Origin of the sequence: Acidovorax sp. JHL-9 (assembly GCF_000426205.1) — a bacterium.
Taxonomy (GTDB): Bacteria; Pseudomonadota; Gammaproteobacteria; order Burkholderiales; family Burkholderiaceae_C; genus Acidovorax; species Acidovorax soli.
The window spans coordinates 111,386-168,494 of record NZ_AUEX01000004.1 but is presented as its reverse complement, the minus strand read 5'-3'; the positions used below and the strand labels follow the sequence as shown (position 1 = coordinate 168,494).

The window sequence follows — 57,109 nt, the reverse complement described above, 5'->3', positions numbered from 1 at the left end:
GGCGTAGTGCCGCAAACCGAGCTGAAATGGTGGTACAGCGCGGCCGATGCGCTGGCGCTGTGCAGCAGCCGCGAGGGCTGGGCCAATGTGCTGCTGGAGGCCATGGCCTGCGGCACGCCGGTAATCGCCACCAACATCTGGGGCACGCCCGAGGTGGTGGGCAAGCCGGCGGCCGGCGTACTCATGGCCCGTCGCGATGCCCCGGCGCTGGCCGCAGCCTGGATGCAGCTGCATACCCAGCCGCCCACGCGGGTAGAAACCCGCGCCCACGCCCAGACTTTCTCGTGGGACGCTACCACGCAGGGCCAATTGCAGCTTTTCCGGCAGGTGGTCGATGCAGCGGTCTGAAACGCCATCCATCAACGCCCAGGAGCGCCTGCTGGCGTGGGCGCTGGTGCTGGTGTGCGTCGCGCTGCTGTTCGCGCAGGCACCTCACGGCGGCGACTTTTATTGGAGCGATTCTCCGCGCCACGCGCTCAACGGCGTGTTCGTCATGGACCTTGTCAAAGCCATGCCCTTCGACGATCCGGCTGGCTACGCCTATCGCTATTACGCCCAGTACCCGGCGCTCACCATTCTTTTCTACCCCCCGCTGTTCTATGCCATCAGCGCCCCGTTCTACGCGGTGCTCGGGGTGTCGCACGAAACGGCGCTGCTGGTGGTGGCACTGCACTATCTGGCGCTTGGCCTGGGCTGTTGGCGCCTGGCACGGTTCTGGCTGCCTGCGGCCCCATCGCTGGCGTTCGCTGCGCTCGTGCTCTGGCTGCCCGAGGTGGCCTTCTGGGGCCGGCAGGTGATGCTGGAGGTGCCCGCCTTCGCCTTTCTGGTGTGGAGCGCCGTGGCCGTGGTGGCCTACCTGCGTGGCGCGCCGCCCAGGTGGCTGTACCTTGGGGCTGCGCTGCTGGTGCTGGGCATGTACACCAAGATCAGTGTGGCCTACATGGGCGTGGTCTACGCTGCGCTCATCGCGCAGCGCGACGGTTGGGCCATGCTGCGCTACCGTCATCACTGGTGGGTGGCCGCCCTGGTATTGGTGGGCTTGCTGCCACTGGCTGTGCTCACCCTCAAGTTTGGCCAGGCAAATCTGCAGTCAGTCACCGGTGTGGCCGATGCGGTGGCCTCGCGCACCAGTTGGCAAGGCTGGGTGTGGTACCTGCAGCAGATCCCATTGCAGGCGGGGTGGCCGCTGACGGCGCTGGGCCTGGCCGGCGCCGTCATGGCCGCGTGGCGGCGCATGCCCGGCCTGGGGCTCTGGTGGTTGGGCTTCGGCGTGGGGTACCTGTTCTTCTCGTCCATCGACCTGAAGGAGGCCCGCCACAGTGTTTTCCTGCTGCCCTCTGTGGCCTTTTTTGCCGTGCTCCTGCTGCACACGCTGGTGCCACCCCGTGTGGGCCATGGGGCGGTGGCTGCACTGGCCGTGCTGGTATTGGCCACCGCCGGCCTGACTGTGTGGACGCGCCCCGTTTTCTATGTGCAGGGCTACGCCCAGGCAGCCGCCGAGGTGGCCCGGCTTGCTCCGCGCGACAGCACGGTCATGTTCTCAGGCTATCGCGACGGCTCGTTTGTATTCAACATGCGCGCACTGGAGGGCCGGCGCGACCTGCACGTCATGCGGGCCGACAAGCTGCTGCTGGGCGTGGCCGTGCGGCGGGAACTGGGCGTGGAGCAAAAGGGCCTGACCGAAGCCGAGATTGCCGAGGCCATCAACGCCAACGGCGTGCACTACGTGGTGATGCAGCCCGGCTTCTGGGCCGACCTGGAAGCCATGCAGCGCTTTGAGCGCGTGATGTCCAGCGACCAGTTTGAAGAGGTGGCGCGCATACCCACCCCGGCCAACCACAAGGCGCACGAGACAGAGTTGGTGATCTACCGGAACAAGGGGGCGGTGATGCCCCGCCGGCAGGGCACCGACATCGAACTGAAGATCATCAACCGGCGCATATCGGCCGACTGAGCGCAATATTGGGAGGCTGTTCGTGGAAGCATTTATTCTGGTGATAGACATGGGCGTCATGCTGTATCTGTGCTGGCGCCTGTTCAAGGGCGAGGACAAGGCCGACACCGACCTGGGTTTTTTGCGATTCGACCAGCACGACGGGCAGTGCTGAGCTACCCAATGCCTTCCATGGTGACGACACATGCGTGATCTGGCTTTTGCCCTGATGTTGCTGGCCGCGCTGCCGCTGGCGCTGGCGCGTCCGTTCAATGCCTACCTGCTTTGGGGGTGGACGGGCTTGCTCGCGCCCACCACTTACTTTTACGGCTGGATGGTGGGCAACCGGGTCAATTTTGTGTGCGCCTTGCTGACGCTGGTGTTGCTGGCGCTTGGGCGGGTGCCCTGGCGCGACTACCAGTTCAACAAGGTGACGTGGCTCTACTTGTGGCTGGCGGCCCATGCCACTCTGGCCTTTTTACTGGCCTACGCTGGCAATCCCTATAACGACCAGTACTTTGAGTTCCTCATCAAGGGCTTGCTGTTCTGCCTGGTCATGCCATTCTTCGTGCGTGAACGCGTGCATTTCCACGCCATCCTCATCGTCATTGCCTTGGGCCTGGGGGTTCACGGCGTGCTCAATGGCCTGAAAACGGTGGCGTCGGGCGGTGGGCACAACATGCTGGGTCCCGCAGGGACCATGCTGGCAGACCGCAACCATCTGTCCACCGCGCTCGCGCTGGTGTTGCCGGTTCTTTTTTACCTGCAGAGCTACACCGTCAATCGTCTCATCCGTCTGGGCTATCTGGGCGCATTCTGCGTGGTGGTGCTCGCCATTCTGGGTGGCGGGTCGCGCGCCGGCTTCATTGCGGTCTCGGTCGTCGGGTTGTGGCTCATCCTCACTTCCCGGCGCAAGGGCATGGCGCTGGTGCTGGTGGTTGGCGCTGTGCTGGCTTTCCTGGCATTTGCACCCGAAGACATCACCAGCCGCCTGTCCTCCATCAAAGAGGCTGACGAAGACAGCTCGTTCATGGGCCGCGTGATCGCCTGGAAGATCAGTTCTGCCATTGCCTTGGAGAACCCGATTTTTGGTGGCGGGTTTCATGCCGTCCAGGTGCAGGCGATCTGGGACCAATTCAAAATGTCCCCGGGCTTGCTCGGTTTTCTGAACCTGCCCGTCCCGGAGTTTTCCGCCAAGGCGGCCCACAGCATCTACTTTGAGGTAATGGGCGACATCGGCCTGGTGGGGTTGGGGCTCTTCCTGTTCATTTTGTTGCGCGCGTTCTGGAGCCGGCAGGCCATCAAACGGATGACGATCCAGCTTGGCGCACCGTACCAATGGGCGCGAGACATGGCCGATATGCTCATGCTGGCGGTGCTGGCCTACATGGTGGGCGGAGCCTCTGTCAGCCTGGGCTACCTGGAGGTCATCTACATGGTCGTGATGCTCATGGAACTGCTGCGTGTGCACGTGGCACGTGCACTGGCGGCGGTTGCGCGCGAGTCAACAGCTATTGGCCCAAGGGGGAAAGCGTGATCTCCCGACTTGTCCTGCAATCCTTGTCCAAAGACAAGCTATCGGTGTTCCTGTTTCACAAGGTGCCGCAACAATGCGACCCGCTGGTGCCGGCCGATGTGAGCATGGCGCGGTTTGAGCAGTTGCTGGACCAGACCTTCTCTAAACTGAATGTCCTGCCGCTGGAAGAAGCCATTGCCCGCCTTGTGGCGGGCACCTTGCCGCGCCGTGCCGCCTGCATCACTTTTGACGATGGCTACCCCGACTGGCTGGCGGGCGTTGCCCCGGCCCTGCGGCGGCGCAACCTGCACGCCACCTTCTTCATCACCTCGGGCCAGTTTGCTGGCGTACCGCTGTGGCACGAGCGCATCCTGGCGGCGGTGCGCCGCCTGCCCGGGCCCATGCTGGACATGGGCATTCCCTTCCTGCCGGCGCAGCCGGTGGCCAGCACGACCGACCGCCAGCGCCAGGTGCAGCGTCTGGAGCAAGAACTGAAGTACCTTACGCTCTATCGCCGCGAACAGATCCTGCAGCAACTGGAGGCCATGGCTGGCGTACAGGCCACCGCGGTGCCTGTGTTGACCGAGGTGCAACTGCGCGACCTGCACAGCCAGGGCTTTGGCATTGGCGCACACACCGCGTTGCATCCCATCCTTGACTATTGCAACCCTGCGGAGGTTGAGCGCGAAATTGGTGGCACCCGCGAGCGCCTTCAGGCCATCGTGCGCGGGCCGGTGAATGGTTTCGCCTATCCCAATGGCCGGCCCTTTGCAGACTTCTCGCGCCTGCATGTGGACGCGGTGAAACGCGCCGGCTACCGCTATGCCGTCACCACCCACTGGGGCGTGGCCGACGCCAGCACCTCGCCCTACCAGATTCCCCGTTTCACTCCTTGGGCCGAACGCGATTGGCATGTGACCTTTCAACTGGTGCGCAACCTGATGACAGAGCCGATGCAGGTGCCGGAGGTGGCCACATGAGCATTGCCAGCACCATCAAAGACACGGCTCGCACCGTGCTGTACCGCTCGGGCCTGCTGGGCGCATGGCACCGGCACCGCAACCAGCACGCGCTCACGGCGCTGATGTTTCACCGGGTGTTGCCGGCCGGCTCGCACGCCTTGGCGCAATCCGAGCGTGAATTCGCCTTCAGCCTGGAAGGCTTCGGGCGTACGCTCGACTTCGTGACCCGCCACTACAACGTGGTCAGCCTGGCCCAGGTGAAGGCGGCCATCGACGGCAAGGGGCAACTGCCCGCCTGCCCCATGCTCATCACCTTCGACGATGGCTGGCGCGACACCGTCGAATACGCCATGCCCGAGCTGAAGAAGCGCGGGCTGCCGGCCCTCTTGTTCCTGGCCACCGAAGTGCTTGATTTGAAGCAGCCTCGCTGGTGGCAAGACGCCGCCGTGGCCGTGCTGGCCAACCCGCAAACAGCACGCAAGCTGCTGCAAGCGCTGGGCATGCCGGCGGATGCATCCACCCAACCCGGCTACAGCCAGCAGGTGGCCGCCAAGCTGGCGGGCATGCCCGAGGCGCAGCGCCGCCAGTTGATCCAGCAGGCAGACCCCCGCGTGCTGCAAGAAATTGCCGATCGGCAAATGGTGAGCGCTGACGATCTGCGCCAATGGACCGACAACGGCTTTGACCTGGGAGGCCATGGCCATTCGCATTCACCCATCGCCTACGCCCGCGACCCACGGGTCGAGGTGTTTGATTGCAGAAGCCACCTGCGCGCCCTGGGCTTGGAAGACCTCTCGCTGTCTTATCCGCACGGCGTGAAGAACGACTCCTCTCGTGAGTTGTTGACAGAGGCTGGGTTTGAGGTGGTGTTCGACAGCAACCCCTGCCTAGCGAACGTGACCAACCTGCCTCAATTGCGCTTCGACGTGCCCCGCATCCACCTGCCGGAAAACGGCTGGACGACACGCAATGGGCGGATCGACTTTGCTCGCCTGGCCATGTTCTTGTTCTTCCGACCGGTACAGGGGCTTGTTCGCGCATGAGCCGCCACCAACTTCGCATTCAGCGTAAGCCCTTCGAGGCACTCACATCTGCCGAGCGCTCTGGCTGGGCTCAGTTGCTCAGCCAAAGCGCCACCTCGCGCTGGGCCTTCCTGTCGCCCACGTATGCCGAGGCAGTGCATGAAACGCTCGGGTCAGTGGACGTCCTGCTGTGTTGGCAGACCGATGAGCTGGTGGGCGTGATGCCCTTGCAACGAGTTGCTGGCTGGCTTGGGCGACTGGGCATGCGCGAACCTGTGGGCGGCCACATGACCGATTACTTCGGCTTGCTGGCGCGTCCAGACGTTACGCTTGATTGGGGCCAGCTTCTGCGGCAAGCCCGTGTGCCCTGTCTGTATTTCACCCACCTGGACGAGAGCCAGGCGATACATGGCCTAACTGGCGACAGCCCCAGAAAAGGGCTTCGCACGCGCATCCACCCCGATGGTGGCGCAGCTCATTGGGAATGGTTGCGTACCCAAGACAAAAAGCTGGTGAGCGACACCGAGCGACGCGAGCGCAAGCTGGTGGCCGAGCACGGCCCTATCCGGTTTGAGATGCAATCCAGCACGCCTGAACAAGACCTCGACTGCCTGGTGGCCTTGAAGAACTCTCAGTACAGGCGCACTGGCCATGACGGTGGTGCACTGCTTGACCCGGCGAATGCGCGCCTGCTGGCGCACCTCCTAAAAGCCGAATCCCCCAATTGCCAGCCCCTGCTCAGCGTGTTGCATTGCGGGGACCAATGGGCGGCCGGGCATTTCGGGCTGCAGTGCGGGCCGCTCTTGCACTACTGGTTTCCTGTGTACGACAACCGCTATTCGGCCTATTCACCCGGGCGAATCCTGTACCGCTATGTTCTGCAGGGGGCACGGGAAGAAGGCATTGCCTGTATTGACAGGGGAGAGGGCGACAGTACCGCTAAGCGGGACTTCGCGAATGAAGAGCATCACTTCTTCAAGGGCCTTGTGGCAACGGGGCTGCGTGGTCGAGCGCTGGATGCAAGCCAGCGTTTGCACTGGCGTTTGGCTAGCTGATCAGGCGCTTGGTTCTTTGGTGTACCCCGACCAAAACGACAAGGCGATGTAGGCGAGGCAACGGAGTGGGCGGTGTCCCTTTTTCAAGGCCTGCCAGAAAGCAGCCCTGGCAACCGTTCGGTCGCCATGCCAATAGTGCGAATAGGCGTGATCAAAATGAACACTGCCCAGGCGTTCATCAAATGCCTTGTGTGAAAGCCCAAGGCCACCCTGGGTGACCAAGCCCCAGCGCATCGACGCTGCCTTCAGTAAGTTGGCCAGATGGTTGTCTGGGGAGAGTCGATGCATGGCGCTGGCCGAGTGGATGCGGTAGAGCGCCACTGCTCCATCAAGCGAATGCATTTCGGCAACTCGCGAAGCCCGCAACCAGAAATCGTAATCCTCGCCTTGCCGCATGGATTCGTTGAACCCGCCAATGGCCTCATACACCGGGCGCCGCGCCACGGCAGTGTTCATGCCCACCAGCAGGCCATCGAGCAGCCGGGTGTACAGCCAGCCCGAGCGTTCTTCTTCGGCCTTGCTCAACTGGGATACGTCCTGGATCAGCGAGCTAGCCGGAGCAAACCCACCACCAGGCAAGGCGGGCCAGCGAATGAATTTGCCGAACACCACGCCCACGTCAGGGTGCGCATCAAAGTAGCGCACCTGTGCCTCCAGCTTGCCGGGGAACCACACGTCATCGGCATCCAGAAAAGCAATGAACTCTCCTCGTGACTGCGCCATGCCCACATTGCGTGCCCGCGAGACGCCGGTGCCGGTGAGGTGGGTCACCCGCACCCGTTCGTCTTGCTGGGCATAGCGGTCGTAGTCGTCGTCTGTGGAGCCGTCGTCAATGAGCAGCAACTCCAGGTCGGTGAACGACTGCTGCAGCACGCTGTCCAGTGCTTCCTGGATGTAGTCCTTGCCATTGCGCACAGGGATGACGACGGAGACTCGAGGCTGTTTCATTGTGGTGGCGTGGTGGGGCACCATCTTGTCAGGCGATGCACAAGTTTGTGTGACCGATCAACAGCCCGGCACAGCTGCTGGGCGGTGTGGGCTGTAGCGCGTGATTAGCAGGCCATGAACTCACGTGTTGCCTCGCGTGTGTTGCAGCACCGCGTGTTGCAGCCGCTTCAATTCCTCTGCCATGGGAAGAGACAAGAGGAAGCACCCGGCCAGGAAAGAGACAGAGGCCCCCAGGCCCACGATGGCGATGGCGGCCCAGGCTGGCGTGTGCACGGGCAGGGTCTCGCGAATGCCGAAGCACACCGCTCCCACCAGCGCGGTCTGCATGAGCAGCGGCAGCGTGCTCTTGGCCCAATCGGTCCACGGCAGGCTCAGGTGGCGCTGGTGAGTCCACAGCTGGTAGGGAAGGCTGAGCAGCTGCCCAAGTGCCATGGCCAGCGCAAAGGTGTTGAGGGTGCCATCCATCAGCCACAGCGCACACGTGACCTTGGCCACCACCAGCAAGGCGGTGGGGCCGATGGCGGCATAGGGCTTGCCTACCCCCGTGAGGGCGGGTGCGCTCAGTGTGAACAGGCTGCTTACCGCATAGGCCAGGCACAACCAGGGGATGGCAGGCACGGCGTCCAACCAGGCGTTGCCGTACAGGAAGCTCACGATGTCGTGTGCCAGCACCGCGATGGCTACCAAGGCCGGCAACATCAGGGCATTGATGAGAGAGGTGGCCCGCAGGTACTCCCCAGCCACCGGTCCATTGGCGTGATGAACCTTGGCCAGGTAGGGCAGGGCGAAGTAGTTCACGGTGGGCAGCAGGGCCGTGCTCACCATGTTCACGGTGGAGTTGGCCCGGCTGAACCAGCCCACATCGGCCGGTGTCATCTTGCGGCCCAGCAAGATATCGGGCAAGGCATTGTCAGCAGCCTTGAGCAGAGCAGTGAGCAGGTTGCCCAGGCCGAAGTGCACGATGGATTTGCTCTGCCCAAAGGCAGGCAGCCAGGGCAATGGCCGACCCAAGGCCCAACGCGCCATGGCGCCAGTGACGATGATGTTGATCAGGTTGGCCCAGGCCATGGTCATGGGGCCGAAGCCCGCCAGCGCCAGGCCGACTGATGAGGCAAAGAACACCACAGTGGTCACCGCGGTGATGCGCGCCGATTTTTCTACCGCCATCTCGCGCGACAAGATGGCCATGGGTATCGCACCAAAAGGAATGAACACAAAGCCCAGCGCCAGAACTTGCACCACGGGCACCACCCGTGCCTCGCGGAAGAACTCGGCCCAATAGGGGGCGCTCAAAAGCATGACGCCGGTAACGCTCCATGAGGTCACCAGCAGCACCCCCAGTGCATTGCGCAGGCCTTCGGGGGTGAGTTCCTTCTCGCGCTTGATGAAGGCGGTAACGCCAAAGTCGCGAAACACGTGCGCCACGGCCATGAGCACTGCGCTCATGGAGAAGATGCCAATGTCTTGCGGGCTGAGCAGGCGGGCCAGCACAATGGTCAGCACAAAGTTGGCCACCAGGGCCAGGTTGCTGACGAAAAATTGCAGGGCGACTTTTTGACGAACCGAGGACACGTTGGCAACTTCCAAAGACTCAGAGGACTGACTTGGTGGCGCTTCGCTCGCAAATCCTACAGATTTAGTCTTCACATGCATCTTTTCATGACTCGACCTGTTTTGTCCGGAAAATTCTCGCACTGTGCTTGCTTACTGGGTAAAGTTGCCTCCGTGTTCACGGTAGCCCAGTACTGACAGCCTCAAGAGACTCCCGCGAGGTGGACTTCGTCAAGGTTGTCCCCCAGTCACTTAGTGCGTCATACGCAATGGCCACTGTTACCCATTTGCGAGTGAAATGCGCAGATTCAACGTCAGGCAAGAAGATGGATAAACGGTCTATTGAATACCGACGAGGAATGGGCAACTGGGAGGCCTGGGGCGACGATGTCGAGTCAATTTTTCGTGCCGCCGAAAAATGGACGAAGGCATTGTCAGGGGTGCAACTCCCATGGCTCTGCTGGAATGTCGATTCGGATTGGTGTCTTTTGCAGCAACGGCTGGTCAAGAATGCCGGATGGACGCCGGTGGTCGGCTTCGACCCCAGGGTTGGGGTACCAGAGAACGTGGTGCCTGGAGCGGTGGTGGTGGACTTCAATGCTGGCCTGAACTTGCCTGTGCTGTACCCGCACTTTCCCCTGGAGTTCGCCTTTTTGTTCGTGGATCGCATCGCCTTTTGGCACTCAGACCTGCTGCTGCCTGAGCCCAAGATGCGCGAAATGGCCCAGTTGTTTGCCAGACTGCCCGATGGCACCACTGCTGCTGTCAGCACTGCAGGTTGGCGAGACCTCTTTTCTCTTAGCCATCGGCGTTTCTGGGAGTTGATCGGCTGCACCACGCGCTCGGCCAGTCGCGACCAGTACGAAAAGGGGTGTGGCTGGTGGTTGAATTTCCAGTCTCATCGAAATCGCTCGGTCAACTCCGGCGACCCGCAATTGCCGAACTACTACTGGGACCACGGAACCGGTATCTATTACTGGAAGCGGCGCCATGGCGGCAAGGTCTTGGCGTTGAAGGAGAAGGACTTCAGTGCCGGGCATTTCTCCCAGATCAAGTTTGAGGGGTACAAAAGGGTTTCACCAAACAATGAGTTTCGAGATTTGTCTAAAGATCTGAATGGCAACTTTGCCCTCACGAGTTGTGCTCAGAAGATTGGGGTGTCCCATCTGTTAAGTGAATAATGAATGTAACTTGGCTTGGAGGTGGGCGCTATGAGGAATTTAGAAAATTTTGGTTTGCTAGCGATATTGGTGGTGGCTGCAGTACTTAGAGTTCTTGCGGTACTTCTGTTTCCTCATCAGCCAGCCAGTGATGAGCTTGCCTATCTTGCAATGGCTGAGAATTATCTTGGCGGAAGAGGGTTGGTGGATTCTCTGGGTAATTTGGCCTTTTATAATGCAGGCTACCCTCTGTTTGTTCTTGTCCCAGTCGCGCATATATTTGATGAATTGGTCGTTGGGGCTCGCTATGCAAATGTGGTGCTAAGTCTTGGGTGTGTGGTTCTTTGTTATTTAATTGCGCGAGCGATTGGCTTGGGCGCTTGGGGGCGATTTTCGGCGGCAGTCATATATGCTGTGTATTTGCCGGCTGGAGTTTATTCTGTTTATATTGCCAAAGAGGGGTTGCTTGCATTTTTAATGCTATTGCTTGCATATTGCATCATCAATCTGTCTCGTCGGATTGGCATTTATTATTCTTTGTTGGCGGCCATTGTTATTGCTGGCATTGCTCTGGTGGGGAATGCTGGCTTGAGTGTCCTGGCTTCGTTGGTCGTGGGTGTTTGCTTGAGCAATTCGACGCCTATGCAGCGAGTGGCGGCGCTATTCATTATCGGTGCAGTGTCCATGGCCATGTTGGCTCCTTGGGTTCAAAGAAATCAGGAGATGGTTGGTTCTCCTGTTCTTAACACCAACGGTGGGTTTAATTTTTATCTGGGTAACAATCCGAATGCCACGGGATATTTCATGTCAGTGGCGGATACCCCAGTTGGCTCGGAGTGGGAAAAAATGAGGGCTGAACTTGGTGAGGTTGGAGCAAGTTCGGCTTTAAGGGTGATGGCGTTTGAGTGGATTGTGAAGAATCCGTTTGAATTTTTTGAACTTGCGCTCAAAAAGGCCGTGTATTTCTGGTGGCCCCCGCTTCATGATGGAGAAGGAAGTGGTGGGGGCATGGAGAAGATTGTCAGGACTCTCTGGCTCATTCAGTTCTTGGTTTTGATTGTCCTCGCAATTGGATCAATCTTTGTCGCTTGGCCGAGTGATAAAGATAAGCTGTTATTTTGGCTTATGTTAACGGCCTATACCGGAGTTCATATGGTGTTTTATGTGATCTACCGATACCGGGAGCCAATAATTCCATTGGTTGCTGTGTGTGCTGCGGTCTCGTTGGATTCCTTGGCTAGGCGTTACGTCCAAAATGGAGCAAGGGCATAAAAACCCCCTGTCGTATGACAGGGGTTTTTTATCTGGGTACGATTGCCCAAGTTGGATTGTTTTGGTAATCAGTATCTATGCTTGGAGTTTTTGACTTCCACAAGTCGTAGGCTTGGCGGGCATTTGCTATGCTGATCGAGGTCGTTGCTGCAAGCATCGCTCTTGCGTTAGATGCGTAGCCGCCTGCCCAGCTTGGATAGCCATCGTATTCAATTGGTGTAGCACAGTTGAAGCCGGGGAAGTTCAGTTGGGCGAGAGCGCTCCATCCAGAGACGAAATTGTTGTTCGCGTCCTTCAGGTTGATGTTATATGCCGCAGCTTTTGAGAGGCAGAAGCCCTGAGATTCGGCAAGAAATCTTCCTACTCCAAAATCGCTCATCCACTTTACAAGTTCGAGTGCTCTTGGTTCGCCGTTCTCTGCATGTAATGAAAGACTTATGGCCAGAAAATCGTTTTGCCAGGGAACCGTGATATTAAGGCCGTATGGACTGATTGGCGTATTCGTGGGCGGCACTTGCGTGCGATCAGGGTTGATCACCCAGTTTTGATAGAACCACTCAAGGTTATTGCTAAGACGCTGCTTGAAGTAGCCCTTCTGGAAATGTGAGTCTGGCAGGATTCGTGCTGCGTCCCCCAGTGCGCGCATGGTCCATGCGTGCGATCTGACCTGATCTTCCCAGAGGAGACCTTGACCGTAACTCCGATATCCGGGGCTCATTGCCGTCAAGTTCCAGGCTGCCCAAAAACTCAATTCGTCCAAATAAAAGGCATCGCCGGTGACGAGATAGGGAACATAGGCGAAAGACCCTTGGTGTGCAGTGTCAGCTTCCCATGTTGTGGACCCATTAACCACAGTTGGCAGAGCCGGCTGTGACGTTCCACGCAGAGTTGATACGTTGGGGTAACGGTCCAAATCTAGCGGGTGAGACGTGGCTTCATCGCGATAGTGAATTGGTACCCCCCCAGCAACATCGGCGTGGGCAAGCATCACCTCCTTCATTCGCTCATCTTGCGAAATCAAGTAGAAGGCCGTCCACTGAGGCACCGGCCCGATTTCCGGACGACCGCCCGTGGTCGGAAAATAGGCCGTCATCAGTAAGTTGGCCATCGGGCCAAGGCTGGCTTGATTGGCTTTCGCTTGGGTGTACTGCGAATAGAAGGAAGAAAGAACGGTCTCTGGAATGGTGAGATTAAGGTCGTAATTCCACACCGCCTTACTCGCCATGAAGTAAGGCATGTTGTGCCGCACCCGCGCCAGCGGTTCGGCAGACGCGCCGGTCCACAGCACCTTGTGCCACCGCGCGTGGTGGTAGTGGGTGAACTTGGGTTGGGTGTAGATCGTGCTGCCGTTGCGCTTGACGGCAAACGAATACGTGATATTGCCGGGGCTTTCCGTCCAGGTGCGGGTGTTCTCCATCACCACGTCGGTGCGGATGCGCTGGCCGCCGTCCAGCAGGCGGGTGTGCAGGCGGGCGGTCAGATGGGGGTGCTGGGTGCCGGTGGCCTTGTCTTTGAAGGGCAGGGCCACGGTGTACTCGCTGGCCACGGCGCCGGCCAGGCGGCGGTCGGTGTTGTTGGCGATTTGCGTGGCGAGCTGGGCTTGGGGTTGGGCCACCAGCGTGGCAGTCACATTGCCGTTGGCGTCATATACCTGGGCTTCGAGCTCCAGGTTCCAGTCGGGGGATGCCGGCACGCTGGGGGGGCTGCTGGTCTTGGCGCCCGAAAAGATGTTGATGATGCGCGCTTCGCCCGGCTGAACATTGCTCAACTGGGCGCTGAGCACGGCGAATCGGGCGGAGCCGTCGCGGTGCGACGAGATCTCGTCGGCCTGCAGGGGGATGGTCGCTCCGCCCACTTGGGCGACCAGTCCTTGCGCCGTGTGCAGCCAGTCGCCCGCTTTGAAGGGTTGACCAAAGGTGATTGGCAGGCTGGCCTGCGCCTGGGAGCTGGTGGAGGCCACTTCCACACAGGTGATGGCGCCTGCGGCACAGCTGAATGGGGCTTTGGCGATCAGTGTCGGAGCTGGCGGTAGGGCGGGAGCTGTCTCTGGATTCGTCACGGTGCCTGGGGTCGCAGCGGACTCGGACGCTTGCGCAGTCTCGACGCCGAGTGTGGCGCTATCGCTGCCGCCGCCGCAGGCTGACAAAGTGGTTAAGAGAAGCAGGCTGATAAACCCCTTGCGACCATCATTTCTGCTGGTATGTTGGAGGGTGGGTGGAGTGCTCATGTATCTCGGGCTATTCGATTGGGGTGACTTGGTGTGTGGGCTGGCGGCTCACACCGCTGCAGGGCAGGGCCAAGACATCCTGGTCCGCCGTGAGTGCATTGGGGGGTAAAAGTTGCCGCGCAACAAGCGTTTGTTGGCATGGATGGCGGCGAAAGACTGCGCCGAACTGCGGCAGACCCCGAATTGTCAGAGAGGGTGTTTCCCCAGAAGAAACTGGTTGTCACAGCCGGCGGCCTGGTCTGACAGCATTCAGGTTTCTTGGGCAAGCGGGTTCTGAGTGCCGGCCAATTCTCCGCATTCATGTGCAAGAGGGCGAAAACGTATAGCACAAAACCTAAGGTGCGTGCGATGGAAAATGCCCGGCTGTTGCACAAGCAAGCTCTGGGCGTCCACCGCAGCCTCTGCTGCCAAGCAGGGCTCCATGAGGGCATGCAGCAGGTATGCATCGCGCCATGTTCTGGAAACATTTGCAAACATGTTTCCTTCGAAATCGGCCGAACCAGGCGCGCTTTGGCCGCATGGCGACCCAGCGCCAGCGGTCCAAGGCGCCAACGATTGGTTGCGAATGGCTGATGGGGTTTGCTATGAATTAAAGAGCTATTGCCGCTTTTTCTTCGGGTGTTCGTGGCATTTTTCTGCTCCCGCAACGGGGTTGTGGCAGCCAAAAAGGACGTGGTACTGGCAGGGTTATCTGCTACAACGGGCCTCACTTCATGGAGGAGGGGGAGAGTGGTCCAGACATCGAACTTGCCTCTGGTCGTTGACCTGGACGGCACCCTGACGCCCACGGACACCTTGCTGGAGTCCTTGGTCCGGCTGCTCAAGCGTTCTCCGTGGAGCGTTTTGCGCTTGCCTTTGTGGCTGATGCGCGGCCGGGCAGGGTTCAAGGAAGCCATTGCGTCCCGCGTTACCCTCGACGCTGAAAACATTCCCTATTGCACACCGCTGCTGGAGTACCTGCGCGCAGAGAAATCCAGGGGGCGGGCAATCGTCCTGGCCACGGCGGCGCACCACACCACCGCACAGGGGGTGGCAAGGCACCTGGGGATTTTCGACAAGGTGCTTTCCACCGACGCTGCTAACAACCTGAAGGGCCCGGCGAAACTCCAGGCGATTCAGGCCCAAGTGGGTGAAGCATTCGTCTATGCCGGCGATTGCCGCGCCGATCTGCCGATCTGGAAGCAGGCCCAGGCGGCGATTCTGGTGGGGGTGGGGCACCGCACAGCGGCCCAGGTGCGGCGCGAAGTACCCATCGAGCGCGAGTACCCGAAGCCCGCCGGCGGCATGGCCGTGTGGCTGCGGGCCCTGCGGGTCCACCAGTGGATCAAGAACCTGTTGCTTTTCGTGCCGCTGCTCACCACCTTCGAATTCACCCACATCGACAAGCTGGCCAGCATGGTGCTGGCCTTTATGGCGTTTTCCCTCGCCGCATCCGCCACCTATATCGTCAACGACCTGTGGGATCTCGAAAGCGACCGCGCGCACCCCCGCAAACGCCTGCGTCCCTTTGCCAGCGGCGCGCTGCCGATTGTGCAGGGGCTGCTGGTAGCGGGCATCGCGCTGGTGTCGGCCCTTGGCCTGGCCAGCACCGTGTCGCAAGGATTTCTCGGGATGCTGGTGACGTATTTGGTCTTGACCAGCTTTTACAGCGGGGTGGTCAAGGAATACGTGTTGATGGACGTGCTCATGCTGTCGCTTCTGTACACCATTCGCATCCTGGCAGGCTCGGTGGCGATCGGTGCGATCACCAGTTCCTGGCTGCTGGCTTTTTCGGCATTCATATTTCTGAGCCTGGCCCTGGTCAAGCGCTGTGCGGAACTGGTGTCGCTGAAAGACGCCGGCGCGGGCGCGACCCGTGGGCGTGATTACCGGGTGAGCGATCTGGTGGTGCTGTGGCCGCTGGGTGTGGGCGCGGCGCTGTGTGCCGTGGTGGTGTTCGGCCTGTTCATCAGCGCGCCCGAGACCCAGGCGCGCTACGCCACCCCGCAAATGCTGTGGTTCGTGGCCATCGGGCTGGTGTACTGGATGGCACGCCTGTGGATCAAGACATCACGCGGTGAGATGCACGATGACCCGGTTGTCTATGCCCTCAAGAACCGTGGCAGCCGCCTGACGGTGCTGGCCATGATTGCTGCAGCCATGGCGGCGTATTTTTTCACTTGGGAGCTTTATCCATGAACACCTTTGCGATTGCCCTGCTGAGCGTCGCGCTGTCGGTGGCTGCGCAGTTCTTGCTGAAGGCGGGCATGTCGGACCCGGGGGTGCGGGATGCGATGGCGCCGCCGTATTCGCTGGTCCATCTGGCTTCGGTGATGACCAATAGATATGTGCTGGGGGGATTTGTGCTCTATGGCCTGGGGGCCGTCATCTGGTTGGGCGTGCTGTCGAAATGGGACGTCAGCAAGGCCTATCCGCTCGTCGGGCTGGGGTTCGCCTTCACGGTGGTGGTGGGGTTCATGCTGGGCGAGCAGGTTTCCCCGCTGCGCGCGGGCGGTGTCGCACTGATTTGTGCGGGGGTTTTTCTGGTGGCACAGTCGTGAAAATCCACCGGCCGCTGGATGTTGCCGCGTCGCTATGATGCCTTTTGGCATGCCAGCGCGGCACAGTTTTTTTAATGAGGCGTCATGAAAGTTACAGTCATCGGGACAGGGTATGTGGGGCTGGTCAGCGGGGCCTGTCTTGCCGAGGTGGGCAACGATGTGCTGTGCCTGGATCTCGACCGGGAGAAGATCCAGGTGCTGGAGGCGGGGGGGATTCCCATTTATGAACCCGGTTTGCAGGACATGGTGCAGCGCAATGTGGCGGCTGGCCGCTTGCACTTCACCACGGATGTGGCGCGTGCCGTGCAGCATGGCACCCTGCAGTTCATTGCGGTGGGTACGCCACCCGACGAAGATGGCTCGGCCGACATGCAATACGTGCTGGCTGCGGCGCGCAATATCGGCCGCCTCATGACCGACTACAAGGTGGTCGTGAACAAGAGCACGGTGCCTGTGGGCACGGCCGACAAGGTGCATGCCGCCATTGCCGACGAACTGCGCCAGCGGGGCGCGCAGACGCCTTATGCGGTGGTCTCCAACCCTGAGTTTCTCAAGGAAGGCGCGGCGGTCGAGGATTTCATGCGCCCGGACCGCATCATTGTCGGCGCCTCCGACGAGCAGGCCATTTTGCTCATGCGTGCGCTGTACGCGCCGTTTCAGCGCAATCGGGATCGCCTGGTCGTGACGGATGCCCGCAGTGCCGAGCTGACCAAATACGCCGCCAACGCCATGCTGGCCACGCGCATCAGCTTCATGAACGAGCTGGCCAATCTGGCCGAAAAGCTGGGTGCCGACATTGAAATGGTGCGCCAGGGCATGGGCTCAGACCCGCGCATCGGCTATCACTTCCTGTACCCGGGCTGCGGCTACGGCGGTTCGTGTTTTCCCAAGGACGTGAAAGCCCTGATCCAGACCGCGGCGGCCGATGCAGGCCTGCACCTGAAGGTGCTCACGGCGGTGGAAGACGCCAATGCCGCGCAAAAACATGTGCTGGGCCACAAGATCAAGCAGCGCCTGGGCGAAGACCTCTCGGGCCGGCATTTTGCGGTGTGGGGCCTGGCGTTCAAGCCCAACACCGACGACATGCGCGAAGCGCCCAGCCTGGAGCTGCTGGCCGACCTGCTGGCGGCTGGCGCCACCGTCACCGCCTACGACCCGGTGGCCATGCCCGAGGCACAGCGCGTGCTGGGGGACGAGCCGCGCATCCGCTATGCGCAGACGCCCAACGAGGCCCTGGAGGGGGCGGACGCGCTGGTCATCGTGACGGAATGGAAAGAGTTCCGCAGCCCTGACTTTGAACTGCTCAAGGCGCGGCTCAAGCAGCCGCTCATCGTGGATGGCCGCAACCTGTACGACCCCGCCTGGGTGCGCAGCCAGGGGGTCGACTACCTGGCCATCGGCCGCTGAACGAACAGGGCAGGGCGACGGCATGCCCGGCGACGTGTTCGAGACCGAGGCCTGGTTTGCCAATTTGTGGGCCCATGGTTTCGCGCGGGCACCCCACCGGCACTGGACCTGTTCGCTGCCTGTGCCCCCCGGGGCGGGGGGGGCACACCTGCACCTGATGCAGCAGGCGCCCGGCGAGCCGCTGGCTGCGCTGGGCAACTACTACAGCGGCCTCTATGGCCCCGTGGGCTCGGCGCAAGCGGTTGGCGAGCTTTCTGCACCGCAGTGGCTGGCGTTTGCAAAGGCATTGCAACAGCTGCCGGGCAGCGCCGTGCTGCGCCTGCAGCCGCTGGATGCCGACAGCGCGTGGCTGGCGGCGCTGCAGGGCGGGCTGCAAGCCGCCGGATACTGGACCGACCGGTTCTTTTGTTTCGGTAACCACTACCAAATCGTCCCGCAGGGCGGGTTTGCTGTGTATTGGCAGCAGCGGCCATCTGCGCTGCGCCACAGTGTGGAGCGGGGCCGGCGCCGGCTCGACCGTGCGGGAGCCTGGCGCATCGACATCCATACCGGGGCATCGACCGACTTGGACCGGGCATTGGCCGCGTACCAGGCGGTCTATGCCCAAAGCTGGAAGCAGCCGGAGCCTTGTCCCGGCTTCATGCCAGGGCTGGTGCGCACTGCGGCGCACGAAGGCTGGTTGCGGCTGGGCGTGTTGTGGCTGGGCGAGCAGCCCCTGGCCGCGCAGGTCTGGCTGGTGCATGGCGGCAAGGCCAATATCTACAAGCTGGCTTATGTGAAGGGACAAGACCGCTTGTCGCCCGGCTCGGTCCTCACGGCGGCACTGATGGCGCATGCCATGGACGTGGATGGTGTGCGGGAGGTCGACTATCTCAGCGGTGACGACGCCTACAAGCGCGACTGGATGGCCCAGCGCCGCGAGCGCGTGGGGCTGGTGGCGTTCGATCCGCGCAGTTTGCAAGGTTTATGGGCAGGTGGCCAGCATGTTGCGGGGGCGTGGATCAGGCGGATGGCCCAGCTGCTGCCTGTGGTGACCAAACAAGAGGACTTGCGGGCACCTCGCGAACCGTAAAAGGGAAGGATTCCGTTCCCGCCAAGAGGCTCAAAGCCGCCATCGGTTTTTCCACCGATGAAGTGCTCAGGTGGATGGGCGTACCAGCGCGTCCAGCCAGTCCCGTACCAGGGCTTGCACGGATTGCTGTGACTGGGGCGTAGAGCAGGTGTGATCGGCCAGGGGCAGTGTGTGCCGGGTGAGTGCGGCTTTTCGGGACCAGCCGGCCCAGCTGCCGCGGGTGTTCGCGTGTTCCACGAATTCCAGTGCCGTGAGGTCACGCTCGCTCAGCAGCAGCAGGATGGGCCCCGCAAACGCCTCCCAACCTTGCGCCATGCGCTCTGGATAGGTGAGCGTTTGGGGCGGTTTTTGGCGCATGGTGCGCAGGTTGCTCCCCAGGCCACGCAGCGCCTGCCAGCCCACGCCGCCCGCGAACAGTTTGCGCCAGAAGGCGGGTTCCAGGAGGCGCTGGCGGTAGTAGTGCTTGACCCGTGCGCGGGCCAGTCCGGCGTCGGAGCGTACCCAGGGGTTGAGCAGCACCAGGCCCGTCACCCGCGGGTCATGCCTGGCCTGCAGGTAGAGCAGGCTGGCCGAGGCGCCGTCGCACAGGCCCCAGAGCACGACCTTGCCCACCTTCACGGGCTGGGCGCAGAAGGCGTCGATGGCTGCGGCAATGTGGGGGGCGGAGTCTTCAAAGGGCACGGGCTCGCCCGGGCTGTCCCCCATGCCGGGAAAGTCAAAGCGCAACACCGGGTAGCCTGCGGCAGCCAGGAATCGGGCAAGTTGCACGAACTGCCGGTGGCTGCCCGCCCGGTATTGCGCGCCGCCCACGACGATCACCACGCCCGTGGTGGACGGGGGTGTGCCAGGTGCAGGCAGGCTGACGATGCCCAGCATGTCTTGCGCGTGGGGGCCGGGGATGGGCAGGGCTTGCTCTTGGAAGCTCATGGCGTCTTCGCCTGTGTGCCCGTCTCGTGCAGCGTGTCGAGCGTTGCCTGCAACAGGGCAGGGGCTTCATCGTGGGCCACGGTTTGCCAGAAAAGCGGGCCCGTGAGCGCCAGTGCAGACACCGCCCAGCCTGCGTCGCGCCAAAGGGCGAGATGCTGGACGGAGGCCGGCGTCAGCATGGGCTCTGCCTGGGCGGACAACTCCAGCCAGACCAGCCGGCCTGGGGGCTTCGGGGGTGGCTGCAGCCGCGCCGCAGCCAGACCCTGCGCCAGTGTGGGGGTCAGGGTGTAGCCGGCAATGTCCACGGACTGGCCCTGGTCGAGCAGGTGCGCTGGCGGCGGTCCGCTGGCGTTGCCATGGCCCAGCCACTGGCTGGCGGTGTGCAGGCGCAGAAATTGTTGCAGCTGCTGCTGCCCGCTGATGGCCGGCTGCCACAGCAGCAAATGGCAAGGATCGGCCAGCTCGCTCGCCAGCGCCGTGGCCAGCAGGGCGCCGGCGCGCAGGCCCCACAGCCACAGCGGGCCGCCGGCGTGTTCCTGCAGCCAGCGGTGGGCCAGCCGCGCGTCCTGCAGCCAGGCCTGCCAGGTGGCATCGGCCAAGTCGCCTTCGCTGTCGCCACAGCCCAGCAGGTCGATCTGCAGCACGCCGTAGCCGGCTTGCGCCAGTGCTCGCGCCTGCTGAGCGGCCACGCGCCGCGTGGCATTGAGCTCCTCGGCAAACGGGTGCAGGTACAGCATGCAGCCCCGCTGGACATCGCCTTGCGGAGGGTGAAACAGGCAAAAGCGCTGCCCGGAAGCGGTCGGCAGGAAAAATGCCTGTGGCAGGGGGGCCGGCCCGAGGAGGCTCATGGGTCCTGCCGGTCCAGCCCCTGCTCCACCAGGTCGCTCAGGCTGCCCACGGTGGCGAACACCGCGCCACGCAGGTCATCGTCGCTGAAGGTGATGCCGAAGTGGTTTTCCAGACCGGTGAGCAGTGCCAGCACGGCCATCGAGTCGAGCTCGGGCAGGGCGCCCAGCAGCGGGGTGTCGCGCGTGAAACCCGCGGTGCGGCCTTGCAGGCTGAGTGCGCTGTCGAGCACGTGAAGGACTTGTTCGGTCAGGTTCATGGCGGGTACGGGTGTGTGGCGGGGTTGCGGATGGATTCTAGGCATGCCGGGTCGCTGCGAAGCATGGCAATGACTTACCATCTCCCACATGCCCCAAGCGCCGGATTTTCACAGCGGAGTGCCCCCTGTTTTGCTGCACGAGCTGCCGGCCCGCGCCGCTGCCTGCTGGCCAAACCACCGTGCGTTGACGGTGGAGGGTTGGCACCTGTCGTATGCCGATTTGCAGCCACAGATCGAGTGCATTGCAGCGGGCCTGCTGGCCCTGGGGCTGGAGCGCGGCGCCCGCGTGGCGGTGTATCTCGAAAAGCGGGTGGAAGCCGTGGTGGCCAGTTTTGCCGCGCCTGCCGCGGGCGGTGTGCTGGTGCCCGTGAACCCCTTGTTGAAGGCGGGGCAGGTGGCGCACATTCTGCAGGACGCGCAAGCGCAGGTGCTGGTGACATCCGCTGCGCGCCTGGCGGTTTTGGCCCCGGTGCTGGCCAACTGTCCCGGACTGCGGCACGTGGTGCTGTGTGATGGGCAACCGCCGGCCGCTCCAGATGGTTGGGCGGCGCATGTTGGCGTGCATGCCTGGTCCGATGTGCTGGCGAGCCAGCCGCTTGCGTTGCCCACCTTGCTGGAAATGGATGCAGCGGTGATTTTCTACACCTCCGGCAGCACCGGCCAGCCCAAGGGGGTGGTGCTGTCCCACCGCAATCTGGTGGCCGGTGCCACCAGCGTGGCCAGCTACCTGCACAACCACGCCGATGACGCTTTGCTGGCCGTGCTGCCACTGTCATTCGACGCCGGATTCAGCCAGCTCACCACAGGCTTTCTGGTGGGCGCACGCGTGGTGCTGCTCAACTACCTGTTGCCGCGCGATGTCTTGCAGGCCATGGTGCGGGAGCGGGTCACGGGCCTGACGGCGGTGCCGCCGCTGTACATGCAGCTGGCGGCGCTGGACTGGCCGGCCGGTGCCGCGCAACATCTGCGCTATTGGGCCAATACCGGCGGGCGCATGCCCCGGGCCACGTTGCAGCGCTTGCGCGAGCTGGCGCCTGCAGCCTCGCCCTTTCTGATGTATGGGCTGACCGAGGCGTTTCGTTCCACCTTTCTGCCGCCCGACGAGGTGGACCGGCGACCCGACTCCATCGGGCGGGCGATACCGAATGCCGATGTGCGCGTGCTGCGCGAAGACGGCAGCGAGTGTGCCGTCGACGAGCCCGGCGAGCTGGTGCATCGCGGTCCGCTGGTGGCCCTGGGGTACTGGCGGCAGCCCGAGGCGACCGTGCAGCGCTTCAGGCCCTGGCCTGCGGACCTGCTGCCCGCCGGTGGCGACTGGCGTGCGCCAGAGCGGGCGGTGTACTCGGGCGACACGGTGCGCCGCGATGCCGATGGGTTCCTGTATTTCGTCGGCCGGCGCGACGAGATGATCAAGACATCGGGCTACCGCGTCAGTCCCACCGAGGTGGAAGAGGTGCTGTATTCCAGCGGCCTGGTGGCCGAAGCGCTGGTGCATGCGGTGCCCGACGAGGCGCTGGGCAGCGCCATCTGCGCGGCGCTGCTGGCTTCGCCCAGGGCCAGCGGCAACGCCGACGCAGACAGTGCGGCCCTTCTGGCGCATTGCCGCGCGCATCTGCCCGCGTACATGCTGCCCAAAGTGCTGGACTGGGTCGGCCAGCCGCTGCCGCGCAGCCCCAATGGCAAGCTGGACCGCCAACGCTGGAGACAGGAATATGGATCGATTCGACACCTCCCGCGATGAACTGCAGGTCGGCGGCATGCCGCTGTCCTTGCTGGCCGAGCGGGTCGGCCAGACGCCTTTTTACGCCTACGACCGTGCGCTGATCGCCGCGCGCATCGCAGCCGTGCGCCAGGTGCTGCCGCAAGGCGTGCACCTGCACTACGCCATCAAGGCCAACCCCATGCCGGCCCTGGTGGGCTTTGTGCGCCCGCTGGTCGATGGCATGGACGTGGCGTCGGCTGGCGAACTCAAGCTGGCGCTGGATGCCGGCGCGGATGTCCGGTCCATCGGCTTTGCGGGGCCGGGCAAACGCGATGCGGAGCTGCGCCAGGCCGTGGCCGCAGGGGTGTTGCTGCATGTGGAGTCGGCGCGCGAACTGCGGGTGCTGGCCGATGCCGCGCAGGCGCTGGGGCGGCCGGCGCGCGTGGCACTGCGCATCAATCCGGATTTCGAATTGCGCGGTGCCGGCATGCACATGGGGGGTGGGCCCAAGCCTTTCGGGATCGACGCCGAGCAGGTGCCAGACCTGTTGTGCGGCATGGTGCGGCACGGCCTGGCCTTCGAGGGCTTTCATCTCTATCCGGGCTCGCAGAACCTGCGTGGCAACGCCATTGCGGAGAGCCTGCGCCGCTCGCTCGATCTGGTGCTGCGCCTGGCGCAGGATGCGCCGGCACCCGTGCGCCACGTCAACCTGGGGGGCGGCTGGGGCATACCGTATTTTCCGGGCGAGCATGCGCTGGACCTCGCTCCCGTGGCCGATGCCCTGGCGCAGGTGCAGGCCGACCTGGCGCGTGCGCTGCCTGCGGCGCGGTTGGTGCTGGAACTGGGGCGTTATCTGGTGGGCGAAGCGGGCATTTATGTGGCGCGGGTGATCGACCGCAAGGTGTCGCGTGGACAGGTGTTCCTGGTGACCGACGGTGGCATGCACCAGCATCTGGCTGCCTCGGGAAATTTTGGCCAGGTGATCCGGCGCAATTACCCGGTGGTGATCGGCAACCGGCTGCAGGCGCCCGCGCGCGAAATCGCCTGTGTCGTGGGGCCGCTGTGCACACCGCTGGATGTACTGGCCGACCGGATGGAGTTGGCCGTGGCGCAGCCCGGCGACCTGGTTGTGGTGTTCCAGTCCGGGGCCTATGGCGCGACGGCCAGCCCGCAGGCCTTTTTGGGGCATCCGCCATGTCCCGAAGTGCTGGTGTAGAAGCAGGCAACTCAACGTCCGCCGCTGTCCGTGCGGGCATGCCGGGCTTGTGCGGCTTATGGTTCGCGACGGCAGCCCTGGGGGTCGCCGGGCAGCACCCCGTGGCGCCCGCTCTGGCCGTGGCGGTGCTGTGCATCGTCGTGGCCTGGGCCGCCTGGCGGCCTGGCGACCTTTGGTTCATGTTGCCAGCGTTTTTGCCGGTGGCCAGTTTCGCGCCCTGGACGGGCTGGTGGCTGGTGGACGAATCCGACCTGCTGATACTTGCTGCCATGGGCGGCGCCTGCCTGCGCTGGAGCCTGGATGCATGGCGCAGACCCGCCGCCGTGATCCACCGCACGCCGCGCAGCATGCGTTGGGTGTACTGGGTGCTGCCACCGGTGCTGCTCCTGGGCGTGTGGCGCGGCTTGGACGATGCGCGTGGCGCCGCGCCGTGGACCGCGTTGCTGGCGGACCTGTGGGCCCAGGGGGTTTACGGGGACTACGACTTGCCGGGCAATACGCTGCGTGTGGCCAAGAGCCTGGTGTGGGGGCTGCTGCTGATGCCCGTGCTGTACCGCGCGGGCGAGGGCGCCCCGTTGCGGCTGGCGCGGGGCATGGTCGCCGGGCTGGCACTGGTCTGCGCCGCGGTGGTGTGGGAGCGCGGCGTTTACGTGGGTGGCCTGGATTTCAGCGACCACTATCGCATTACGGCCTGGTTCTGGGAGATGCATGTCGGCGGCGGCGCCATCGACGTCTATCTGGCGTTGGCATTGCCGTTCGCCTGGTGGGCGGCATGGATTGCACCGCATGGCTGGCGCTGGTGGGCTGCGGCGGCGCTGGTGCTGGTGTCGATCTATGCGGTTCTCATGACGTACTCACGCGGCGTTTATCTGTCTGTGGCGTTGGCATTGATTGCGCTGGCCGTGTTGGCTCACAAATATCACCTTGTCGCGCCGGATGGTTCTGTCTGGCATCGGCGGGCAATGGTGTGCCTGCTGGTGGCCTTGGTGGTGGAAGCGCTGGGTGTTTTGCTGGGCGGCTCATTCATGCCGGGTCGGCTGGCCCGATCCGATCAGGACCTCTACCAGCGGTTTGCCCACTGGCAGCGCGGTGTGGACTTATTGAAGACGCCCGGCCAGTGGGTCCTTGGGCTGGGGCTGGGACGGTTGCCGGCGCATTACAGCACGCAGACCCTGGAGGGCGCCTTGCCAGGCCAGGTGCGCTGGGTGCGTGGTACGAGTGGGCGCACCCAGGTGTGGCTTTCGGGGCCTGCCCGACCGGGTGTCAAGGGCGAACTGGCGCTGGCCCAGCGCGTGGCTTTGGCGCCGGGCGGCGCCTACAGCGTTCGCCTGCACGGGTACGCCGGGGCGTCCGCGTTGCTGAAGGTGCAGCTGTGTGAGCGGCATCTGCTGTACTCCTTCCGGTGTCAGGAGCAAATGCCCCGTGTGCTTGCGTCAGGCGATGACGCGGGCGGCTGGCTGGAAGCGCGTTTGCAAGGCCCCGCTTTTGTGCCGGAGGGTGCCCTTTCTGCCTGGAGAGAAGGTGTGCTCTCGATCACGGTGGTGCAGGCAAAGACGCCTGTGCGCCTGGACGCGGTGGAGCTGATCGATCCACAGGGCCGGCAGATCCTCAAAAATGCAGCTTTTGCACAAGGGCCGCGGCATTGGAGCAGCATCGCCCATGCGAACTTCCTGCCCTGGCATATCGACAACATGCAGCTGGAACTGTTGATCGAGCGTGGATTGCTGGGATGGGTGGTGCTGGCCGCATGGGCGGTTGGGGCGCTGGTGCTGGCCGCTCAAGGTGCTGCCCGGCAAAACGCTTTGGCCCTTGTGGTGGGAGTTTCAATTGCTACCACCCTACTGATTGGAGCGGTAATTAGCACCATTGAAATTCCACGTGTATCCATTATGCTGTGGCTGTTGCTTATCGTATCTCCCCTCGTCCGCAACCCATCACTGAACCACCGTGTATTGAATCCGACGGGAGGTGGTGGTTGACTTGGATTCATTGGGTTGTCAAGCAACTTTTGACATGTCGATAACTGGAATGCAGCGCAAACGTTTTGTTGCATGAATTGCCGAGCGAGGGCGATTTACTGGCATGTATTTTGGCATCCGGCGATCGGACTTGGCGGGGCGTGGCAATGATCAAGATTTTCAGCCATTATTTTCACCGACGCACCATGTTGCAGGTCATGCTGTATTCGGTGCTGATCGTTGGCACGTTGATTGTCTCGTTGACGATGCAGGCAGGAATGGGCATGTTCAATGTTGTGGCGATCGCCTCGGGAGTCGTACGAGGGGGGTTGATGGCCGTCGGTATTCTCACGGTGAATTTCGCCCTTGGCCTGTATGAGCGCCCCAGCAAACTGACCGTGGGTCAGGTCCGGGCGCGGGCTGTACTTTCCTTTCTGTTCTCGATGGCGATTGCCAGCGGGATCTTGTTTCTCTTGCCGCTGCAGTCCCCTTACCAGAATGAACAGGCACTGGTGGCACTGCTGTTGATCGTCAGCGGGCTGCTGATCATTCGATTATTCGGTGGCGAAATATTGCCTGTGTCGTACACGCGCCAGCGTGTCCTGGTGTTTGGTACGGGACCACGTGCGTGCATCGTGGGTCAATCGTTACAGGCCAATGATCCAGGGATCGAATTGGTCGGTTATTTTTCCGGACCCCAGGAAAAAGAACACAGCGTTTCCGAGCGCAACATTCTTTCCTCGGGGCAAACACTGACCGATGTGGTGAAAAATCACCGTGTGGATGAAATTGTGGTGGCCCTGAATGAGCGCCGCGGCGGGAGCATGCCGATGCGTGAATTGCTCGATTGCAAGCTCAATGGTATTCAGGTCATCGACATTGCCACCCATTTCGAGCAGTTTCTGGGGCAGATCCACCTGGATGCGGTGTCTGCCGGATGGCTGATCTTTGGCGACGGGTTCAAGCAGGGATGGGTGCGCTCGATCGTCAAATGGCTGTTTGACATGGTGGGGGCGATAGTGTTGTTGTTAATTTCCGCACCCGTGATGCTGGTCACGGCGCTCTTGATTTATCTCGAAAGTGGTGGGCCTGTTCTCTATCGCCAGGAGCGCGTCGGACTCAACGGCCGGATTTTCAATGTGATCAAGTTTCGCAGCATGCGCAATGATGCGGAAAAAGACGGCACCCCCCGCTGGGCCAGTGCCAAAGATGCGCGGATCACGCGCATTGGAAAAATCATTCGAAAGTTGCGCATCGATGAACTCCCCCAGCTGTTTTGCGTGCTCAAGGGTGACATGAGCCTGGTGGGGCCCCGGCCTGAGCGCCCCTATTTTGTGGACCGCCTCACGCTCGAAATTCCTTACTACGCATTGCGGCATGGCATCAAACCAGGATTAACCGGATGGGCCCAGGTGCGCTATCACTATGGGGCATCCATCCAGGATACGCAGCACAAGTTGCAATACGACCTTTACTACGTCAAAAACCACTCCTGGTTTCTTGATCTGGTCATTCTTTTCGAAACGGTGGGTGTGGTTCTGACGGGCAAAGGTGCGCAGTAAAAATCGGCCCACCTCGCATCGCCATGAACAACAGTGAAACTGCCCTGGCTTACTGGGGCTTGACTTTGTCGGCAGGGGCCTACGCCTTGCTGGCACTGCGCTTGCTCCGCCAGGAATATCTGCGTGTGCCGGTCAATCGCATTGGTGTGGCAATGCTGGCGGCTGCACTGCTGACGGTGATCTGGAGTGGCTTCAGCTTGCTGGCGCTGACAGTGGGCGCTGCGTGGTGGCTGGCGGCGCAGTCGGCCGACTTGCTGCGCTATCTCTGCTGGGGTGTCTTTCTGGCCCTTTTTTTCAAGCCTGATGCGGGTGTGGTGCATGGCCCGTGGTATCGGTGGTTGCCTGGGTTTGCGTCGGCGGGCTTGCTGGGTGTGCCCGCGTTGATTGTGATCATGAGTGTCCTGGCCGGGGTGGTGGGGCAGCTGTTTCTCATGGTGTTCCTGGCGCTTGGCGGACTGGTTCTGGTGGAGCAATTGTTCCGCAATCTTCCTGACGATTCGCTGTGGAGCGCCAAACCGGTTTGCCTGGGACTGGCGGGCACCTTCCTGTTTGACCTGTACCTGTTTTCCCAAGGTGTGCTTTTTCAGGGGGTGGACCCTGATGCCTTTGCTGCCAGGCCGTTCGTGCACGCGCTGATGGTGCCGTTTCTGCTGCTGGCCACTACGCGGCACCGCAACTGGATCGCCAAGATACGCGTCTCGCGCAAGGTGGTATTTCACTCCGCGACGCTGGCGCTGGTGGGGCTGTACCTGCTCTTTATGGCGGGTGTTGGTTACTACGTGCGCTATTTTGGTGGTGAATGGGGCGGCGCCTTGCAATTGGGGTTGGTTTTTGTGGGCCTGGTGCTGGCGTTGGCGTTGGCGCTTTCGGGCTCTTTGCGCGCCAAGTTGCGCGTCTTTCTGGGCAAGCATTTTTTTCGCTACCGCTTTGACTACCGCGACGAATGGCTGAAGTTCACCGCCACGCTGTCAAGCCAGGCGCACCCCCAGGAGGCGGGCCAGAACGTGGTGCGGGGCCTTGCCGATATGTTGGAGAGTCCCGCGGGCGCGTTGTGGCTGCTGCGCCCGGAAGACGACCAGTACCGGCAGGTGGCCCGGTGGAATCTGGCCTCCACGACCCAGACCCTGGACAAGAATGCAGAACTCCCTGCCTTCATGCGCGCCACCGGGTGGGTGGTCAATCTGGAGGAGCTCCGCGCTTCGCCCGAGCGTTACCGCGATTTGCGTTTGCCCGAGTGGCTGGCCGAGTACCCGCAGGCCTGGCTGTTGGTCCCGCTGTGGCAAGGCCCGGATTTGCTGGGCTTTGTGTTGCTGGCCAGTCCGCGTACGCGGGTGGACGTCAATTGGGAAGTCACCGATCTTTTGAAAACTGCCGGACGCCAGGCTGCGAGCTTTCTTGCGCAAATACAGGCCACCGAGGCGCTGCTGGAGTCGCGCAAATTTGAAGCGTTCAATCGCATGTCGGCCTTTGTGGTGCACGATCTGAAAAATATCGTTGCCCAGCTGTCGCTCATGGTCAAGAACGCGAAGCGACTGCAGCACAACCCGGAGTTCCAGGCCGACATGTTGATGACGGTCGAGAACTCACTGGATCGCATGCGCCAGCTGATGCTGCAATTGCGCGGAGACGCCGCGCCCGGCGATACGACCGTGGGCGTGGACCTGTGCAAGATCGCTGAGCGGTTGGCGGCCAATGCCTTGCGCCACGGGCGCACCGTGCAACTGGAGGTCGCGCCCCAGATCTTTACCCGTGGACAGGCTGACCGGTTGGAGCGCATCATCGGACACCTGGTGCACAACGCATTCGACGCTACGGATGCCGATGACCGGGTATGGGTGAAAGTGGATCGTTTCGGTAGCCATGCCCGTGTCGAAGTGGGAGACGAGGGCCAGGGAATGACCGAGGAGTTTGTCCAGACGCGTCTGTTCAAGCCGTTTCAGACCACCAAGGAGGCGGGCATGGGGATTGGAACTTACGAAAGTTTCCAGTACGTGCAGGAGCTCGGCGGCAAGGTTTCCGTGGACAGCAAGCTAGGCCAGGGAACCGTGGTGCGTCTGCTGCTTCCCTTGTTTGAGATCGGTCGTGATTTCGGTTTACATCCACAGGAGGGGGCATGAGCCCGGACAAGTTGCAGCCTCTGCTGATTGTTGAGGATGACCTGGCGCTGCAAAAGCAGATCAAATGGTCGCTGGATGGTTTTGAATCCGTCACCGCCCATGATCGCGAAAGCGCCATGGCGCAATTGCGCCGGCACGCGCCAGCTGTCGTGACCATGGACCTGGGTCTTCCCCCCGATGCCGACTCGGTCACCGAGGGGTTCAAGCTGCTGGAGCAGATTCTTGGCGCGGATCCCGACATCAAGGTGATCGTGCTGACCGGGCAAAATGACCAGTCCAACGCGCTCAAGGCCGTTGCCATGGGGGCCTACGATTTCCTGGCCAAACCGTTTGAGCCTGAAGTCCTCCATCTGGGCGTGGAACGTGCCTTCAGGCTGCACCAATTGCAAGCCGAGAACAAGCGGCTGCAGGCGATGCAGACACCCGATGCGCTGGCGGGCCTGTTGACCCGCGACCCGCAGATGCTGCGCGTTTGCCGCACCATCGAGAAAGTCGCCAACACCAATGCCTCTGTCATGCTGCTGGGCGAAAGCGGCACGGGCAAGGAGGTGCTGGCGCGCGGCCTGCACCAGCAGTCCCACCGCAGGAATGGCAAGTTCGTGGCCATCAACTGCGCAGCCATTCCTGAAAACCTGCTCGAAAGCGAACTCTTCGGCTACGAAAAAGGGGCTTTCACAGGCGCTGCCAAGACCACGCCGGGCAAGATCGAGACAGCGCACGCAGGCACGCTCATGCTCGATGAAATCGGGGACATGCCCATGGCCTTGCAAGCCAAGCTGCTGCGGTTCCTGCAAGAGCGTGTCGTCGAGCGTGTGGGGGGGCGCCAGGAAATTGCCGTCGATGTGCGCATTGTGTGTGCAACCCATCAGAACCTTGCGCAATGCGTCAAAGAGGGGCGGTTTCGAGAAGACCTCTATTACCGCCTGGCGGAAATCGTGGTGGAGATACCGCCCCTGCGCGCGCGGGTGGGCGATGCTGCATTGCTGGCACACGCCTTCGTGCGCCGGTTTGGTCAGGAGCACCGTCGCAACCTGACGCTGGCCGATGATGCGCTGCGTGCGATCGAGGCGCACCCCTGGCCGGGCAACATCCGCGAGCTCGAAAATTGCATCAAGCGGGCCACCATCATGGCCGATGGCCATCAGATCACTGCCGAAGATGTCGGGCTGGCCGGCGCCGATGGCGCAGAGGGGGATCGATCACTGGACCTGCGCGTGACGCGCGAGGCGGCCGAGCAGCGGGCGGTGATTGCAGCGCTTGCCCGGGCGGACGGAACGGTGGCCAAGGCGGCCGACCTGCTCGGTGTCAGCCGTCCCACGCTGTACGACCTGATGCACCGGCTGGGCCTCAAGCCCTGAACCATTTTTATGGAGAACGTCCATGAAGGCTCCCCTTTTGCGTTCCATGGTTCCTGTCGCCACGCTTGCTGCGGCCTTGCTGGTCTCGGCTTGCGGTAGCGGCAATCCGGATGCGCTCATGGCGTCGGCGCAGGGCTACCTGGCGCGCAATGATGCGCCAGCGGCCATCATCCAGCTCAAGAATGTGCTGAAGGACCATCCTGACTCCGCCAAGGCACGCCTCCTGCTGGGCCAGGCCTTGCAGCTTTCGGGTGATATTGCGGGCGCTGAAACCGAGTTCAGGAAGGCACAGGATCTGGGGGCATCCCCGGACGAAGTGGTGCCGCAGCTGGCCGAAGCCCTGTGGCTGGGCGGACAGGACCGCAAGATCACGACCGACTATGCCGGCCTGCAGCTGGCCAGTGCCCCAGCGCAGGCAAGTCTCAAGACCACCGTGGCCATTGCCTGGCTGCGCCAGGGCGAGGAAGACAAGTTCCGCGCAAGCATCGATGAGGCGCTCAAGGCCAAGGCCGACCATGCGCCTGCGCTCATCGAGCTGGCCCGTGCCAGTGCCCAGCGCGGCGATGTGGATGCTGCGCTGCAGGGGCTGGACAAGATTCCCCGGCAGTCTGCTGCCGCCGGCGAGGCGCTCAAGCTGCGTGGTGATTTGCTGCTTTATGGCAAGCGCGACATGGATGCGGCGATGGCTGCGTACCGGGATGCGCTTCAGGTCCATCCCTCCTACAAGGAGGGACAGGCCGCGGTTGTTCAGCTGCTGTTGCTGCAAGGCAAGACAGAGGCCGCCGCTGGCGCCTTGAAGAGGCTGGCACAGGCGGCGCCCGGAAAGCCGCAGACCTTGTATTTGCAAGCCATGCTGGCCTACGCAAAAAATGATTTCAAGGCAGCACAGGAACACGCGCAGAAGCTGATGCGCCTCACTCCCGACAATTTTCGGGCGCTTGAGCTGGCCGGCATGGCGGAGCTGCGCCTGGGTGCCTACGTTCAGGCCGAGGCCCTGCTGGCCAAGGCCCTGCAGCTGGAGGCCGGGCTGCCCATGGCCCGGCGCGGCCTGGTGACGGCCTATGTGCGACTGGGCCGGCTGGACAAGGCATTGTCGGCACTGCCGGCCGATATCGATCGCAACGACCGCGACCCCGGCATGGTGGCCCTGGCGGGGCAGGTATATATGCTCCACGGCGAGGTCGATCGCGCGCAGCGCTACTTCGCCCGGGCGTCCAGTCTGGATCCGAAAGACCCGGTCAAACGCACATCCCTGGCTGTCAGCCGCCTGGCATCGGGGCAGGGCGATGCCGCGCTGGGGGAATTGCAGAGCATTGCGGCATCTGACGATGGTGTGGTGGCAGACATGGCCCTGATCAATGCCCTGCTGCAGGAGCGCAAGGTGGAGCAGGCCCTCAAGGCCATTGATGCGCTGGAAAAAAAACGTCCAGCGGACGTGTTGCCCGTCTTCCTGCGTGGCCGCGCCTTGTTGCTCCAACATGACACCGCCGGTGCACGCAAGGCCATGGAGCGGGTTCTCGAGATCGATCCCAATTATTTTCCTGCGGTGGGCGTGCTGGCAGTGCTCGACAACGCCGACAAGCGGCCAGACGATGCGCGCGCACGCCTGGAGGCCGCGATCAAGCGGCAGCCGGGCAATGTGCAAGCACATCTGGCGCTGGTGGAGCTGCGTGCGGCCAATGGCGCGGACAAGTCGGAGCTGGCGAATCTTTTGCGCAAGGTGATTGATGCGGCGCCCAGCAGCCCCATTCCGCGCCTGCTTCTGGCGGAGCACCACCTGCGCAACAGCGAGCCGAAAGATGCGCTGACGGTGGCGCAGCAAGCGGTGGCCGCACTGCCTGACAATGTGCAACTGCTCGATGTCCTGGGGCGCGCGCAGTCGGCCAACGGCGAACACAACCAGGCGCAGGCCAGCTTCAACCGCATGGCCACGCTGCAGCCGCAGTCGTCCCTGCCCTACCTGCGCATGGCCCGTGCCAACCTGGTGGCGGGCGACCGTGCCGCGGCCAGCCAGAACCTGCGCAAGGCGCTGGAGATTGAACCCAATTCGCTGGAGGCACAGCAAGGACAGGTCCGTTTGGCGATGGCGGTGCAAAAGCCCGGCGATGCCTTGGCCATCAGCCGCACGGTGCAAAAGCAAAGACCCAAGGAGGCGGTAGGCTACGTGCTCGAAGCTGAGATCCACGCAGCCGGCAAGGCCTGGGACAAGGCCGCAGAGGCCTTGCGCGCGGGGCTCAAGCAGGTGGCCAGCCCGGATTTGGCGATGCGGCTGCATAACGTGCTGCTGTCGGCCGGAAAGAAACCCGAAGCCGACCGATGGGCGGCCGAGTGGCTGCGCACCCAGCCCAAGGATGCTGCCTTCCCCTTCTACCTGGGGACCCGGGCTCTCACCCTCAATGAGTTGCCAGAGAGCCTGCGCCAGTTCGAGCGCGTGGTGGCGCTTCAGCCCAACAACGCCGCCGCCTTGAACAATCTGGCCTGGATCAAGGGCCAGCTCGGCCAAGACGGTGCCCTGACCGATGTCGAACGTGCCAATGCCCTGGCACCCAATCAACCCGCGTTCATGGATACCTGGGCCATGCTGCTGTCTGCCGCCAACCAGCATGAGCGCGCCGTGGAATTGCAGAAGAAGGTGGTTCAGCTGCAGCCGCAAGTATTGGCGTTCAAGTTGAACCTGGCCAAAATACAGATCAAGGCGGGCAACAAGGATGCTGCCCGTGCCTTGCTCGACGAGCTCAGTGCGGCAGGAGACAAGTTTTCTGCCCAGGCCGAGGTGGACCGCCTCAAGAAAACATTGTGAATCGCCGTTGCGCGCTGGACGGGCGATCGGCTTGGGAGCCTTGGTGAAACGCGGTATCGCCAGCGAGACAAATTGAACTGCTTTGGAGGCAGCCATGAAAACACCCGAAACCCCATCGACACCGTCTGGCGCGGCACCAGGCAAGGATGCCCACGGAGTCAGCCGCCGTCAGATGGTTCGTGCGGGTCTGAGCGCCGCACCCGTGGTCATGGCGCTCAAGAGCAACACCGTTCTGGCCGGAGCCACGGGTGGCGGCCAGGGCCGTGGTGTGACCACATCGGCCTTTGCGTCGCTGCAAGCCAACCAGGGGCGGGTCAGCAATGCCCGCTACAAGACCGATTGCGAAGTTCGCACGCCAGCAGAGTGGCAAGTCAGGCAGAGCGAACTCAAGACCAGGAAATTTCAGGAATGCGGGTTTGCCGCCAATCCCGAAGGCAGATATGGGCGCCGCGTGACGCTGGGCGATGTGCTGGGCTACGAGGGCCATGACCGCGATACTGTGCTGGCCCGCTATGTGGTGGCGGCCTATCTGACAGCGCTCGAATTCCACGATGATCGCGACGTGCTGGCGCTCTCCACCGCGCAATGCAATGCCATCTGGAACGGGCGCGGCAACTGGAGTCCGTTTGCCGGTGCCCAGTGGGACTATGCACAAACCACCGCCTATTTTGAAACCATCTACGGTGCGCGCCGTTACGGCTGATGCGGGACCCTCGCCGGGTGGACCTGCAACGCGTTGGCATTGCCCACGGCGCGCAGACTACGGGCTGCAGCTGTGGCCCGACGGCGCTGTGGTGTACGACGAAGCCAGTGGCGATATCCATGCGCTCAGCCCCATGGCGGGCGAGGTGCTGCGCCATCTGTTGACGGTGCCGCAGTCTTGCGCCGAGAGCCTGGCCCGGACGCTGCTGGGTGAGGCGCCTGCTTGGGAAGATGTTTGCAGCGTGGACAGGATGCTGCGTGAATTCGAATTCCTGGGTTTTATCGAACCCTGCGGCGCGTGAACACCCAACCCCTGTTGTCTTCACTGTCCAGGCTCCAGCTCGGCAGGCTGCTGGGTGGAGACGGCCTGGCTATCGTGATTCCGCCCTTTGTGGTGCGGGTGCGCAGCCGGATTACCGTGGTGGCCGAGGGGCTGGAACGCCTTTATGCAGACCACCCGCTGGCCCCGCTGGACGGGGGCGGTTTCAGCGACTTTCATGTGGCAGTGCAGCCGCGTCGCCCATGGTTTCGCCCGTTGTGCTTTTTTGAGCTGGATGGAGGCCAACCTTTCACGCCGCTGGCGCAGGGCGAGGCCTTTGCACTTTTCGAGTGGGGCCTGAACTGGTGCGTGACCAGCCATTGCCATCAGTGGATCAGCCTGCATGCGGCGGTGCTGGAAAGGGGCGGGCGCGCCGTGGTTCTGCCGGCGCCACCGGGCGCGGGCAAGAGCACGCTGTGCGCGGCCCTCATGCTCCATGGCTGGCGCCTGCTGTCCGATGAATTGACGCTGCTGGAGCCCGGCAGTGGCTGGGTCGTGCCTTCGCCGCGGCCCATCAGCCTCAAGAACGATTCCATCGCTGTGATCCGCGATCGTGCACCCGGCTGCGTCCTGGGGCCGGTGGCGCACGATACGCAAAAAGGCACGGTCGCCCACCTCAAGGTGCAGCCAGAGAGCCTGGCCCGCGCCGACGAACGCGCCCTGCCTGCCTGGGTGGTCTTTCCCCGGTACGAGCGCGGCGCCACGCTGCAGGTGCAGGCGCGCACCAGAGCCACCACCGTGGTGGAGCTGGCGCGCAACAGCTTCAACCAGCACGTACACGGCCGTGCAGGCTTCGAGGCCCTGGTCCGGCTGGTCGATGCCTGCGACAGCTTTGATCTGCGCTACAGCCAGCTCGACCAGGCCCTGGCCTGGTTCGACGCGTTGCAACCGCCGTCCATGGGGGATTCTTGATGCAGGGCAACGCAATGCAGCCGCTGCTGAACCTGCTGGGTCCGGCGCCGCAGCCCAGCCGGTTGACGTTGCCCGAATGGGATGTGGTGGTGCGGCAAGCGCGCCGCGCCGACGTGCTGGCGCGCATTGCCGCACTGGCGCAGGCCCACGGCGCGTGGGACGCCGTGGCCCCTGCACCGCGCCCGCACCTGGCATCGGCACTGGCCCTGGCGACACGCCAGCAGCGCGAGCTGCGCTTCGAGGTGGCGCAGATAGCGCGTGCCCTGCAGCCAGCAGGCCTGCCCGTGGTGCTGCTCAAAGGCGGCGCCTACGCCCTGGCGGGTCTGCAGGCATCACTGGGGCGCATGGTTTCGGACGTGGACATTCTGGTGCCGCGCGAGCGCCTGGCCGACGTGGAAACCGCCTTGATGATGGCCGGCTGGGTGCATGCCAACCGCGACGCCTACGACCAGCACTACTACCGCACCTGGATGCACGAGCTGCCGCCGCTGCGGCACCTGCGCCGCGGCACGATACTGGATGTGCACCATGCCCTGGTGCCTCCCACCGCCAGGGCCCGGCCCAGCACGCAGCGCCTGCTGCAGGCGGCGCAGGCGCTGCCCGGTCAGCCGGGCGTGTGCGTGCTTGCACCGTCCGACATGGTGCTGCACAGTGCCGCCCACCTTTTCCACGAAAGCGACTTCGCGCACGGATTCAGGGGCGTGGTGGACCTTGACGCCTTGCTGCGCGAGTTTGCTGCCGTGCCCGGCTTCTGGCCAGGCCTGCTGGCGCGCTCGGCAGAGCTGGACTTGCAGTGGCCGTTGCACCATGCGCTGCGCTATGCGCACACCATCATGGACACCCCCGTGCCGCCAGGCGCCGTGGCGGCGCTGGCGGGCAGCGTGGGCCAGCAGGCCTGGATGCATCGCTTGCGCGATGCCCTGTATTTGCGCATGCTGCGGCCCGACCACGCCTCCACTGCGGATGCGTGGACGCCACTGGCGCGCAGCACGCTCTACCTGCACGGTCACCGCCTGCGCATGCCGCCGCATCTGCTGCTGCCGCACCTGTTGCGCAAGACGCTGCGCGGCCTCTTTCCCAAGGAGAAACCATGAACCACACACGCTGGTGGATGCGCTGGGCACTGGTGCTCCTGTTCCACGGTGCATGGAGCAGCAGCGCACTGGCGCAGCTGCCCGATACGGTGGAGCGGGTCAAGCCTGCCGTGGTGCTGGTGGGCACCTACCAGGCGACCGACACGCCGCGGTTTCGCTATGTGGGTACCGGCTTCGTGGTGGGCGACGGCTTGCGCGTGGTGACCAATGCCCATGTGGTGTCTGCCATCGGCGCCACAGGGGCCGACAGACCGGCGCTGGTCGTGCAGCTGCGCGCGGGAGCGAGCCTTTGGACCATGCGTCCCGCGCGGGTGCTGGAAAGCGTCCCAGAGCATGATCTCGCCCTGCTGCAGATCGATGGGCCGGCTGCGGCGGCTTTGAGCGTGGTGGTGTCGGAGTCGGTGCGCGAGGGCGACGATCTGGCTTTCATGGGTTTCCCCATTGGCGGGGTGCTGGGTTTTTCCAGCGTCACCCACCGCGCCACCGTTTCGTCCATCACCACCATGGCCTTGCCCAGCCCGACGGGGCAGCAGCTCAGCGAACGCGCCATCCGCAGCCTGCGCGCCGGGCCATTGCAGGTGTTTCAGCTCGATGCCACGGCCTACCCTGGCAACAGCGGCGGCCCCTTGTTCGATCCGCGCAACGGTGCCGTGCTGGGCGTCATCAACATGGTGCTGGTCAAGAGCACGCGCGAATCGGCCATGAGCCAGCCCTCGGGCATTTCGTACGCGATTCCGAGCCGTTATGTGCTGGAGTTGATGGCGCGGCACTCCGGCAGATGAACGCGTGGCGCAGTAACATCCTGCGCTTTGTCTCGAACCCTGCCGGCCCATGCTGAACTCTATTGGATCGAACCACGCCACCCTGGACGCCGCCATCATCGACCTCGACGGCACCATGGTGGACACCCTGGGTGACTTTGCCGAGGCCCTGAACCGCATGCTGAGCGACCTGGCGTTGCCGGCGATTGCCGCGCCGGCCATAGAACAGATGGTGGGCAAGGGCTCCGAGCATTTGCTGCGTTCAGTGCTCCATCACGTTCTAGACCAGGCAGGTAAAGCGCCAACAGCGATTGAAGTAGACGCGTTCTACGCCCGTGCCTGGCCCAGCTACCAGCAGCACTACCTGTCCATCAACGGCGACTATGCGCAGGTTTATCCCGGCGTGGTGGCGGGTCTGCAGGCCCTGCGCCAGGCCGGCCTGCGGCTGGCCTGCCTGACCAACAAACCGGCCGCGTTTGCTTTGCCCCTCCTGCGTGCCAAGGGGCTGGACGGCTATTTTGAGCAGGTGTTCGGTGGCGACAGTTTTGCCAGGAAGAAGCCCGACCCGTTGCCGCTGCTGAAAACCTGTGAGGCCTTGCAGACCGAGCCCGCCCGCACGCTGATGGTGGGTGATTCTTCCAACGACGCGCAGGCCGCTCGCGCCGCCGGCTGCCCCGTGGTGCTGGTCACCTACGGCTACAACCACGGCCTGCCGGTGCAGGCCGTGGATGCGGACGGTTACGTGGACTCGCTGGAACTGCTGCTGGCCTGAGTGGCCTGGCGGAGCGTGAAGGTTGGGGGGCTGGTGAGTCCGCGGGACTCAGGCAGGCTTGCCCAGCAAGGCGTCCTTGAGTTTCCAGTCCGCGGGTACGTGGCCCAGCCAGATACTCAGGAGCGCATTGAAGAACTCGGGTTCCTTGAAGGGTTCGCCCTGGGGCTTGCCCTTGACGGTGATGACCGTTCCCGTCCCGGGAATCCAGTCGATCATGAACTGGTCGCCGGCCTGCAGTTTCTTGTGCTCTGAAAAGATCTGGCTCATGCGCAGCACGCCGGGAATCAGCTTGGAGAATGCGGCCCGGTCCATGTTGTCTTCCATCCCTCGTGAAAACAGCTTGCCCAGCTCGGCAGAGTCAATCTCGCGCAGCATGGTGATGCTCAGGCGCTTGGGCCCGCGAACGGAGGTTGCTTCCGGCGTGGTCGATGCCTTCTTTTCCAGGTACAGCCCGGCCGTGTAAACCTTGAAAACGGTCTTGTAGCGCACGCCCGCCCCATTGAGTTGCAAGGTGCTGCCTGCGACCACACTGGTTTCTTCGTATTTCACGTCGGCGACGGTGACGGGCTGGGCCGTTGCGCTGGCCGCCATGCAACAGGCACTGACAAACGCACCGGCCGACAAGGCGCATCGATGGAGGAATTTCATGCAGGGCTCCTGGAAGTGAACGATCGTTCGTTTCTAATTGTTGCAAGAAGCGCTGGTTGTCACCACAGGGTTTTCGAGAGGTTGTGTCCTGTGAATGGGTGCAGCGCCCTCCATGGGGTCAAGGACCTTTGCTACACTTTGGGCATGTTCATACACCACGTGTTCATCACAGGTCGCAGCGACCGGGGAGCTTGGCCCTGGCGTCGGCCTGTCTGCCTGAACACCTGATGGCACCTGGGTTCATTCCCGGCGTGCAGTCTGGGCCCCGCCTGGAGCCCGCCGATGAACAGCGGCGCCCGACCCTTCTCTTGCGGTCTGCGCGCCACCCCAGCAGGGAGTCTCCCCCGTGATCACCGAACTTGAATTCAAAAGCCTGGCCGGCGAAGGCTACAACCGCATTCCGCTCATGGTGGAAGCCTTTGCGGATCTGGAAACCCCGCTCTCGCTGTACCTGAAGCTCGCCCACAGCAAGGATGGGGGCAAGCACAGCTTCCTGCTGGAATCGGTGGTGGGCGGCGAGCGTTTTGGCCGCTACAGCTTCATCGGCTTGCCTGCCCGCACCTTGCTGCGCGCCAGCGGGTTTGGCGCCGATGCGCGCACCGAGGTCGTCACCGACGGCCAGGTGGTGGAAACCGTGCGGGGCAATCCGCTGGATTTCATCGAGGCGTACCAGAAACGCTTCAAGGTGGCCCTGCGCCCGGGACTCCCCCGCTTTTGTGGTGGCCTGGCGGGCTACTTCGGCTACGACACGGTGCGCTACATCGAGAAGAAACTCGAAACCACCTGCCCGCCCGATGCGCTGGAAACACCCGACATCCTCTTGCTGCAGTGCGAAGAGCTGGCGGTCATCGACAACCTGTCGGGCAAGCTCTATCTCATTGTCTATGCCGATCCGGCCCAGCCCGAGGCCTATACCCGGGCCAAGAAGCGCCTGCGCGAGCTCAAGGACCAGCTCAAATATTCGGTGAGCGCCCCCGTGGTCAAGGCCACCGAAAGCCATCCCGCGCAGCGCAGCTTTGCCAAGGCCGACTACCTGGCGGCCGTGGGCCGGGCCAAGGAGCTCATTGCCGCCGGTGATTTCATGCAGGTGCAGGTGGGCCAGCGCATCCACAAGCGCTACACGGAAAGCCCCCTGAGCCTGTACCGTGCGCTGCGCTCGCTGAACCCTTCGCCCTACATGTATTTCTACAATTTCGGCGACTTCCATGTGGTGGGGGCCAGCCCCGAGATCCTGGTGCGCCAGGAGCAGACCGATGCGGGCACCAAGGTCACCATCCGGCCCCTGGCGGGAACGCGCCCGCGCGGTGCCACGCCCGAGAAGGACAAGGCCGCCGAGGTGGAGCTCATCAACGATCCCAAGGAGCGTGCCGAACATGTGATGCTGATCGACCTGGCGCGCAACGACATCGGGCGCATCGCCCGGACGGGCACTGTCAAGGTGACCGAAGCCTTTGTGGTCGAGCGCTACAGCCATGTGATGCACATCGTGAGCAATGTCGAAGGCCTGCTGAACGAGGGCATGACCAGCATGGACGTGCTCAAGGCCACCTTCCCTGCCGGCACGCTCACCGGCGCGCCCAAGGTGCATGCCATGGAGCTGATCGACCAGCTCGAACCCGTCAAGCGCGGCGTGTACGGCGGCGCCTGCGGTTACCTCAGTTACGCGGGTGACATGGACGTGGCCATTGCGATCCGCACCGGCATCATCAAGGACGGCACGCTGTATGTGCAGGCGGCCGCTGGCGTGGTGGCCGACTCGGTGCCCGAGCTGGAGTGGAAGGAAACCGAACACAAGGCCCGCGCCCTGCTGCGCGCCGCCGAACTTGTCGAGGAGGGGCTGGAATGAGCCAGGCCATCAACAACGTGCAGCATTGCACGACCATGGACGATGTGCGTCGCCACATCGACGCGCTGGACGACGTGCTGGTGCCGCTGCTGGTCACGCGCGGCGGCTACATGACCCAGGCCGCGCGCATCAAGCAGGACGCATCGCAGGTGCGCGATGAAGAACGCATCCAGGCCATCGTGGACCGCGTGCGTGCGCGCACACTGATCGAAGGCGGCGAGCCCGATGTGATGGAGGCCATCTACCGCAGCATGATGGAAGCTTACATCGCCCATGAACACCGCGAGTTTGCGCGCCTGCGCCAGACCGCTGCACATGAGGGGTGAGGCCATGAAACTCCTGATGGTCGACAACTACGACAGCTTCACCTACAACATCGTCCAGTATTTCGGCGAACTGGGTGCGGATGTGGAAGTGCATCGCAACGACGAGATCACCGTGGCAGACATCGAAGCGCGCCTGAATGCCGGGCAGCTCGACCGCCTCGTGATCTCGCCCGGCCCCTGCTCGCCCGCCGAGGCGGGCATCTCGGTGGCCGCCATCCAGCACTTTGCCGGCAAGCTGCCCATCCTGGGCGTGTGCCTGGGCCACCAGGCCATCGGTGCGGCCTTTGGCGGCACCATCGTGCGCGCCCAGGAGCTCATGCATGGCAAGACCAGTGTCATCACCACCACGCAAAAAGGTGTGTTCGCGGGGCTGCCAGAGCACTTCACGGTGAACCGCTACCACTCGCTGGCCATCGAGCGCGCGAGCTGCCCCGAGGTGCTGGAGGTGACGGCCTGGACCGATGACGGCGAGATCATGGGCGTGCGCCACAAAGAGCTGGCCATCGAGGGCGTGCAGTTCCACCCCGAGAGCATCCTCACCGAGCACGGCCATGCCATGCTGCGTAACTTCCTGGAGCAGCGCGCGTGATCATCGACACCCACTCGCCGGTGATGCCCATTGCCACGCCCGGCATGCACTGGCTGGACCGCGTGGCGGTTGCCATGTCCATCGGCTTCGGTCTCCCGCTGGAATTCGCCGGTAGCACCAAGGCCTGAAACCATCAGCAAGGACGAAACCATGCCCATCACCCCCCAGGAAGCGCTGCAGCGCACCATCGAGCACCGCGAAATCTTCCACGACGAGATGCTGCACCTGATGCGCCTGATCATGCGCGGCGAGCTCTCGCCCGTCATGACGGCGGCCATCGTGACTGGCCTGCGCGTGAAGAAGGAAACCATTGGCGAGATCACCGCCGCCGCGCAGGTGATGCGCGAGTTCTCCACCCAGGTGCATGTCGCCGACACCAGCCACATGGTGGACATCGTGGGCACGGGCGGCGATGGCGCCAACACCTTCAACATCTCTACCTGCGCCACCTTCGTGATCGCGGCGGCCGGCGGCAAGGTCAGCAAGCACGGCGGGCGCAGCGTCAGCAGCAAGAGCGGCAGCGCCGACGCCATGGAAGCCCTGGGCATCCATATCAACCTGCCACCCGAAGCCATTGCCCGGTGCATCGCCGAGGTGGGCATCGGCTTCATGTTCGCGCCCAACCACCACCCGGCCATGAAGAACGTGGCGCCCGTGCGCAAGGAACTGGGCGTGCGCACCCTCTTCAACATCCTGGGGCCGCTGACCAACCCGGCCGGCGCACCCAACATCCTCATGGGCGTGTTCCACGAAGACCTGGTGGGCATCCAGGTGCGCGCCCTGCAGCGCCTGGGCGCCGAGCACGCGCTGGTCATCTACGGGCGCGACGGCCTCGACGAAATCAGCCTGGGCGCCTCCACCCTGGTGGGTGAGCTCAAGGATGGGGCCATCCGCGAATACGAAGTGCACCCCGAAGACTTCGGCCTGGCCATGACCAGCACCCGCCAGCTGCGCGTGGACAACCCCGAACAGTCGCGCACCATCGTGCTCGATGTGCTGGATGGCAAACCCGGCGCGGCGCGCGACATCGTCTGCCTGAATGCCGGCGCCGCGCTGTATGCGGCCAACGTGGTGGACAGCATTGCCGCCGGCCTCTCGCGTGCGCAGCAGGCCATCGACAGCGGCGCCGCCAAGGCCAAGCTGGGCGAGCTGGTCACGCGCACGCATGCGCTGGCCACCGTGGCCTGAGCGCAGCATGTGGCGCGACCCCGGCTCCTGGATCGCACTGGGCGTCTCGGCGCTCTTTGTGGTGGTGGGGCTGGCAATGCACCGCGTGTTCACCCGCATACTGAAACAGGGCTCCGCGGAGCCTGGCTACGACAACCCCAAGGCTGAAAACCATGAGTGACATCCTCAACAAGATCGTGGCTGTCAAGCACGAAGAAGTGGCCGCCGCCAAAAAGCGCCTGCCGCTGGCCGCCATGCGTGCCGACGCCGAAAGCCGCGTGCTCACGCGCGATTTCGAAGGCGCGCTGCGCGCCAAGATCGCCAAAGGCCAGGCGGCAGTGATTGCCGAGATCAAGAAGGCCAGCCCCAGCAAGGGCGTGATCCGGGCCGATTTCATTCCGGCCGACATTGCCCAGAGCTACGCCGATGGCGACGGCACGGTCAGCGCGGCCTGCCTGTCGGTGCTGACCGACAAGCAGTTCTTTCAGGGCAGCGTGGACTACCTCAAGCAGGCCCGCGCGAGCTGCCAGCTGCCCGTCCTGCGCAAGGACTTCCTCGTGGATGCCTACCAGGTGTACGAAGCGCGGGCCATGGGGGCCGACGCCATTTTGCTGATCGCTGCCTGCCTCGACGATGCCCAGATGCGGGATTTCGAGGCCATCGCCCGCAGCCTGGACATGGCCGTGCTGGTGGAGGTGCATGACGGCGCGGAGCTGGAGCGCGCCCTGAAGCTCAAGACGCCGCTGGTCGGCATCAACAACCGCAACCTGCGCACCTTCGAAGTCAGCCTGCAGACCACGCTGGATCTGAAAAAGAACGTGCCCGCCGACCGCCTGCTGGTCACCGAGTCGGGCATCCTCCAGCCTGCGGACGTGAAGACCCTGCGCGATGCCGGCGTGCACGCCTTCCTGGTGGGTGAAGCCTTCATGCGCGCCCCGGAGCCGGGTTTGGAGCTGGCCAAGCTGTTCGCCTGACCGGCAAAATCGATTGCCGCTTGCGCTTCCTGGATAAACGCAGGACCCCATTTTGATCATGAATGATCTGCACAATGCACCCACGCAACTGCAAAGCGCCGACCCGGCCGACTGGCCCGTGGCGCCTGGCTGGCAGCCGCTGGTGCAGGAGTTTTTCGCCAGTGCGGCGGGCGGCAAGCTGCTGACCTTTCTGCAGGCGCGGCTGGCTGCCGCTGCCACCATCTTCCCGCCGCGCCCGCTGCGCGCGCTGGAGCTCACGCCACCCGAGGAGGTGCGCGTGGTCATCCTGGGGCAGGACCCCTACCACGGCCGGGGCCAGGCCGAGGGGCTGGCTTTCTCGGTCGCACCGGGCGTGGCGCTGCCGCCCTCGCTGCGCAATATCTTCAAGGAATTGCAACGCGACCTGGGAACGCCTTTCCCGGCGATGCCCGAGCCCGGCGGCAGCCTGGTGAAGTGGGCCCGTAACGGCGTGCTGCTGCTCAACACCACGCTCACCGTGGAAGAAGGCCAGCCCGCCAGCCATGCGGGAAAGGGCTGGGAGGTGCTGACCGACGCCGTCATCCGCCACGTGGCCCAGGGGCAGCGGCCCGTGGTGTTCATGCTCTGGGGCTCGCATGCGCAGAGCAAGCGCGCCGTGATTCCGCGCGACCGGGGGCACCTGGTGCTCACGGCCAACCACCCCTCGCCGCTGTCGGCGCTGCGGCCGCCGGTGCCGTTCATCGGGTGTGGGCATTTCGGGCAGGCGCGGGTGTTTCGTGAGAAGGAGGAACGCTATGCCAGAGTTCACCGGGTCGACAGTTGCCGACACGGTGAGTAGCCGCGCTAAACAGGTTTATTTAGCGGAAGCGGCGCCTGTTAAAGAGGTCGTCGCGGTAAACCCTGGTTACATATTTCTGGTGGCATAGACAGTCGTGGTCGGTGTTTCCTCAGCAGCCATCAACTGCTTGAGCACGCCAGTGCGCACCAATGCCGTGAAAGCGCCCACGCACAACCCCATGAACAGCCCCAGGGCCAGGATTATTGATTTCTTGGGAGAAAAAGGCTTTTCGGGCGCAATAACTTGGCCGTCTATGTGAAAAATTTTGAATTTCTTTTCTGCGGTCTTCAGTTCTGACAACAGGCGCAACTGGGACTGGGCTGCTCGCAAGCCGTCCACAAAGGGGGCGTCGTCTTTGCGATTTTTGAGCACAGAAAGTTCGGCTTGCAACGACTTGCTGCCACGGGCGTACAGGCGCGAACCATCTATGACCGAGGCCACGCCGTCTTGACGGGGCGGTTGGGCACTGGTCATCTGGGGATCCCTGATACCCACGGCCAGGGCAACCTGCAAGGCTTCGGTCAGCTGGGCTTGCCGATCATTACGGGTTTGCTCTGTGATTCGAAGCTTTTCTTCCAGGTCGCGTTCTGTGTTCTGCAGTTGCAATGCAATGGCTTTTTCTGCATCGCTGAACAAGGAGCGGGTAGCGTCTTCGGCGACCTGGTTCAGAAAGTTGTTGGTCCAAGCCGCGGCTTTTTCACCCGAAGGGGCTTCTATGCGCACGCTGTAGAGGTCGCGGCCTTTCTTGGGAGGCGGAGGGGTGACCGTCAGAACTTTCTGGCTCATGTGCTGATAAAGCGCTTGCCGGGCAGCCGCGCTGTCAGGCGCACTGTCCTGAGCTGGCAAATAGATTTCCTGGAAAAAACGCTGTTTGGCTTCGTCCGTGAGCAACCGGCGCACGAAATACGCAAATACCTGATCTGGTGTGTACTGCTCTAGGCCGGAGGCACTGGTCCTGCCGCTATTGAGTTCGGCGATCTCGCTGCTGTATGGCTTGTCCAGATACGCCTTGATCTCAAAGCGGGAAGGCATCAGGATCAAGGCGAATGTGGCCAGAAGTAAACCCGCACCCGTCAAAGCGCTCACGATGCGCCACTGGCTCTTGAGGTTGAACCATACGTTGTGAACTGTGAGTTCGGTATCAGTGTGCGACGGGGTGGAGCGCGCGGGGGGGGGGGGAGGAAGGGCATAAGCACTAATTACTATCTGTAACGATACATTGTCGCATCAAACAATTTTTTCCTTGCATTTTCCAGTGTTTGCGCTAATAGACATTCTGGAGTCACGGAAGTGTTCTGGGCGCCAGCATCCCGTATCTGCCTGCCGGTTGATGGCATTCCGCAATTGATGTTCGATGTAATCGGTGTGGTGTGTGCAGTCGCGATGCCTTTTTTGTGCAGTTTCTTAGTCTGGAGACCGAGTCTCGGTCCGGCGGTTGACTCACTTTTCTTTGCTTCTACACCCTTCGAAAGAAAGTAAGCAAAGAAAAGGCGACCCTGCTGTCTGCGACCCCTTTGCGTTGCTACGGGGCGATCTGGGGTGCTCGGGTGCGGGGTGCGCCGTGGAACTCACTGCGCGCCTGCGGCGCTACATTCCAACAACCACGGCGAGTTAGTTAACGAAGCGGGTATGTCCTGCGGCACACCCACCACCCCGGGCCCTGCGCCCCCCAGGCGCATCCAGAAGGGGGGAACCACCAAATAGCCAACAGCCACACGGGCCATTGCTGCGCTCGGCCCTATCTCGCGGGCGCAAACGCCTCGCGCTGCGCAGCCAGGGCCGAGCGCAGCAATGGCCCGAAGGGATGTCCGCTCGGGTTCCCTTCAGGCTGTGCCGAGGAGCGCAGCGGCCAGCGGATCAGGGCTCGCGATTGTTTGAGCGCCGCAGGCGCGAGTTCGAGCGAGACCCCGCTGGACGCGAGCACCGCAGGTTGCCCGTAGCGCAGCGCAGGGACGCAGCCTGCAGGGTCGCCTTTTCTTTGGTGACTTTCTTTTGGCGAAGCAAAAGAAAGTCACTGCGCCGCCGGGCGCATACCCCGGCTCCCGCCGTTTGTATAGGCATGTCAAATGCTATTAAAAACATAGCTATTGGGGTAATATAAACAAGCGCCAGAGCCATAATTCACACCGAAACTCGCTCCAGCAGCATCGCGTCGCCGTAGCTGAAGAAACGGTACTGCTGCGCAATCGCGTGCCGGTACAGGCCCATGATGTGGGCATAGCCCGCAAACGCGCTCACCAGCATCATCAGCGTGCTCTTGGGCAGGTGAAAGTTGGTCAGCAGCAGGTCCACCACCTGGAAGCGAAAGCCCGGCGTGATGAAGATGGTGGTGTCGCCGCTGGCCTGGCCCGAGCGGGCCCAGGATTCGAGCGTGCGCACCGTCGTCGTGCCCACCGCCACCACGCGGCCGCCGCGCTGGCGGCAGCGCTCCAGCGCGGCCAGCGTGGCCAGGGGCACCTCGTACCACTCGCTGTGCATCTGGTGCTCGGCCAGGTTCTCGGTCTTGACCGGCTGGAAGGTGCCGGCGCCCACATGCAGCGTGACGCTCGCGCGCTCGATGCCGCGCGCGGCCAGGTCGGCCAGCACGGCTTCGTCAAAGTGCAGCGCGGCCGTGGGCGCGGCCACGGCGCCGGGGTGGCGGGCAAACACGGTCTGGTAACGCTGGCTGTCCTCGGCCTCGTCGGGGTCGTGGCTGGTGTTCTGCTGGCGCTCGATGTAGGGCGGCAGCGGCAGGTGGCCGTGGCGCTCCATCAGCTCCCAGGGCGACTCGCCCGCAGGGCCGTGCAGTGCAAAGCGGAACAGCGGGCCGTCCTCGGTGGGCCAGCGGCCCAGCAGCTGGGCGTCAAAGCCGCCCGCCTGGCGGCCACCGGCCATGTGCACCACGCTGCCGGGCAGGGGCTTCTTGCTGACCTTCATGTGGGCCACGACTTCGTTGCCCGGGTTGCCAACCTCTGCGGGCAGCACGCGCTCGATCAGCAGCTCCAGCTTGCCGCCGCTGGCCTTCTCGCCAAAGATGCGCGCCTTGACCACGCGCGTGTCGTTGAACACCAGCAGGTCGCCCGCGCGCAGCAGGCCGGGCAGCTCGCGGAAGATGCGGTCCACCGGCTGCATGGCGCGGCCATCGAGCAGGCGCGATGCGCTGCGCTCGGGCGCTGGGTGCTGGGCGATCAGTTCGGGGGGCAGCGAGAAGTCGAAGTCGCTGAGGGTGAAGGCGCGCGGGGCGTGGAACGTGGTGGAGGCCGCGCAGGCGCTGGCTGTGCCGGGGGAGAATTCAGTCATCGTGCTTGAGGGCCGAACGGGCCCGTGCCAAGGAAAAAATGCGGAGGCTTGGATTGTCCCATGGGCCTGCGCTGCCCGCCTGCCCAGGGTTATGACGGCGCGGTGAAAGCCACCGGCGCAGGCACGCTGTGCACCAGCCGCTGCATATCGGCGGCCTGGGCCAGGGCAGTGCCGGGGGCCAGCAGGGCGGCAGCGCCCGCGGCCACGCCCCAGCGCAGGGCTTCGGCGGGCGCATCGCCCCGGTCCAGCGCCCAGACCAGGGCGGCCAGGAAGCAGTCGCCTGCGCCGGTGGTTCCGGTGGCTGCGGGCACGTGCAGGGCAGGGGCCTGCCAGACACCTTCACGCGTGGCCAGCACGGCGCCTTGGTCGCCCACGGACAGCGCCACGATCTTTGCCTGGCCTGCGTGTACCAGCGCCTGCGCGGCCGCGCACCAGTCGGTGGCGCTGGCCAGGGGCTGCTGCAGCACCTCGCGCAGTTCGCGCAGGCTGGGCTTGACCAGCGCCACGCCGGCTTGCAGCGCCGCTGCCAGCGGCAGGCCGGAACTGTCCACCACCAGGCGCGTGCCGCGTGCACGGGCAAGGGGTGCGAGCCGGGCGTAAAAATCAGGTGGCACGCCGGGTGGCAGGCTGCCGCTGGCAATCAGCCAGCGCGGCGCATGGGGGAGGGCTGCCAGGGCCTCCAGGCAGGCCTGCCATTCGGCGGCTTGCAGGGTGGGGCCGGGCAGCACGAAGCGAAATTCCTGGCCGGTGCTGCTCTCTACCACCGAGAAATTCTCGCGCGTGTCGCCGGCAATCGGCTGGATGGTGGTGGCAACGCCTTCTTCGGCCAGCAACTGGCGCACCTGCGTGCCGGCTGCGCCGCCTGCCAGTGCCCAGGCCTGCACGTCGGCCTTCAGCCGGTGCAGCACCCGCGCCACGTTGATGCCGCCGCCGCCTGCAAAGCGTTGCGCCGGACTGCAGCGCAGCTTGTGCGTGGGGGCCACGCGGTCGGTGCTGGTGGCCAGGTCGAGGGCGGGGTTGAGGGTGAGGGTGATGAGGGCAGGCACGGGCAGAGGGGATTGGCAATGGTGGTGGGGCGAAATTACCAGACCTGTCCGGTCAATCCCGACCACAGGTCCATCATGCTGATGGCGTCACCCGCAGGTGGCTGAAGTCGGTCTCGATCCGTGCGCCAGCTCCCTCGCGCGCTACCGGGGTGGTGCCCGGTGCCACGTCCACCCGCTTGTCGGTGTCGAACCCGCACTCGTGGAGGGCGGTGGCCTGGATGCCGGCCAGAAGGGCTGCTCCATCCACGCGCCACAGCATTTGCCCAGGTACATGCCCAGGGTGAGATGTCGGATGTGAATGCGCTTGCACCGCTTGCACATGGCGGAAACGCCGGGCTCGACAGTTCGCTATAACCATCAATTAAAAGCAGTCATGGTAGCCTTTTTGGTCTGTCTTTTGCCTGTGCGCTCCCTCCCATTGTTCCCCTATGCCCACCGCTTCCAAAGTTGTTCCCCCAGCCACCGCACGGGCTGCCGCTCCGGTGGCCGCCAAGGCCGGAGTGTCGGTGGCGCAAAAGGCCCTGCAAAAGCTGGGGTTGCGCCGCGACATCGACCTGGCGCTGCACCTGCCGCTGCGCTACGAGGACGAAACCCGCATCACCCCGCTGGCCAATGCACGCGACGGGCAGATGGTGCAGATCGAGGCCACGGTCACGTCCAGCGAGGTGCAGCTGCGCCCGCGCCGCATGCTCAAGGTGCAGGTGGAGGATGGCACGGGCACCTGCGATCTGACGTTCTTCAGCTTCTACCCCTCGCACCAGAAGACCCTGGCCGTGGGTGCGCGGCTGCGCATCCGGGGCGAGGTCAAGGGCGGTTTCTGGGGCCGGCAGATGCTGCACCCGGCGTTCCGCGCGGCGGGGGGCGAGTTGCCTGCTGCGCTCACGCCCGTCTATCCCACCACGGCAGGGCTGCCCCAGCCCTACCTGCGCCGCGCTGTGGTCAGTGCATTGACCCGGGTGGATTTGTCGGACACCCTGCCACCCGGCGCGGAGCCGCCGATGGCCCGGATTCATGGCCCCAATGGCCTGCAGCGCAGGTTCAGCCTGCGCGAGGCGCTCACTTTTTTGCACCACCCCACGCCCGATGTGGCGCTGTCCACGCTGGAAGACCACAGCCACCCCGCCTGGCAGCGCCTGAAGGCCGAGGAGCTGCTGGCCCAGCAGCTGTCGCAGCAGCAGTCGCGGCGCGAACGCGACATGCTGCGCGCCCCGGTGCTGCGGCCCCGGCCCCGCGCTGAGGGCGACTTGCCTTTGCATGAACAGCTGATGGCCGTGCTGCCGTTCGACCTGACGGCCGCCCAGCGCCGCGTGGGCGAAGAAATCGCGGCCGACCTGGCCCGCCAGGTGCCCATGCACCGCCTGCTGCAGGGCGATGTGGGCTCGGGCAAGACCGTGGTCTCGGCCCTGGCCGCCTGCCTGGCCATGGACGCGGGCTGGCAGTGCGCGCTGATGGCGCCCACCGAAATCCTGGCCGAGCAGCATTTCACCAAGATGATCGGCTGGCTGGAACCGTTGCTGGCCGCGCGCGGCCGCAAGGTGGCCTGGCTGGTGGGCGGGCAAAAGAAAAAGGACCGCAGCGCCATGCTGGAGATGGTGGCCAGCGGCGAGGCTGCACTGGTCGTGGGCACCCACGCCGTCATCCAGGAGCAGGTGCAGTTCAAGAACCTGGCGCTGGCCATCATCGACGAGCAGCACCGCTTTGGCGTGGCGCAGCGGCTGGCGCTGCGGCAAAAGCTGGCGGCAGGCGTCGCCGCCGGGCCGCCCCAAGGCGACGCGGCCCCCTCGGGGGGCAGCGACCCGCGCAGCGGCGGAGCGTGGGGGCCTGTGGCCTGCATGGAACCCCATATGTTGATGATGAGCGCCACGCCCATCCCGCGCACGCTCGCGATGAGCTATTACGCCGACCTGGATGTGTCTGTCATCGACGAGCTGCCCCCGGGCCGCACGCCCATCGTCACCAAGCTGATTGCCGACAGCCGCAAGGACGAGGTCATCGAACGCATTGGCGCGCAAGTGGAGGCCGGGCGGCAGGTGTACTGGGTGTGCCCGCTGATCGAAGAGAGCGAGGCGCTGGACCTGAGCAATGCCACGGCCACGCACGCCGACCTGAGCGAGGCCCTGCCCGGCGTGATGGTCGGCCTGCTGCATTCGCGCATGCCAACGGCCGAGAAGAAGGCCGTGATGGCGCTCTTCACCAGCGGCCAGATGGGCGTGCTGGTCTCCACCACCGTGATCGAGGTGGGTGTGGACGTGCCCAATGCCTCGCTGATGGTCATCGAGCATGCCGAGCGCTTTGGCCTGTCGCAGCTGCACCAGTTGCGCGGCCGCGTGGGGCGGGGCGCGGCGGCGTCGGCCTGCGTGCTGCTGTATGCCACCAACGACAGCGGCCGCGTGGGTGAAACCGCCAAGGAGCGCCTCAAAGCCATGGCCGAGACCAATGACGGCTTCGAGATCGCCCGGCGCGACCTGGAGATCCGCGGCCCCGGCGAGTTCCTGGGCGCGCGCCAGTCGGGCGACGCGCTGCTGCGTTTTGCCGACCTGGCGACCGACACGCACCTGCTCGAATGGGCGCGTGAGCAGGCGCCGCAGATGCTGGACCGGTATCCCGGACTGGCCGCCAAACACGTGGCGCGCTGGTTGGGTGGAAAATCCGATTACCTCAAAGCATGAGACGCTGCGATCAACACTGACGTGGCTCGCAGGAACACACCATGACCCTCACCGAACTCAAGTACATCGTCGCCGTGGCGCGCGAGAAGCACTTCGGCCATGCCGCCGATGCCTGCTATGTCTCGCAGCCCACGCTGTCGGTGGCCATCAAGAAGCTCGAGGAAGAGCTGGACGTGAAGCTCTTCGAGCGCAGCGCCGGCGAGGTGACGGTGACGCCGCTGGGCGAGGACATCGTGCGCCAGGCGCAGAGCGTGCTGGAGCAGGCGGCGGCCATCAAGGAGATCGCCAAGCGCGGCAAGGACCCGCTGTCGGGGCCGCTCACGCTGGGAGTGATCTACACCATTGGCCCCTACCTGCTGCCCGATCTGGTGCGCCAATCGATCCAGCGCACCCCGCAGATGCCGCTGATGCTGCAGGAGAATTTCACGGTCAAGCTGCTGGAGATGCTGCGCACCGGCGAGATCGACTGCGCCATCCTGGCCGAACCGTTTCCGGACACCGGCCTGGCCATGGCGCCGCTGTATGACGAGCCCTTCATGGCGGCCGTGCCCAGCACGCACCCGCTGGCAGTGCAAAAATCCGTCTCTGCCGCTGAGCTCAAGAGCGAGACCATGCTGCTGCTGGGCGCGGGCCACTGCTTTCGCGACCATGTGCTGGAGGTCTGCCCCGAGTTCGCACGCTTTTCCAGCAATGCCGAGGGCATCCGCAAGTCGTTCGAGGGCTCGTCGCTGGAGACCATCAAGCACATGGTGGCTGCCGGCATGGGCGTGACCCTGGTGCCCCGCCTGTCGGTGCCGCGCGATGCGCTGCTGACCGTTTCGCGCCGCCGCAAGAGCGACGAGAGCTACATCCGCTACCTGCCCATCCGCGAGGAAGACGGCGGCCCGCCGCCCATGCGCCGCGTGGTGCTGGCCTGGCGCCGCAGCTTCACGCGCTACGAAGCCATCGCCGCGCTGCGCAACGCCATCTATGCCTGCGAACTGCCGGGTGTCACGCGGCTGTCATGACCGGATGCCACCGTGCCGGTGGGGGTGAATGGAAGTGGCGCCGCAGTGTCCTGCGCTACAGTGAATGACAGCGCTGCACGCGCCTTTCTGGCGCCCGCAGCCGTTGTTCCACCCTCACATCCCCGGAGAAATGACATGGCCAAGGCTTCCAGCAAAACCGCCGCACCCCGCATCAACATCGGCATCAGCGAGAAAGACCGCGCCGCCATGGCCCAGGGCCTGTCGCGCCTGCTGGCCGATACCTACACGCTGTACCTCACCACCCACAACTTCCACTGGAACGTGACCGGCCCCATGTTCAATACGCTGCACACCATGTTCATGGCGCAGTACACCGAACTGTGGAATGCCGTGGACCCCGTGGCCGAGCGCATCCGCTCGCTGGGCCACTTCGCGCCGGGCTCCTATGCCCAGTTCGGCCAGCTCGCCAGCCTGCCGGACGCACCGTCCGAGCCCCCCAAGGCCGCCGAGATGATCCGCATCCTGGTCGAAGGCCACGAAGCCGTGGCCCGCACCGCCCGCAGCCTGTTTCCCCTGGCCGACAAGGCCAGCGACGAGCCCACGGCCGATCTGCTGACCCAGCGCCTGACCATCCACGAGCAGACGGCCTGGATGCTGCGCTCCTTGCTGGAAGACTGAAACCCCCTTGCTCCATCACGGGGCGGGTCTGCTGCCGGGGCCGGTTTTCGGCAGCGGGCTCTCGCCGTGGCGCCCTGACCTGGAGAGACAAACACCATGCCATCTACCAGCTACCCCGGCCCGGGTGCCGAACTGGAAATCAAGCTGGCCTTGCCCGCCGCCAACCCCGCAGGCCTGGCCCGGCAGCTGGCGCGCCTGCCGGCCCTGGCGCGGTGCAAGCCCGTGCACCAGCGGGTGGACAACATCTACTACGACACCCCCGGGCAGGAACTGCGCGCCCAGCGCATGGCCTTGCGCCTGCGGCGTGTGGGCGAGGGCGGTGCGCTGCAATGGCTGCAGACCTTCAAGACCAGCGACGGTGGCGATCTGGCACTGAGCCTGCGTGGCGAGTGGGAGGTGCCCGTGCCCGGGCCCGCGCTGGTGCAGACCGCCTTGCAGGCCGCGCCGCCCTGGCAGAAGTTGGACCCCAATGGCGCCATGTTCGCCGCACTGCAGCCTTGCTTTGGCACGGCCTTCGAGCGCACCGCCTGGACGGTGCGCCGGCGCGACGGCACGGCCATCGAGGTGGCGCTGGACATCGGGCAGATCACCAGCGGACAGCGCAGCGCGCCGATCTGTGAGCTGGAGCTGGAACTGCTGGCCGGTGCACCCGCCGCTCTGTGCGATCTGGCGCGGCAGATCGCGCAGCACATCGCCGTGCTGCCGCTGGCCGCCAGCAAGGCGCAGCGCGGCCATGCGCTGCGCGAGGGCACGCTGTACACCCCGCGGAGTGCCCGCCCGCTGCTGCTGGGCCGAGAGGTCTCGCTGCGCGGCATGGTGCAGCCGGTGCTGGGCGAGATGTTTGCCCAGTTCACCGCCAACTTGCACGCCCTGGGCCAGTGCGACGATCCGGAGCTGGCGCACCAGGCGCGGGTGGGCTGGCGGCGCTTTCGCAGTGCCTTGCGCCTGTTCCGGGCTGTCTTGCCGGTGCAGGCGCAGCCCTCGCGGCAAGGGCTGCAGCCCCTGCTGTCATTGCTGGGCGGGTTGCGCGACCTTGATGTGGCCTGCACGCAGACCCTGCCTGCGCTGCAAGGCGCCTTTGTGGCCGGTGCCGCAGCGCGGGCCCCGCGCTGGCAGGCGATGGAGCAGGCGTTTGCACAGGCCGCGCTGCTGCAGCGCGAGACGGTGCGCCGGGCCCTGCGGGAGCCTACGGTGGGTGCGGCCTTGCTGGCCATCACCCTGTGGCTCGACGAGCTTGCGCGGCCCGAGGCCTGGGGGGCGCAGGACATCTCGGGCAAGGCTGTGCGCCATTGGGTGCGCCAGCGCATGGTGCGGCTGCATGCGCAATGGAAGAAGGCGCTGCGCGACAGCACCCACGCCGAAAGCCAGCACCGCGCGCGCATTCTGGCCAAGCGCCTGCGCTACAACATCGACGCCTTGCGCCCGCTCCTGCCGGCCCGCGCCCAGCGCTGGCTGCAGCAGGCCCGCCAGGTGCAGGCAGACATCGGCGCATCGCGCGATGTGCTGCAGGCTGGGTTGCTGGCCCAGCGACTGGCGGTGGACGGGGGCATCGTGGAGTTTCTGCGCGGCTATGCGGCCGGCCAGGCGGGCGCGCCATTGGCACCACCGGTGCAGGGTGGCGTATAAAGCGCGTTTTCCCCGGTAGCCTGCCTTCGTGCACGGGCGGCACTTCTCGCCGCTTTCCTGCTGCCACCTTCCCTCGTCCGTTTTTGTTTTTTCGCATGTCCCCTTCACCGCGCAGCCGTTTTTCCCTGTACCTTGACCTGATCCGCTGGGACCGGCCTGCTGGCTGGCTGGTGCTGGTGTGGCCCACGCTCAGCGCCCTGTGGGTGGCGGCGGGTGGTTTTCCGGGTTGGCACCTGCTGGCGGTGTTCGTGCTGGGCACCGTGCTCATGCGCAGCGCCGGCTGCTGCATCAACGACGTGGCCGACCGCGACTTTGACCGCCACGTCAAGCGCACGGCGCTGCGGCCCATCACCTCGGGGCAGGTGTCGGTCAGGGAGGCCCTGGCCGTGGGTGCGGTGCTGTCGCTCGTGTCGCTGGCACTGGTGCTGACGACGAATGGGGTGGCGGTGGCCTGGTCGGTGCCGGCGCTGCTGGTGACCATTCTTTACCCGTTCACCAAGCGCTTTTTCGCCATGCCGCAGGCGGTGCTGGGCATTGCCTTCAACTTCGGCATCGTGATCGCATTCGCCGCCGTGCAGGGCTCTGTGCCGGCCATGGCGTGGCTGCTGTGGCTGGGCAACCTGTTCTGGGTGCTGGCCTACGACACCGAATACGCCATGGTGGACCGCGACGACGACCTGAAGATCGGCATGAAAACCTCGGCTATCACGCTGGGACGCTTCGACGTGGCCGCCATTGTGCTGTTCTACCTGTTGTTCCTGGGTTTTTGGCTGGTAGCGCTCGCACCGCTTGCGCTAGGTGCTATTTATTACGTAGCAATTGCAGCGGCACTGGCCCAGGTGGCATGGCACTGGTGGCTGATCCGCACGCGCACGCGCGAGGGCTGCTTTCGGGCGTTTCGCATGAACCATTGGGTGGGGTTCACGCTGTTTGCCGGGATTGCGGGCAGCTACCTGCTGCGTTGAGTTGCTGTGGCATGGGTAGCTTGTGGCGCTTGTTGACCAAACGCCACAGGCTGTTCGGCATTATTTGCCGAACTCGTCGCCCAGCTCGTGCGCGCGCTGACGGGCGGCCTGCATGGCCTGCACAAACTTCTCGGCCACCGCGTCGTGCTCCATCGACTGCAGGGCCGCATAGGTGGTGCCGCCCTTGGAGGTGACGCGCTGGCGCAGCACGGCCGGCGTTTCATCGGAACGGCGGGCCAGCTCCGAGGCGCCCACAAACGTGCCCACCGCCAGCTGGTGGGCCTGGGCCGCAGACAGGCCCATGTCGGTGCCGGCGCGGGCCATGGCTTCCAGGAAATAGAAAACATAGGCCGGGCCCGAGCCGGACAGCGCCGTCACGGTGTCCAGTTGCTGTTCTTCCTCCACCCACAAAAAATCGCCCGTCGTGGCCATGATGGCCTCGATGCTCTGGCGCTCTTGCGCGCTCACGGCGGGGCGGGCAAACAGCGCGCTCATGCCCTTGCCGACCAGGGCCGGCGTGTTGGGCATGGTGCGCACGATGCGCTCGCTGCCCAGCCACTGGGCAATGCTGTCCGAACGGATGCCGGCGGCCACGCTCAGGTGCAGGGCTTCCTGCGTGTGGACTTTGGCCTGCGCTGCCGCGTCCTTGAAGGTCTGGGGCTTGACGGCCCAGACCACGATGCGGGCGCGCTGCAGGGCGGGGCCTGCTTCGGCCTGGGCTTCCATCCCGTAGTTTTTGCGCAAAGCCTCGCGGGCCTCGGCCCAGGGCTCGACCACCTCGATCTGGCTGGCCGGATGGCCCTGGTGGATCAGCCCGCCAATGATGGCGCTGGCCATGTTGCCGCCGCCGATGAAGGCGATCACGGGAAGGGTGGCGGGGGCATTCCGGGGGGCGGTGGGGGCAGTCTGGCTCATGGTGTGGTGCGGTTCAGCGGTCGGGGTTGCGATGGTAGCGCGCTGTGGCCCGTGCCCGGGCCAGTGCCGTCAGTCCAGCGTGGTCTGGCGCACCGCGTGTTCCCAGCGTGCCATCAGCTCCTGGGCGCGGCCGGGGGGCAGTGTGGGCACAAAGCGGCGTTCTGCACGCCACAGCTGCGAGAGTTCATCGGTGCTGCCATACACGCCGCTCGACAGCCCCGCCAGGTAGGCCGCGCCCAGGGCCGTGGTCTCGATGACGGCCGGGCGCACCACCGGTATGCCCAGCAGGTCGGCCTGGAACTGCATCAGCAGGTCGTTGATGCAGGCACCGCCGTCCACGCGCAACTCGCTCACCGGGGCGCCGCCGGCGGCCACGGCGTCGCGGCCCATGGCCAGCAGCAGGGCGGCGCTCTGGTAGGCAATGCTCTCCAGGGCCGCGCGCGCGATGTGGCCCAGTGTGCTGCCGCGCGTGAGGCCCGTGATGGTGCCGCGGGCATCGGGCTTCCAGTAGGGGGCGCCCAGGCCGGTGAAGGCCGGCACCATCATCACGCCGCCCGAGTCGGGCACGCTGTGCGCCAGCGACTCGACCTCGCTGCTGGTGGAGATGGCGCGCAGGCCGTCGCGCA

52 protein-coding genes (2 of these 52 cut by a window edge) are annotated in these 57,109 nt (G+C 64.1%); 39 read left to right on the top strand and 13 right to left on the bottom strand.

Features of this window, described 5'->3' with window-relative positions:
• The 7 genes in view from K225_RS0104945 to K225_RS0104915 are tightly spaced (at most 30 nt apart) and all read left to right on the top strand, a layout consistent with a single transcriptional unit that may run on beyond the window.
• Positions 1-348, top strand: partial view of a glycosyltransferase family 4 protein gene (locus K225_RS0104945; protein ID WP_026435378.1) — the 3' end only. It extends 834 nt beyond the left edge of the window; the window shows 348 of its 1,182 coding nt (coding positions 835-1,182); the start codon falls outside the window, past its left edge; it ends in the stop codon at positions 346-348.
• Positions 335-1,954: a glycosyltransferase family 39 protein gene (locus K225_RS0104940; protein ID WP_026435377.1), complete on the top strand. Its 1,620-nt coding sequence runs from the start codon at positions 335-337 to the stop codon at positions 1,952-1,954. The genes K225_RS0104945 and K225_RS0104940 overlap by 14 nt, the downstream gene beginning before the upstream one ends.
• Positions 1,955-1,976: 22 nt before the next feature.
• Positions 1,977-2,108 carry a hypothetical protein gene (locus K225_RS22715; RefSeq protein WP_255346459.1) on the top strand — a complete coding sequence of 44 codons (132 nt, stop codon included), beginning with the start codon at positions 1,977-1,979 and terminating at the stop codon, positions 2,106-2,108.
• Positions 2,109-2,138: 30 nt separating this feature from the next.
• Positions 2,139-3,470 (top strand): putative O-glycosylation ligase, exosortase A system-associated, encoded by a 1,332-nt coding sequence (locus K225_RS0104930; RefSeq protein ID WP_026435376.1) that lies wholly within the window; start codon positions 2,139-2,141, stop codon positions 3,468-3,470.
• Positions 3,467-4,429, top strand: coding sequence for a polysaccharide deacetylase family protein (locus K225_RS0104925; protein WP_026435375.1), 963 nt, complete (start codon positions 3,467-3,469; stop codon positions 4,427-4,429). Before K225_RS0104930 ends, K225_RS0104925 begins: the two co-directional genes overlap by 4 nt.
• The gene (locus K225_RS0104920) at positions 4,426-5,454 is read left to right on the top strand and encodes a polysaccharide deacetylase family protein (protein WP_026435374.1); all 1,029 of its coding nucleotides are present in this window, start codon (positions 4,426-4,428) and stop codon (positions 5,452-5,454) included. Before K225_RS0104925 ends, K225_RS0104920 begins: the two co-directional genes overlap by 4 nt.
• Positions 5,451-6,488, top strand: coding sequence for a GNAT family N-acetyltransferase (locus K225_RS0104915; RefSeq protein ID WP_026435373.1), 1,038 nt, complete (start codon positions 5,451-5,453; stop codon positions 6,486-6,488). Before K225_RS0104920 ends, K225_RS0104915 begins: the two co-directional genes overlap by 4 nt.
• Here the strand turns inward: K225_RS0104915 and K225_RS20360 are convergent, their stop codons facing one another.
• Together K225_RS20360 and K225_RS0104905 are read right to left on the bottom strand one after the other, a co-directional pair.
• On the bottom strand, positions 6,489-7,436 hold the full coding sequence (locus K225_RS20360; RefSeq protein ID WP_051248712.1) for a glycosyltransferase family A protein: 948 nt from the start codon (positions 7,434-7,436) through the stop codon (positions 6,489-6,491).
• 120 nt (positions 7,437-7,556) lie between these two features.
• Entirely contained in the window at positions 7,557-9,008 is a 1,452-nt protein-coding gene (locus K225_RS0104905; RefSeq protein ID WP_026435372.1) for an oligosaccharide flippase family protein, read from the bottom strand.
• A 248-nt stretch (positions 9,009-9,256) separates the two neighbouring features.
• Between K225_RS0104905 and K225_RS0104900 the strand changes: the two genes are divergently transcribed.
• A complete protein-coding gene (locus K225_RS0104900; RefSeq protein WP_155885226.1) occupies positions 9,257-10,168 on the top strand; it encodes a hypothetical protein in 912 nt (303 codons plus the stop codon).
• A gap of 30 nt (positions 10,169-10,198) precedes the next feature.
• Positions 10,199-11,419 carry a hypothetical protein gene (locus K225_RS0104895; RefSeq protein ID WP_026435370.1) on the top strand — a complete coding sequence of 407 codons (1,221 nt, stop codon included), beginning with the start codon at positions 10,199-10,201 and terminating at the stop codon, positions 11,417-11,419.
• A gap of 28 nt (positions 11,420-11,447) precedes the next feature.
• On the opposite strand, the gene K225_RS0104890 is transcribed toward K225_RS0104895, so the two are convergent.
• On the bottom strand, positions 11,448-13,646 hold the full coding sequence (locus K225_RS0104890) for a hypothetical protein (protein WP_238323190.1): 2,199 nt from the start codon (positions 13,644-13,646) through the stop codon (positions 11,448-11,450).
• 729 nt (positions 13,647-14,375) lie between these two features.
• Here K225_RS0104890 and K225_RS0104880 point away from each other — a divergent pair.
• The 4 genes from K225_RS0104880 to K225_RS20355 all read left to right on the top strand — a co-directional run bounded on the left by K225_RS0104880 (position 14,376) and on the right by K225_RS20355 (position 18,665).
• Entirely contained in the window at positions 14,376-15,824 is a 1,449-nt protein-coding gene (locus tag K225_RS0104880) for a UbiA family prenyltransferase (RefSeq protein WP_026435368.1), read from the top strand.
• Positions 15,821-16,186: a membrane protein gene (locus K225_RS0104875; protein ID WP_026435367.1), complete on the top strand. Its 366-nt coding sequence runs from the start codon at positions 15,821-15,823 to the stop codon at positions 16,184-16,186. The genes K225_RS0104880 and K225_RS0104875 overlap by 4 nt, the downstream gene beginning before the upstream one ends.
• 84 nt (positions 16,187-16,270) lie before the next feature.
• Positions 16,271-17,593: a UDP-glucose/GDP-mannose dehydrogenase family protein gene (locus tag K225_RS0104870; RefSeq protein WP_026435366.1), complete on the top strand. Its 1,323-nt coding sequence runs from the start codon at positions 16,271-16,273 to the stop codon at positions 17,591-17,593.
• A gap of 22 nt (positions 17,594-17,615) precedes the next feature.
• Positions 17,616-18,665, top strand: a complete 1,050-nt coding sequence (locus K225_RS20355; protein ID WP_238323189.1) for a GNAT family N-acetyltransferase — start codon at positions 17,616-17,618, stop codon at positions 18,663-18,665.
• A gap of 66 nt (positions 18,666-18,731) precedes the next feature.
• Here K225_RS20355 and K225_RS0104860 read toward each other — a convergent pair whose 3' ends face one another.
• Genes K225_RS0104860 through K225_RS0104850 form a run of 3 tightly spaced genes read right to left on the bottom strand, consistent with a single transcriptional unit; the run spans position 18,732 to position 20,697 of the window.
• On the bottom strand, positions 18,732-19,592 hold the full coding sequence (locus tag K225_RS0104860; RefSeq protein WP_026435365.1) for a hydrolase 1, exosortase A system-associated: 861 nt from the start codon (positions 19,590-19,592) through the stop codon (positions 18,732-18,734).
• The gene (locus K225_RS0104855; protein WP_026435364.1) at positions 19,589-20,440 is read right to left on the bottom strand and encodes a hydrolase 2, exosortase A system-associated; all 852 of its coding nucleotides are present in this window, start codon (positions 20,438-20,440) and stop codon (positions 19,589-19,591) included. Before K225_RS0104855 ends, K225_RS0104860 begins: the two co-directional genes overlap by 4 nt.
• On the bottom strand, positions 20,437-20,697 hold the full coding sequence (locus tag K225_RS0104850) for an acyl carrier protein (protein ID WP_026435363.1): 261 nt from the start codon (positions 20,695-20,697) through the stop codon (positions 20,437-20,439). Before K225_RS0104850 ends, K225_RS0104855 begins: the two co-directional genes overlap by 4 nt.
• 88 nt (positions 20,698-20,785) lie before the next feature.
• Here K225_RS0104850 and K225_RS0104845 point away from each other — a divergent pair, with 88 nt between their 5' ends.
• From K225_RS0104845 to gph, 13 genes are all read left to right on the top strand, one after another.
• Positions 20,786-22,438, top strand: a complete 1,653-nt coding sequence (locus K225_RS0104845; protein WP_026435362.1) for an acyl-CoA ligase (AMP-forming), exosortase A system-associated — start codon at positions 20,786-20,788, stop codon at positions 22,436-22,438.
• A complete protein-coding gene (locus K225_RS0104840) occupies positions 22,410-23,615 on the top strand; it encodes a pyridoxal-dependent decarboxylase, exosortase A system-associated (protein ID WP_026435361.1) in 1,206 nt (401 codons plus the stop codon). Before K225_RS0104845 ends, K225_RS0104840 begins: the two co-directional genes overlap by 29 nt.
• 269 nt (positions 23,616-23,884) lie before the next feature.
• Entirely contained in the window at positions 23,885-25,594 is a 1,710-nt protein-coding gene (locus K225_RS20350; RefSeq protein ID WP_155885225.1) for a hypothetical protein, read from the top strand.
• 146 nt (positions 25,595-25,740) lie between these two features.
• Complete coding sequence (locus K225_RS0104830; RefSeq protein WP_026435360.1) at positions 25,741-27,135, top strand: TIGR03013 family XrtA/PEP-CTERM system glycosyltransferase; 1,395 nt, start codon at positions 25,741-25,743, stop codon at positions 27,133-27,135.
• 23 nt (positions 27,136-27,158) lie between these two features.
• Positions 27,159-29,252 carry an XrtA/PEP-CTERM system histidine kinase PrsK gene (prsK, locus tag K225_RS0104825; protein ID WP_026435359.1) on the top strand — a complete coding sequence of 698 codons (2,094 nt, stop codon included), beginning with the start codon at positions 27,159-27,161 and terminating at the stop codon, positions 29,250-29,252.
• On the top strand, positions 29,249-30,610 hold the full coding sequence (prsR, locus tag K225_RS0104820) for a PEP-CTERM-box response regulator transcription factor (RefSeq protein WP_026435358.1): 1,362 nt from the start codon (positions 29,249-29,251) through the stop codon (positions 30,608-30,610). Before prsK ends, prsR begins: the two co-directional genes overlap by 4 nt.
• Positions 30,611-30,632: 22 nt before the next feature.
• Entirely contained in the window at positions 30,633-33,410 is a 2,778-nt protein-coding gene (gene prsT / locus K225_RS0104815; protein ID WP_026435357.1) for an XrtA/PEP-CTERM system TPR-repeat protein PrsT, read from the top strand.
• A 94-nt stretch (positions 33,411-33,504) separates the two neighbouring features.
• Entirely contained in the window at positions 33,505-34,113 is a 609-nt protein-coding gene (locus K225_RS22355; protein WP_159433780.1) for a hypothetical protein, read from the top strand.
• A complete protein-coding gene (locus K225_RS22710; RefSeq protein ID WP_342029665.1) occupies positions 34,001-34,414 on the top strand; it encodes an HPr-rel-A system PqqD family peptide chaperone in 414 nt (137 codons plus the stop codon). The genes K225_RS22355 and K225_RS22710 overlap by 113 nt, the downstream gene beginning before the upstream one ends.
• Positions 34,411-35,343 carry an HprK-related kinase A gene (locus K225_RS0104800; protein ID WP_034711791.1) on the top strand — a complete coding sequence of 311 codons (933 nt, stop codon included), beginning with the start codon at positions 34,411-34,413 and terminating at the stop codon, positions 35,341-35,343. Before K225_RS22710 ends, K225_RS0104800 begins: the two co-directional genes overlap by 4 nt.
• Positions 35,343-36,437, top strand: coding sequence for a nucleotidyltransferase family protein (locus tag K225_RS0104795; protein WP_026435353.1), 1,095 nt, complete (start codon positions 35,343-35,345; stop codon positions 36,435-36,437). Before K225_RS0104800 ends, K225_RS0104795 begins: the two co-directional genes overlap by 1 nt.
• Positions 36,434-37,219, top strand: coding sequence for a S1C family serine protease (locus tag K225_RS20345; RefSeq protein WP_238323188.1), 786 nt, complete (start codon positions 36,434-36,436; stop codon positions 37,217-37,219). The genes K225_RS0104795 and K225_RS20345 overlap by 4 nt, the downstream gene beginning before the upstream one ends.
• Before the next feature lie 49 nt (positions 37,220-37,268).
• Positions 37,269-37,970 carry a phosphoglycolate phosphatase gene (gene gph / locus K225_RS0104785; protein WP_034711788.1) on the top strand — a complete coding sequence of 234 codons (702 nt, stop codon included), beginning with the start codon at positions 37,269-37,271 and terminating at the stop codon, positions 37,968-37,970.
• Positions 37,971-38,018: 48 nt separating this feature from the next.
• Here gph and K225_RS0104780 read toward each other — a convergent pair whose 3' ends face one another.
• Positions 38,019-38,618: a chalcone isomerase family protein gene (locus K225_RS0104780; RefSeq protein WP_026435351.1), complete on the bottom strand. Its 600-nt coding sequence runs from the start codon at positions 38,616-38,618 to the stop codon at positions 38,019-38,021.
• Between the two features lie 346 nt (positions 38,619-38,964).
• Between K225_RS0104780 and trpE the strand changes: the two genes are divergently transcribed.
• Genes trpE through K225_RS20340 form a run of 8 tightly spaced genes read left to right on the top strand, consistent with a single transcriptional unit; the run spans position 38,965 to position 44,337 of the window.
• Entirely contained in the window at positions 38,965-40,464 is a 1,500-nt protein-coding gene (trpE, locus tag K225_RS0104775; protein WP_026435350.1) for an anthranilate synthase component I, read from the top strand.
• Positions 40,461-40,790 carry a chorismate mutase gene (locus tag K225_RS0104770; protein ID WP_026435349.1) on the top strand — a complete coding sequence of 110 codons (330 nt, stop codon included), beginning with the start codon at positions 40,461-40,463 and terminating at the stop codon, positions 40,788-40,790. Before trpE ends, K225_RS0104770 begins: the two co-directional genes overlap by 4 nt.
• Positions 40,791-40,794: 4 nt before the next feature.
• Entirely contained in the window at positions 40,795-41,379 is a 585-nt protein-coding gene (locus K225_RS0104765) for an aminodeoxychorismate/anthranilate synthase component II (RefSeq protein WP_026435348.1), read from the top strand.
• The gene (locus K225_RS22705; RefSeq protein WP_255346457.1) at positions 41,376-41,507 is read left to right on the top strand and encodes a hypothetical protein; all 132 of its coding nucleotides are present in this window, start codon (positions 41,376-41,378) and stop codon (positions 41,505-41,507) included. The genes K225_RS0104765 and K225_RS22705 overlap by 4 nt, the downstream gene beginning before the upstream one ends.
• Positions 41,508-41,529: 22 nt before the next feature.
• On the top strand, positions 41,530-42,567 hold the full coding sequence (trpD, locus tag K225_RS0104755; RefSeq protein WP_026435347.1) for an anthranilate phosphoribosyltransferase: 1,038 nt from the start codon (positions 41,530-41,532) through the stop codon (positions 42,565-42,567).
• Between the two features lie 7 nt (positions 42,568-42,574).
• On the top strand, positions 42,575-42,727 hold the full coding sequence (locus K225_RS22425) for a hypothetical protein (RefSeq protein ID WP_202900024.1): 153 nt from the start codon (positions 42,575-42,577) through the stop codon (positions 42,725-42,727).
• Complete coding sequence (gene trpC / locus K225_RS0104745) at positions 42,720-43,520, top strand: indole-3-glycerol phosphate synthase TrpC (RefSeq protein ID WP_026435346.1); 801 nt, start codon at positions 42,720-42,722, stop codon at positions 43,518-43,520. Before K225_RS22425 ends, trpC begins: the two co-directional genes overlap by 8 nt.
• Before the next feature lie 58 nt (positions 43,521-43,578).
• Positions 43,579-44,337, top strand: coding sequence for a uracil-DNA glycosylase (locus tag K225_RS20340; protein ID WP_051248679.1), 759 nt, complete (start codon positions 43,579-43,581; stop codon positions 44,335-44,337).
• A 66-nt stretch (positions 44,338-44,403) separates the two neighbouring features.
• Here the strand turns inward: K225_RS20340 and K225_RS0104735 are convergent, their stop codons facing one another.
• The 4 genes from K225_RS0104735 to K225_RS0104720 form a co-directional block, all read right to left on the bottom strand.
• Positions 44,404-45,423, bottom strand: a complete 1,020-nt coding sequence (locus tag K225_RS0104735; RefSeq protein WP_155885224.1) for an LPS O-antigen chain length determinant protein WzzB — start codon at positions 45,421-45,423, stop codon at positions 44,404-44,406.
• Positions 45,424-46,458: 1,035 nt separating this feature from the next.
• Positions 46,459-47,616: a tRNA preQ1(34) S-adenosylmethionine ribosyltransferase-isomerase QueA gene (gene queA, locus K225_RS0104730; RefSeq protein WP_026435344.1), complete on the bottom strand. Its 1,158-nt coding sequence runs from the start codon at positions 47,614-47,616 to the stop codon at positions 46,459-46,461.
• 89 nt (positions 47,617-47,705) lie between these two features.
• Positions 47,706-48,662 carry a 1-phosphofructokinase family hexose kinase gene (locus tag K225_RS0104725; RefSeq protein WP_026435343.1) on the bottom strand — a complete coding sequence of 319 codons (957 nt, stop codon included), beginning with the start codon at positions 48,660-48,662 and terminating at the stop codon, positions 47,706-47,708.
• Between the two features lie 73 nt (positions 48,663-48,735).
• Positions 48,736-48,921 carry a hypothetical protein gene (locus K225_RS0104720; protein ID WP_026435342.1) on the bottom strand — a complete coding sequence of 62 codons (186 nt, stop codon included), beginning with the start codon at positions 48,919-48,921 and terminating at the stop codon, positions 48,736-48,738.
• Between the two features lie 169 nt (positions 48,922-49,090).
• Between K225_RS0104720 and recG the strand changes: the two genes are divergently transcribed.
• The 5 genes from recG (at position 49,091) to ubiA (ending at position 55,568) form a co-directional block, all read left to right on the top strand.
• Positions 49,091-51,331, top strand: a complete 2,241-nt coding sequence (gene recG / locus K225_RS0104715) for an ATP-dependent DNA helicase RecG (RefSeq protein WP_051248677.1) — start codon at positions 49,091-49,093, stop codon at positions 51,329-51,331.
• 41 nt (positions 51,332-51,372) lie between these two features.
• The gene (locus tag K225_RS0104710; protein WP_026435340.1) at positions 51,373-52,338 is read left to right on the top strand and encodes a LysR substrate-binding domain-containing protein; all 966 of its coding nucleotides are present in this window, start codon (positions 51,373-51,375) and stop codon (positions 52,336-52,338) included.
• Between the two features lie 135 nt (positions 52,339-52,473).
• A complete protein-coding gene (locus K225_RS0104705) occupies positions 52,474-52,977 on the top strand; it encodes a Dps family protein (protein ID WP_026435339.1) in 504 nt (167 codons plus the stop codon).
• A gap of 96 nt (positions 52,978-53,073) precedes the next feature.
• Positions 53,074-54,603 (top strand): CYTH and CHAD domain-containing protein, encoded by a 1,530-nt coding sequence (locus tag K225_RS0104700; RefSeq protein ID WP_026435338.1) that lies wholly within the window; start codon positions 53,074-53,076, stop codon positions 54,601-54,603.
• Between the two features lie 95 nt (positions 54,604-54,698).
• A complete protein-coding gene (gene ubiA, locus K225_RS0104695; protein WP_026435337.1) occupies positions 54,699-55,568 on the top strand; it encodes a 4-hydroxybenzoate octaprenyltransferase in 870 nt (289 codons plus the stop codon).
• Positions 55,569-55,628: 60 nt separating this feature from the next.
• Here ubiA and proC read toward each other — a convergent pair whose 3' ends face one another.
• Both proC and glpK read right to left on the bottom strand, forming a co-directional pair.
• Complete coding sequence (gene proC / locus K225_RS0104690; RefSeq protein WP_026435336.1) at positions 55,629-56,483, bottom strand: pyrroline-5-carboxylate reductase; 855 nt, start codon at positions 56,481-56,483, stop codon at positions 55,629-55,631.
• A gap of 69 nt (positions 56,484-56,552) precedes the next feature.
• Positions 56,553-57,109 carry the end of a glycerol kinase GlpK gene (gene glpK / locus K225_RS0104685; RefSeq protein ID WP_026435335.1) on the bottom strand. The gene runs 937 nt beyond the window's last position, so the window shows 557 of its 1,494 coding nt (coding positions 938-1,494); its start codon lies off the right edge, out of view; its stop codon occupies positions 56,553-56,555.

Excerpts from the sequence above, each read along its gene's own strand:
- K225_RS0104895 (WP_026435370.1), top strand. The coding sequence starts at position 10,199 with ATGAGGAATTTAGAAAATTTTGGTTTGCTAGCGATATTGGTGGTGGCT.
- K225_RS0104930 (WP_026435376.1), top strand. The coding sequence starts at position 2,139 with ATGCGTGATCTGGCTTTTGCCCTGATGTTGCTGGCCGCGCTGCCGCTG.
- K225_RS0104860 (WP_026435365.1), bottom strand. The coding sequence starts at position 19,592 with ATGAGCTTCCAAGAGCAAGCCCTGCCCATCCCCGGCCCCCACGCGCAA.
- K225_RS20360 (WP_051248712.1), bottom strand. The coding sequence starts at position 7,436 with ATGAAACAGCCTCGAGTCTCCGTCGTCATCCCTGTGCGCAATGGCAAG.
- prsT (WP_026435357.1), top strand. The coding sequence starts at position 30,633 with ATGAAGGCTCCCCTTTTGCGTTCCATGGTTCCTGTCGCCACGCTTGCT.
- K225_RS0104765 (WP_026435348.1), top strand. The coding sequence starts at position 40,795 with ATGAAACTCCTGATGGTCGACAACTACGACAGCTTCACCTACAACATC.
- K225_RS0104855 (WP_026435364.1), bottom strand. The coding sequence starts at position 20,440 with ATGAGCCTCCTCGGGCCGGCCCCCCTGCCACAGGCATTTTTCCTGCCG.
- K225_RS20350 (WP_155885225.1), top strand. The coding sequence starts at position 23,885 with ATGGGCGGCGCCTGCCTGCGCTGGAGCCTGGATGCATGGCGCAGACCC.
- K225_RS0104840 (WP_026435361.1), top strand. The coding sequence starts at position 22,410 with ATGGATCGATTCGACACCTCCCGCGATGAACTGCAGGTCGGCGGCATG.
- K225_RS0104940 (WP_026435377.1), top strand. The coding sequence starts at position 335 with ATGCAGCGGTCTGAAACGCCATCCATCAACGCCCAGGAGCGCCTGCTG.
- K225_RS0104845 (WP_026435362.1), top strand. The coding sequence starts at position 20,786 with ATGCCCCAAGCGCCGGATTTTCACAGCGGAGTGCCCCCTGTTTTGCTG.
- K225_RS20355 (WP_238323189.1), top strand. The coding sequence starts at position 17,616 with ATGCCCGGCGACGTGTTCGAGACCGAGGCCTGGTTTGCCAATTTGTGG.
- prsR (WP_026435358.1), top strand. The coding sequence starts at position 29,249 with ATGAGCCCGGACAAGTTGCAGCCTCTGCTGATTGTTGAGGATGACCTG.
- K225_RS0104770 (WP_026435349.1), top strand. The coding sequence starts at position 40,461 with ATGAGCCAGGCCATCAACAACGTGCAGCATTGCACGACCATGGACGAT.
- K225_RS0104795 (WP_026435353.1), top strand. The coding sequence starts at position 35,343 with ATGCAGGGCAACGCAATGCAGCCGCTGCTGAACCTGCTGGGTCCGGCG.
- K225_RS0104920 (WP_026435374.1), top strand. The coding sequence starts at position 4,426 with ATGAGCATTGCCAGCACCATCAAAGACACGGCTCGCACCGTGCTGTAC.
- K225_RS0104875 (WP_026435367.1), top strand. The coding sequence starts at position 15,821 with ATGAACACCTTTGCGATTGCCCTGCTGAGCGTCGCGCTGTCGGTGGCT.
- proC (WP_026435336.1), bottom strand. The coding sequence starts at position 56,483 with ATGAGCCAGACTGCCCCCACCGCCCCCCGGAATGCCCCCGCCACCCTT.
- K225_RS0104710 (WP_026435340.1), top strand. The coding sequence starts at position 51,373 with ATGACCCTCACCGAACTCAAGTACATCGTCGCCGTGGCGCGCGAGAAG.
- K225_RS22355 (WP_159433780.1), top strand. The coding sequence starts at position 33,505 with ATGAAAACACCCGAAACCCCATCGACACCGTCTGGCGCGGCACCAGGC.
- K225_RS0104780 (WP_026435351.1), bottom strand. The coding sequence starts at position 38,618 with ATGAAATTCCTCCATCGATGCGCCTTGTCGGCCGGTGCGTTTGTCAGT.
- trpD (WP_026435347.1), top strand. The coding sequence starts at position 41,530 with ATGCCCATCACCCCCCAGGAAGCGCTGCAGCGCACCATCGAGCACCGC.
- trpC (WP_026435346.1), top strand. The coding sequence starts at position 42,720 with ATGAGTGACATCCTCAACAAGATCGTGGCTGTCAAGCACGAAGAAGTG.
- queA (WP_026435344.1), bottom strand. The coding sequence starts at position 47,616 with ATGACTGAATTCTCCCCCGGCACAGCCAGCGCCTGCGCGGCCTCCACC.
- ubiA (WP_026435337.1), top strand. The coding sequence starts at position 54,699 with ATGTCCCCTTCACCGCGCAGCCGTTTTTCCCTGTACCTTGACCTGATC.
- gph (WP_034711788.1), top strand. The coding sequence starts at position 37,269 with ATGCTGAACTCTATTGGATCGAACCACGCCACCCTGGACGCCGCCATC.
- K225_RS22425 (WP_202900024.1), top strand. The coding sequence starts at position 42,575 with ATGTGGCGCGACCCCGGCTCCTGGATCGCACTGGGCGTCTCGGCGCTC.
- K225_RS0104705 (WP_026435339.1), top strand. The coding sequence starts at position 52,474 with ATGGCCAAGGCTTCCAGCAAAACCGCCGCACCCCGCATCAACATCGGC.
- K225_RS0104700 (WP_026435338.1), top strand. The coding sequence starts at position 53,074 with ATGCCATCTACCAGCTACCCCGGCCCGGGTGCCGAACTGGAAATCAAG.
- recG (WP_051248677.1), top strand. The coding sequence starts at position 49,091 with ATGCCCACCGCTTCCAAAGTTGTTCCCCCAGCCACCGCACGGGCTGCC.
- prsK (WP_026435359.1), top strand. The coding sequence starts at position 27,159 with ATGAACAACAGTGAAACTGCCCTGGCTTACTGGGGCTTGACTTTGTCG.
- K225_RS0104870 (WP_026435366.1), top strand. The coding sequence starts at position 16,271 with ATGAAAGTTACAGTCATCGGGACAGGGTATGTGGGGCTGGTCAGCGGG.
- K225_RS0104915 (WP_026435373.1), top strand. The coding sequence starts at position 5,451 with ATGAGCCGCCACCAACTTCGCATTCAGCGTAAGCCCTTCGAGGCACTC.
- K225_RS0104850 (WP_026435363.1), bottom strand. The coding sequence starts at position 20,697 with ATGAACCTGACCGAACAAGTCCTTCACGTGCTCGACAGCGCACTCAGC.
- K225_RS0104890 (WP_238323190.1), bottom strand. The coding sequence starts at position 13,646 with ATGAGCACTCCACCCACCCTCCAACATACCAGCAGAAATGATGGTCGC.
- K225_RS20340 (WP_051248679.1), top strand. The coding sequence starts at position 43,579 with ATGAATGATCTGCACAATGCACCCACGCAACTGCAAAGCGCCGACCCG.
- K225_RS0104720 (WP_026435342.1), bottom strand. The coding sequence starts at position 48,921 with ATGCTGTGGCGCGTGGATGGAGCAGCCCTTCTGGCCGGCATCCAGGCC.
- K225_RS0104900 (WP_155885226.1), top strand. The coding sequence starts at position 9,257 with ATGGCCACTGTTACCCATTTGCGAGTGAAATGCGCAGATTCAACGTCA.
- K225_RS20345 (WP_238323188.1), top strand. The coding sequence starts at position 36,434 with ATGAACCACACACGCTGGTGGATGCGCTGGGCACTGGTGCTCCTGTTC.
- K225_RS0104830 (WP_026435360.1), top strand. The coding sequence starts at position 25,741 with ATGATCAAGATTTTCAGCCATTATTTTCACCGACGCACCATGTTGCAG.
- K225_RS22710 (WP_342029665.1), top strand. The coding sequence starts at position 34,001 with ATGCCATCTGGAACGGGCGCGGCAACTGGAGTCCGTTTGCCGGTGCCC.